Below are 57,371 nucleotides of genomic sequence, written 5' to 3'. Positions count from 1 at the left end.
CGCGTGGTCGGCGCCTGGCTTGAATTCTATGGCGAAGGCGCTGCGGCACTGACCATCGGTGACCGCGCCACCATTTCCAACATGTGCCCCGAGTATGGTGCCACCGCGGCGATGTTCTACATCGATGCGCAGACCACCGACTACCTGCGCCTGACCGGTCGCGAGGAGTCGCAGGTAGCGCTGGTGGAGAATTACGCGCGCACCACCGGCCTGTGGGCCGACGACCTGGTCACTGCCCAGTACGAGCGCGTGCTGCGTTTCGACCTGTCCAGCGTGGTGCGCAACATGGCCGGGCCGAGCAACCCGCACAAGCGTGTGGCCACCGCCGAGCTGGCCGAGCGCGGCATCGCCGATGAAGCCAAGCTGGCGGCCGGTCGTGGCGAACAGGCGCAGGGCCTGATGCCCGATGGCGCGGTGATCATCGCGGCCATCACCAGCTGCACCAATACCTCCAACCCGCGCAACGTGATCGCCGCGGCGCTGCTGGCGCGCAACGCCAATGCACGCGGCCTGCAGCGCAAGCCGTGGGTGAAGTCGTCGCTGGCACCGGGGTCGAAGGCGGTGCAGCTGTACCTGGAAGAATCCGGCCTGCTGCCCGACCTGGAACAGCTGGGCTTCGGCATCGTGGCCTTCGCCTGCACCACCTGCAACGGCATGAGTGGCGCGCTGGACCCGAAGATCCAGCAGGAAATCATCGATCGCGACCTGTACGCGACCGCTGTGCTGTCGGGCAACCGCAACTTCGATGGCCGCATCCACCCGTATGCCAAGCAGGCCTTCCTGGCCTCGCCACCGCTGGTGATCGCCTACGCCATCGCCGGCACCGTGCGCTTCGATATCGAAAAGGATGTGCTGGGCGTGGATGCCGAAGGCAACGAAGTCCGCCTGAAGGACATCTGGCCGAGCGATGCCGAGATCGATGCCGTGGTGAAGGCCTCGGTGAAGCCCGAGCAGTTCCGCAAGGTCTACAACCCGATGTTCAACGTGCGCGTGGAGCATGGCGCGGCGGTCAGCCCGCTGTACGACTGGCGCCCGCAGAGCACCTACATCCGCCGCCCGCCGTACTGGGAGGGCGCGCTGGCTGGTGAGCGCACGCTGGCGGGCATGCGCGCGCTGGCTGTGCTGCCGGACAACATCACCACCGACCACCTGTCGCCGTCCAATGCGATCCTGGCCTCCAGCGCCGCCGGCGAATACCTGGCGAAGATGGGCCTGCCGGAAGAGGACTTCAATTCCTACGCCACCCACCGTGGCGACCATCTGACCGCACAGCGCGCCACCTTCGCCAACCCGAAGCTGTTCAACGAAATGGTGCGCAACGACGACGGCAGCGTGAAGCAGGGTTCGCTGGCGCGGGTGGAGCCGGAAGGCAAGGTGATGCGCATGTGGGAGGCCATTGAAACCTACATGGACCGCAAGCAGCCGCTGATCATCATCGCCGGTGCCGACTACGGCCAGGGCAGCTCGCGTGACTGGGCCGCCAAGGGCGTGCGCCTGGCCGGCGTGGAAGCGATCGTGGCCGAGGGCTTCGAGCGGATTCACCGTACCAACCTGATCGGCATGGGCGTGCTGCCGCTGGAGTTCAAGCCGGGCACCACCCGCCTGACCCTGGGCATCGACGGCACCGAGACCTTCGACGTGGTGGGCGAGCGCACCCCGCGCGCCGACCTGACCCTGGTCATCCACCGCCGCGACGGCCAGGACGTGGTGGTGCCGGTTACGTGCCGCCTGGACAGCGACGAGGAAGTGGCGATCTACGAGGCCGGTGGCGTGCTGCAGCGCTTCGCACAGGACTTCCTGGAAGGCGCCAAGGTGGCGTGAGGCCGGGCTGAATGCCTGCCCCCGCCGGTCGGGGGCGGGCTTGTCCGACACCAGGGTGGGGCGCACACTGACTTGGCAAAAACTGCCAAAGGAGAGTCTGATGGCCACCATGAACATTTCGCTGACCGATCCGCTCAAGCAGTTCGTGGACGAGGAAGTACGCGAAGGCGGTTACTCCAGCACCTCCGACTACGTGCGCGACCTGATCCGCCAGCGCCAGCGCAGCAAGGCGGAAGCATTGCTTCGACAGTTGATCGCCGAGGGCTTGGCCTCAGGGCCTGCCACGCCGGTGACGGCTGACACGTTCGAGCGGATGCGTCGCGAACTGACCGAAAGGATGGAGCGTGAAGGCGATTGACTGGAGGCCGAGGGCAGAGACCGACGCGGCCGATGCTGCGCTGTGGTTCGCGCGGCAGGGAGGAGTCGCACTAGGCACGCGTTTCCTGGCCGAGTTGCAGGCCACCCTGCAGCGCATTGCCTTGTTTCCAGCTTCGGGCTCCAGCAGACACGCCGAACTCGCCGCGCAGTTGCCTGGCACGTTGCGTTTCATGCCGGTTTCCTCCTTTGAACGCTATCTCGTTTACTACATTGACCAGCCTGCGCGCGTGCACGTCATACGCGTGTGGTGTGTTGACCGTGGCCTTGATGGGCTGATGCAAGACATCTCCTGACATTCAAACGCTTGGATCCGACGATGACCTTCCTCCCGCAACTCCGTATTCCCGCCACCTACATGCGCGGTGGCACCAGCAAGGGCGTGTTCTTCCGCCTGCAGGACCTGCCCGAAGCGGCGCAGGTGCCGGGCCCCGCCCGTAATGCGCTGCTGATGCGGGTGATCGGTTCGCCCGATCCGTATGGCAAGCACACCGATGGCATGGGCGGGGCAACGTCGAGCACCAGCAAGTGCGTGATCATTTCCGCCGCCTCGGTGCCGGATCACGACGTGGATTACCTGTATGGCCAGGTCTCCATCGATACCGCCTTCGTCGACTGGAGCGGCAACTGCGGCAACCTGAGCACGGCGGTGGGCCCGTTCGCCATTGCCAATGGCCTGGTCGACCCGGCCCGTGTGCCGCGCGACGGCCTGTGCACGGTGCGCATCTGGCAGGCCAACATCGGCAAGACCATCATCGCCCACGTGCCGATGTGCAACGGCGAAGTGCAGGAAACCGGTGATTTCGAGCTGGATGGCGTGACCTTCCCGGCGGCCGAGATCCAGCTGGAGTTCATTGATCCGTCCGATGACGGCGATGCCGGGGCGATGTTCCCCACCGGCAACCTGGTGGACACCCTGGACGTGCCGGGTGTGGGGAGCTTCGAGGTGACGATGATCACCGCCGGCATCCCGACCATCTTCCTCAACGCCGCCGACCTGGGCTACACCGGCACCGAACTGCAGCCGGCCATCAACGAAGACAAGGCGGCCCTGCAGAAGTTCGAGACTATCCGCGCCCACGGCGCATTGCGCATGGGCCTGATTTCGAAGCTGGAAGACGCGGCGACCCGCCAGCACACGCCGAAGGTGGCCTTCGTGGCGCCGGCACAGGATTACGTGTCGTCCAGCGGCAAAGCCATCCCGGCCTCGGCCATCGATCTGCATGCGCGCGCGCTGTCGATGGGCAAGCTGCACCACGCGATGATGGGTACCGCGGCAGTGGCCATTGGCACCGCCGCGGCGATTCCGGGCACCCTGGTCAACCGCGCGGCCGGTGGCGGCCAGCGTGAGACAGTCACCTTCGGCCATCCCTCCGGCACCCTGCGGGTCGGCGCCCAGGCCGGGCAGGTGGGCGGCCAGTGGACGGTGACCAAGGCGATCATGAGTCGCAGCGCCCGGGTGCTGATGGAAGGCAAGGTGCGGGTGCCGGCCGAATAAGGCCGGTAGCTGCACGGGGCCTGGTAGCTGCCCACCTTGGTGGGCAGGCGCGCGCCAGCGCGTGCGTGGGGCCCAGCGCCAACCAAGGTTGGCGACTACCGGCCACCCGCCGTCAACACCTTGACGCGGCGGCCCTATAATGGCCGCCTCGATCAAGGAGTGACGACATGAGCGGTCCGGCACGGCGGAAGCGGTGGGGTTGGGCGGCGGCTGTTCTGGCAGGAGGCCTGTTGCTGGGCCTGGCCGGTTGCCGCAACGACAGTGGGCAGCTGCCCAAGGCCAGTGGTGAAGCGATCACCACCCAGGCCGAGCAGGTGAAGGACTTCACCCTGCTGCGCGCCTATCCGGACCAGAAGAATGACGGCCTGTCGCTGGCACTGGAGTTCTCGCGCCCGCTGGTCGGCACCCAGGATTTCGACAAGCTGGTGCGCTTCGAAGAGAAGGTCGGCACCGAAGACAGCAGCTGGACCCTGTCCGATGACGGCCTGACCCTGCGCTACCCGTTCGTGGAGGCCGGCAAGGAATACAGCCTGGTCGTGTCCCCGGACCTGCTGGCCGCCGATGGCAATCGCCTGGGCAAGGAACTGAAGCAGAAGGTGTTCAGTGGCGAACTGAAGCCGGTGGCCGGTTTCGCCTCGCAGGGCAGCGTGCTGCCGGCAAAGGAAAGCCGCGGCCTGCCGGTGGTGTCGGTGAACGTGCCGGAAGTGGACGTCGAATTCCTGCGCGTGCGCGAAAAGGACCTGCCCACGTTCTTCAGCCAGTACCAGCGCGGCGGTCGTCGCGGCAGCTGGGAACTGAGCAGCGATTACGAGCGCAGCCCGATCAACAAGCTGGCCGAGCCGGTCTACGTCAACCGCTTCATCCTGGGCGGCAAGCAGAACGAGCGCGTTCTGACGTATCTGCCAACCCAGGACATCAAGGAGCTGCAGGAACCGGGCCTGTACTTCGCCCTGCTTAAGCGCACCGGTGATTACGAAGGCGAATTCGACACCGCGTTCTTCTCGGTCAGCGATATCGGCCTGCATACCCGCGCCTACAAGGACAAGCTGTTCGTCCACACCGCCTCGTTGAAGGATGGCGCCGCGCTGAAGAGCGTGGACCTGCGCGTGCTGGACGCCAAGGGCGAAGTGGTGCTGAAGGGCAGCACCGACGGCAATGGCAACGCCCTGCTGAACTACACCCTGGATGCGGCCCATGTGCTGGTGGCCAGCAGTGGCAAGGACACCAGCTTCCTGCCGTTCAACCAGCCCGCGCTGGACCTGAGCGAGTTCGCCGTGGCCGGCCGTGACAACGCCTGGTTCGATGTCTACGCCTGGTCCGGGCGCGATCTGTACCGCCCGGGGGAAACCGTGCGCCTGTCGGCGCTGCTGCGCGACAACGACGGCAAGCCGGTGAAGCCGCAGCCGGTGTTCCTGCGCCTGAAGCAGCCCGACGGCAAGACCTTCCGCGAAACCCGCCTGCAGCCGGGCGAGCAGGGCTACATCAACTTCGAACAGACCATTCCCGCCGAGGCGCCGACCGGGCGCTGGCAGGTCGAGTTCCGTACCGACCCGGCCAGCAAGGAAGCGATCCAGGGCATGACCCTGCGCATCGAGGAGTTCCTGCCCGAGCGCATGAAGCTGGACCTGGACAGCGCGCAGAAGACGCTGAAGCCGGGCGAGGAACTGCGCCTGCAGGCCAACGGCGCCTATCTGTATGGTGCGCCGGCCGATGGCAACCGCTTCACCGCGCGCATGGCCGTGGCCGCCGAGCAGAAGCCGGTGGAGGGCCTGCCGGGCTACTTCTTCGGCGACCCGACCCTGCAGCTGCCGCGTGATGCCAAGGACGTGATCGATACCACGCTGCCGGCCAACGGCCAGCTGCGCCAGGACGTTGCACTGCCCGAAGAGGCGGCCAAGGCCAAGGCGCCGATTGCCGTGGTGCTGTCGGGCAGCCTGTACGAGACCGGTGGCCGCACGGTCACCCGCACCCTGAAGCGGGTGATGTGGCCGGCCGATGCACTGGTCGGCGTGCGCCCGCTGTTCAACCCCGATGATGGCGCCGATTCCAATGGCAATGCGCGCTTCGAGCTGCTGCGTGTGGATGCGGCGGGTACGCCGAAGCCGGCCAAGGGCCTGAAGGTGACCCTGGTGCGCGAGCTGCGCGACTACCACTGGACCTTCAACGACAACCGTTGGGACTACGATTTCACCCGCCGCTTCGAGAACAAGGAAACGCGCACCGTCGATGCCGGCAGCAGCGCGGTGGCCTTCGATTTCCCGGTGGAGTGGGGCGAGTACCGGGTGGACGTGTTCGATCCGTCCACCGGCCTGACCAGTCGCTATCCGTTCCGCGCCGGCTGGAGCTGGGGCGATGACAACCGCGGCCTGGACGCCCGCCCGGACAAGGTCAAGCTGGGCCTGGACAAGACCGGTTACAAGGCCGGTGACACCCTGCAGGTGACGGTCACCCCGCCGCACGCCGGCAAGGGCCTGCTGATGGTCGAATCCGATCGCATGCTGTACGTGCAGGAGATCGACGCCAAGCCGGGCGCCACCTTCAAGATTCCGGTCACGGCCGACTGGGAACGCCACGACGTCTACATCACCGCGCTGGTGTTCCGTGGCGGTACCGCGCCCAGCAAGATCACCCCGGCGCGCGCGGTGGGCGTGGTGCACGTGCCGATGGACCGCAAGGGCCGCACCGTGGCCGTGGGCCTGGTGGCGCCCAAGCAGATGCGTCCGGAGCAGGAGCTGCCGGTCACCGTCAGCGCACCGCAGCTGGCCGGCAAGACCGCGCATGTCACGGTCTCGGCCGTCGACGTGGGCATCCTCAACATCACCCGCTTCCCGGTGCCCGACGCCGGTGCGCACTTCTTCGCCCAGCGCCGCCTGGGCATCGATGCCTACGACATCTATAGCCGGGTGATCGAAAGCTTCGACGGCGGCAGTGGCAAGCTGAAGTTCGGCGGCGACATGGGCCTGCAGGCACTGCCGCAGGCCAAGCGGCCGACCGCACGCGTGCAGACCGTGGACCTGTTCTCCGGCCCGGTGCAGCTCGATGCCAAGGGTATCGCCCGCATCCGCCTGAAGGTGCCCGACTTCAACGGCACCCTGCGCGTGTCGGCGGTGGTCTACAGCGACGACCAGTACGGCAAGCGCGATGTGGAAACCGTGGTGCGCGCACCGATCCTGGCCGAAGCCAGCATGCCGCGCGTGCTCGCCCCGGGCGACCGCAGCACGGTCACCCTGGATGTGCAGAACTTCACCGGCAAGCCGGGCGCGTTCAACGTGCGGGTGGAAACCGAAGGTCCGCTGTCGCTGGCCGAAGGCACGCGCAGCGTGCAGTTGAATGCCGATGCCAAGAGCACGCTCAGCTTCCCGCTGTCGGCGCGCGAAGGGCACAGCGTGGCCAAGGTGCGGGTGCGGGTGGACGGCAACGGCTTCAAGGCCGACCGCCGCTATGAACTGCCGGTGCGTGCGGCGTGGCCGCAGGTAGTGCGCTCGCAGGTGCGCACGCTCGATCCGCTGGCCGCGGTCAGCCTGGATGGCAGCCTGACCGAGGGGCTGATGGCCGAATCGGTGAACGCGCGTCTGCTGGTCAGCCCGCTGCCACCCATTCCGTTCGCCAGTGCGCTGCAGGGCGCGTTGAACTATCCGTATGGCTGCGCCGAGCAGACCACCAGCAAGGGCTACGCGGCGCTGATCCTGGACCAGGCCACCTCGTCGATGCTGGGTGCCGATGGCCTGGATGCCAAGACCCGTCGCGAGCGCATGGAAGGGGCGTTCGGCCGACTGGCATCGATGCAGGTGGCCAACGGCAACTTCTCCATGTGGGGTGACGACGGCTACGTGAACCCCTGGCTGACCCCGTACGTCACCGAGTTCCTGCTCGATGCCAAGGACGCCGGCTTTGCCGTGCCGGACAACGTGCTGCAGAAGGCGCTGAACCGGCTGAGCGAGGACCTGCTGTCCGGCGGCAACCAGTTCTACGGGCAGGACGAACGCGAAAAGCTGAAGTTCGCCAATCAGGCCTACTCGGGCTACGTGCTGGCGCGGGTCAACCGCGCCCCGCTGGGCACCTTGCGCACGCTGTACGACAACGAGCGCAGCAAGGCGGTCGGTGGCCTGTCGCTGGTCCACCTGGGCGTGGCGCTGTCGCTGCAGGGCGATGCCAAGCGTGGCCAGGCGGCCCTGGCCGCGGCGTTCGCCAAGTCCAGCAGCGAACGGCCGTCGTACTTCGGCGACTACGGCAGTGCCATCCGTGACGACGCGCTGATGATCGCGCTGACCCATGAAAACAAGCTGGCCAAGCCGGCCTGGGATGCCCGCGCCGTTGATCTGGGCCGTGGCCTGGATGCGCGCCGCAATGCCGGTTGGATGTGGCTGAGCACCCAGGAACAGGTCGCCATCGCGCGCCTGGGCAAGGCGCTGTCGGCCAACCAGAAGGCGCTGGTCGCCGGTGAACTGGTGATCGGTGGCAACACCGAAGCGATTGGCGAGCGCAAGCTGTTCGGCCGCAACTTCAGCGCTGGCGAACTGGCCAGCGGCGTGCGCTTCAGCCCGCAGGGGCAGCCGCCGATGTTCGCCAGCATCGACGTGGCCGGCATTCCGCGCACGGCACCGGCACCGGACAACAGCGTGCTGGGCGTGGAGCGCAGCTACTACGGCACCGATGGCAAGCCGTGGACGCCGCGCCCGCTGAAGGAAGGCGAGGCACTGATCGTGCGCGTCACCGTCACCGCCGATACCACCATGCCCGATGCACTGCTGACCGACCTGTTGCCGGCCGGCCTGGAAATCGAGAACTTCAACCTGGGCGATGCCAAGCAGTGGGCCGACGTGGTGGTCGATGGCATCACCATCAGCGACCGTGGCGAAGCGGCCGATACCAAGCACGAGGAGTTCCGCGACGACCGCTACGTGGCGGCGCTGAAGCTGTCCCGTGGCAGCAAGGCGAACGTCTTCTATCTGGTGCGCGCGGTCACCCCGGGTACCTACACGGTGCCGCCGCCGCTGGTGGAAGACATGTACCGCCCGCAGCTGCGTGGCGTTGGTCGCAGCAACCCGACCACGATCACGGTGGTGCAGCCGTGATTGCGCGGACGGGCCGCGATGGCGCGGCCCGTCCTGCTGACCGCACACCATGAAGCGATCGATCAGAACGCGGCTGGCGGCCCTGCGCCCCCAGCTGCAACCGCTATGGCCCTGGCTGCGCTGGGGTACCGCTGCCGCACTGGCGTTGCTGCTGGTGCTGGATTGGGCATTCCCACCGCCGCTGCCGAAACAGCGCGACACCAGCACGCTGGTGGTGGCCGCCGATGGCAGTCCGCTGCGGGCCTTCGCCGATGCCGAAGGCGTGTGGCGCTACCCGGCCACGGTGGACAGCGTGTCGCCGCTGTACCTGCAGGCCCTGTTGACCTACGAAGACCGCTGGTTCTGGAAGCACCCCGGCATCAATCCGCTGGCGATCCTGCGCGCCGGTGGCCAGCTGCTGCGCGGCGGCCACATCGTCTCCGGCGGTTCCACCCTGACCATGCAGGTGGCGCGCATCCTCGACCCGCACTCGCGTACGCCGTGGGGCAAGCTGAAACAGATGCTGCGCGCGGTGCAGCTGGAAGTGCACCTGTCCAAGGCGCAGATCCTGGCCTTGTACCTGGAACGGGCACCCTACGGCGGCACCATCGAAGGCGTGGAGGCGGCCAGCTGGGCGTACCTGGGCAAGTCGGCGGCGCAGCTTTCGCATGCCGAGGCCGCCCTGTTGGCGGTGCTGCCGCAGGCACCAAGCCGCCTGCGCCCGGACCGGCACCCGGAAGCGGCGCAGAAAGCACGTGACAAGGTGCTGGCGCGCATGGCCCAGCAGCGCGTGTGGTCGGCCGACGAGGTGTCGGATGCGCGCATCGAAAACGTGGTGGCGCGCTCGCTGCGGCCCCCCATGCATGCGGCCCTGCTGGCGCAGCGGCTGCGCGCCACCTATCCCGGCCAGGCGCGCATTGAAAGTGGCATCGACATCGGCCTGCAGCGCACCCTGGAAGAGCGCGTGGCCAGCTATTTTTCGGGCCTGCCCGAGCGCACCTCCGCCGCGCTGCTGGTGGTGGACAACCAGACCCTGCAGGCGCGCGCCTACGTGGGCACGCTGTCCTTCGGTGATCGGCAGCGGCTGGGCCACGTGGACATGGTGCAGGCCTGGCGCTCGCCCGGTTCCACCCTCAAGCCCTTCCTGTATGGCATGGCGCTGGACGATGGGCTGATCCATTCGGAAAGCCTGCTGGTGGATGCACCGCAGAGCTTTGGCAGTTACCGACCCGGCAATTTCGACATGGCCTTCAATGGCCCGGTAGGTGCGGCCACCGCGCTGCGCCTGTCGCTGAACGTGCCTTCGGTGGACCTGCTGCAGCGGGTGGGGGCCGCGCGCTTCGCCGCCCGCCTGTCCCACGCCGGCATCCAGCTGCGCTTCCCGCCGGGCGCGCAACCCAATCTGTCGTTGATTCTCGGCGGCACCGGCGCGCGTCTGGAAGACCTGGTGGGCGCGTTCGCCGCCTTGAATCGCAATGGCATTGCCGGTCGCGTGCGCTATACCGCCGACGAGCCGATGGTGGAGCGCCGACTGGTCTCGCCGGGCGCGGCGTGGATCGTGCGCGAGATGCTCGAATCCAATCCACGGCCAGGCTATGGCGTGGGCACCTTCGATATCGGTGGGCGCCCGCGCGTGGCGTGGAAGACCGGCACCAGTTACGGTTTCCGCGATGCCTGGGCGATCGGCAGCACCCGCCACTACACCGTGGGCGTGTGGGTGGGGCGGCCCGACGGCACGCCGCTGCCCGGCCAGTACGGTGCGGTGACCGCCTTGCCGCTGATGTTCGAAGTGGTGGACAGCCTGCCGCGCCAGCGCGGTGATTCGGCGGCCGCGCCGATGCCGGCCAGTGTCAGCGAAGCGGACGTGTGCTGGCCCACCGGTGAGCGCGCCGTGGGGCTGCCGGCGTCGCTGTGCCAGCGGCGCATGCCAGCCTTCCTGCTGGACGGTGCGGCGCCGCTGACCTTCCCCGAGCGCGACGCGCGGCGCTGGCAACCGGGGCGGCAGCGCTACGTGGCCGACGCGCGCAGCGGCTTGCGCCTGTCTGCCGATTGCAGCGCGCCGCATGTGGAAGTGCCGGGCGAGATCGCGCGCTGGCCTGCGTTGCTGTCACCATGGCTGGCCAAGGCCACGCGCGAGGCCTCGCAGTTGCCCGCGCTCTCCCCGGATTGTCGCGACGATGGCCGCGAGGCCAGCGTGGCCCTGCACATCGATGGACTGAACGACGGCGCCGCACTGGCGCGTGCGCCCAATGCCGAACATGGCGTGCGCCTGCAGCTGCGCGCACTGGGCAGCGAACAGCGCGTGGACTGGCTGCTGGATGGCTGCTGGATCGCGCAGACGCAGGGCGCACAGCTGATGCAGCGCGAATTTGCCGAGCCCGGCGCGCATACCTTGACCGCGCTGGCGTCCGACGGCGCCTGGACCCAGGTGCGGTTCAACGTCATCCGTTGACGCTGCTCTCTGCTTTGGTAGGTGCCAACCTTGGTTGGCACGCGACTGAACAACTGCCCACCAAGGTGGGCAGCTACGGTAGGTGCCAACCTTGGTTGGCATACGTCGGAACAACTGCCCACCAAGGTGGGCAGCTACCAAGGCGTGCGCCGGGCCGCTATTTCCCGATCCAGCCATCCAGCAGATCGGCGAACTCATCGGCGTGTTCTTCTTCCTGCGCCAGGATCTCTTCCAGGATGCGCTTGGTGGTGGTGTCGCGGTCGCCGACGAAGTTGATCATCTCGCGGTAACTGTCGATTGCGATGCGCTCGGCCACCAGGTTTTCCCGCACCATGTCGCGCAGGTCGCTGCCTTCCTTGTACTCGGCATGCGAGCGCGCCGAGAACGTGTCCGGGTTGAGGTCGGGTTCACCGCCCAGCTGCACGATGCGCTCGGCCAGCTTGCCGGCATGGGCCTGTTCCTGCTGGGCGTGCTCCAGGAATTCGGCCTTCACCGCATCGGCCAGCATGCCCTTGGCCATGAAGTAGTGGCGGTAATAACGCAGCACGCACACATATTCGGTGGCCAATGCATCGTTGAGCAGCTTGATGACCGCCTTGCGGTCGGCGCTGTAGCTGTCGGTGATGGCACCGTCTTCGATGTTGCGGCGCGCCCGTTCGCGCAGCGCCTTGCGGTCGCTGATGGCGGTGACGGTGGCACTGGGCTTGCTGGTCTTGGCTGGCTTGGTGGACATGGCTGGCCGTTTCCTCTGGTGTGGGGCTAGGTGGGCAGGTGCTCCAGCACGTACTGCGCCGAAGACACTTCGAATTGACCGGGTTCCTCGATCCACAGCGCCTGCACCACGCCGTCGTCGGCGTACAGGGCGAAGCGGCGCGCACGGATGCCCATGCCCGAGGCACTGGCATCCAGCTCCAGGCCCAGGGCGCGGGTCAGTCCGCCATTGCCGTCGGACAGCATCAGCAGGCCGTCGGGCACGTGCTGGTCGGCCGCCCAGGCCTTCATCACGAACGGATCGTTGACCGCCATGCAGTAGACCTCGATGCCGCGCTGGCGGAAGGCATCGAACGCCTCCACGTAGCCGGGCAGGTGGCGCGCCGAACAGGTGGGGGTGAAGGCACCGGGCACGGCGAACAGCACGACCTTGCGGCCGTCGAACAGGGCGTGGGTATCGAGGGTCTCGACGCCTTCGCGGATGCGCTTGAGGGTGACTTCCGGAATGCGGTCGCCGACGTGGATGGTCATGGGAACTCCTTGCGGGGGCAGGCTAGAAGGGTGGGTGGGATGAACGCGTCAAGACATTGGAAACCCGGCGTGCACGCCCCATCTTGGAACGTTGCGGCGGGGGCCGCCAGCCTCAGCCTGCCGCACCGGCAGGGCGGCTGCATTGCGCAGGATCAGTCGGCCTCACCAGGGCCGCACGGTGCGCGGCGTAGCATCGCCGGCGCGTAGAATGAACCCGGGGCGGCGCCACCGGCGCGGCCGAAGCAGATCGAGGTAGCTGGATGGAATTCAAGGATTACTACGCCACCCTGGGGGTGGAGCCGAGCGCGGGCGATGCGGAAATCAAGACCGCCTATCGCCGCCTGGCACGCAAGTACCACCCGGACGTCAGCAAGGAGGCCGGGGCGGAAGACAAGTTCAAGGCGGTGAACGAGGCCTACGAGGCGCTGCGCGACCCCGAAAAGCGCGCGGCCTATGATCAGTTGCGTGCGCAGGGCTACCGCCCGGGCGAAGAGTTCAACGTTCCGCCCAACTACGGCGGCGGCGGCTTCAACTTCGAGGAAGTGTTCGGCGGCGGCGGTGGTGCCGGCGGCGGCTTCAGCGATTTCTTCGAAAGCCTGTTCGCACGCCAGCGCGGCGGCCAGGGGCCGGGGGCCGGCCCGGGCTTCAGCAGCCAAGGCCACGCGCCCAACCGCGATACCCGGGCCAAGCTGTCGGTACCGCTGGAAGCGGCCTACAAGGGCGACAGCCTGCGCATCACCGTCAATGGCCGGCAGCTGGATGTGCGCGTGCCCAAGGGTATCCGGCCGGGGCAGGTGATCCGCCTGGCCGGGCAGGGCAACCACGGCGGCAACCTGTTGCTGGAAGTGGAATATGCCGCGCATCCGCAGTTCGAGGTGGACGGGCGCAACATCCTCTACACCCTGCAGGTGACGCCCTGGCAGGCGGCGCTGGGCACCAGCATCAGCGTGCCCACCCTGGGCGGTAGCGTGGAGCTGAAGATCCCGGCCGATTCAGATGCCGGTCGCAAGCTGCGCCTGCGCGGTCGCGGGCTGCCGGGCAACCCCGACGGCGACCAGATCGTGGAGCTGGAGATCGTGGCCCCGGCCGCGACCGACGATGCGCAGAAGAAGGCGTACCGCAACCTGGCCAAGGCCTTCGGCGAAACGATCTGAGATCGATTTTGGTAGGTGCGGACCTTGGTCCGCACAATGTGCCAACCAAGGTTGGCACCTACCAAGGCGGCGTGCCAACCAAGGTTGGCACCTACCGCAATGGTTCAGCCCTGGCCGGCGAAAACGCGCTCCAGCACTTCGGACAGTTCGTCTTCCGAGAACGGCTTGGTGATGTAGGCCTTGGCGCCCTGGCGCATGCCCCACATGCGGTCGGTGTCCTGGTCCTTGGTGGTGACCAGGATCACGGGAATATGCCGGGTGGCCTCGTCGCGGGCCAGCGTGCGGGTGGCCTGGAAGCCATTGAGGTTGGGCATCACCACATCCATCAGCACCAGGTCAGGCAGCTCGGCCTTGGCGGTTTCCACGCCGGCCGCGCCATCGGTGGCGGTCAGGATCTGGTGCCCGAGCTTCTCGACGATGCGCTGTATCCCCAACAGCTGCGACGGTGAATCGTCGACGATCAGAATGCGTGCCATGTTGTTCCCCATGTGTTGCCCGCAGTGTAGTGCGGGCCACGTGATGGCGGGAGGGCCGCGCCCTGCCGTCCGTCGCCTGCCTGCAACGCTCAGTCGATCCGCACCACCGTGCGCCCCAGCGAGCCGCCGGCCAGCATGCGTTCGAACACGCCGGGCAGTTCGTCCAGGCCCACTTCAGCGGTGCAGATGCGGTCCAGGTGCTGCGGCTTCCACGCGCCGCCCAGCTGGGCCCACACCGCTTCGCGCAGATCGCGCGGGGCGCTGGCCGAGGACACCCCCAGCAGCGACACGCCGCGCAGGATGTACGGCATGACCGTCATCTCCAACGCCGGGCTGGCGGCCAGGCCGGCGCTGACCACGCTGCCGTAGGGCACGGTCTGCGCCAGCAGGCTGGCCAGCATCGGGCCGCCGGCATTGTCCAGGCCGCCGCCGAAGCGGGCCGACTGCAGCGGGGCGGTATCGGCCAAGGCCTCGCGCGGCAGCACCTCGGCCGCGCCGATTCCGCGCAGGAACCCTGCCTGTTCGGGCTTGCCGCTGATGGCATGCACGCTGTAGCCGGCGCGGCTGAAAATATCCACGGCCAGCGCGCCCACCCCGCCACTGGCGCCGGTAACCGCCAGCGGGCCGTGGGCCGGGGTCTGCCGGTTGTCCTGCAGGCGCAGCAGCGCCAGCGCGGCGGTGAAGCCGGCGGTGCCCAGCACCATGGCCTCGCGCGGGGTCAGGCCGCTGGGCTGGGCGATCACCGCGCTCGATTCCAGGCGCACGTACTGGCTGTAGCCGCCGTCGCGGGTCTCGCTCAGGCCGCAGCCGGTGGCCAGCACCGCATCGCCCTCGCGCCAGGCCGGGTCGCTGGAAGCCACCACGGTGCCGGCCACGTCGATGCCCCCCACCAGCGGGAAGCGCCGCAGGATCCGGCCCTTGCCGGTGCCGGCCAGGGCGTCCTTGTAGTTCACTGATGACCAGTGGGCGCGGATCAGCACCTGGCCGGGGTTGAGGTCGTCCACGCCCAGCTGGACCAGGCCGCTGCGGTAGCCGGCGCTGTCGTTTTCGATCCGGAAGGCGGTGAACGGAGGGGTGGGGGCCATCGGCGCTGCCTGACTTCGAGGAAAACACAACCTTACCGCGTCATCACCCTTTCAATCCTGCCGGTCCGCCCCATCTTGTATGATCGGAGATGGTTCACGGCTGGCGTTGCGGGAAGGGCCCGCGTCGCAGCCCATATCTTGATGGAGCGTGCATGGCCTGGAATACACCCGGCGGCAACAAGGGCGGACAAGGCCCCGAGGACAATCGACGTGGGCCGTTCCGGTCACGCGGCGGTGGTAATGGCGGTGGCTGGGGCGGTCTGCCCGGGCCGCTGAAGGATCTGTTCGACGGGGGCATCCTGCGTTGGGTGGCGGCGGCGGTGGTGCTGCTGGTGCTGTTCTCCAGCTTCCAGCTGATCGGCGAACAGCAGCGCGGCGTGGTGCTGCGCTTCGGCCAGTTCTCGCGCATCCTGACCCCTGGCCCGAACTTCAAGCTGCCGTGGCCGATCGAATCGGTCACCAAGGTCAACGCCACCGAGATCAAGACCTTCTCGATCCAGGTGCCGGTGCTGACCCGCGACGAGAACATCGTCAATGTCTCGTTGAACGTGCAGTACCGCATCGACGACCCGCAGCAGTACCTGTTCGGCACGGTCGATGCCAACCAGGTGCTGGAGCAGTCGGCGCAGAGCGCGGTGCGTGAGGAAGTCGGCCGTGCCGACCTCAATGCCGTGCTGAACAACCGTGGTCCGCTGGCCGTGGCCGCCGAAGAACGCCTGCAGGCGCTGCTGAAGGCGTTCAAGACCGGTCTGACCGTGACCGGCCTGACCCTGCAGGACGCCCGTCCGCCGGAAGAGGTCAAGCCGGCCTTCGACGAGGTCAACGGCGCCCAGCAGGTCAAGGAACGCCTGATCAACGAAGCGCAGGCCTACGCCGCCAAGGTGGTGCCCGAAGCGCGTGGCCAGGCCTCGCGTGCCCGTACCACTGCAGAAGGCTACAAGCAGGCCGTGGTGTCCAAGGCCGAGGGTGACGCCCAGCGCTTCAGCCTGCTGCAGGCCCAGTACAAGAACTCGCCCGAGGTGACCCGCAAGCGTCTGTGGCTGGAAACGGTGCAGCAGGTGCTGAGCGAGAACCGCAAGGTGATCGGTGGCGATGGCCGCCAGCTGATCTACGTGCCGATGACCGGCGATACCCGCCCCAGCGCCTCGGCGCCGGCCCCGGTGGCGAACCCGGAGGTGGTGATGCCGTCGCTGCCGGGCGCCACGGCGGTGGAAGCTTCCCGTGACCCGGGCCGGCCGGTCGGCCGCCCGACCGGGCGACCCAGTGGCCGTGAGGAGGGCAGCCGATGAGAAGTTCGATGTGGATTGCGGTCGCCGTAGCGGCCCTGCTGGGCCTGCTGGGCTCGGTCTATGTGGTGCGTGAAGACCAGACGGCGATGGTGCTGAACCTGGGTAAGGTGGTCCGTTCGGACATCAAGCCGGGCCTGCACTTCAAGCTGCCGGTGGTGGAAACGGTGCGCGTGTTCGATCGCCGCTTCCAGGTACTGGACACCGCGCCGGCACGTTACTTCACCGCCGAGCAGAAGGACGTCAGCGTCGACTTCTTCGCCATCGGCTACATCTCCAACGTGGGCGACTACTTCCGTGCCACCGGTGGCGACCCGCGCGTGGCCAACGCCCGCCTGGCACCGATCATCACCGATTCGCTGCGCAACCAGATCAACTCGCGCACCCTGCAGCAGCTGGTCTCCGGTGACCGCAGCGAACTGATCGCCGAACAGCTCAAGGGCATCAACGAAGCGGTGGCCGGGCTGGGCATGCAGATGATCGACCTGCGCATCAAGCAGGTGGACCTGCCGACCGACAGCCAGGTGATCAACGACGTGTACGAGCGCATGCGCGCCCAGCGCAAGCAGGAAGCGGCCAAGCTGCGCGCCGAGGGCGAAGAGCAGTCGCTGACCATCCGCGCCCAGGCCGACCGCGACAGCACCGTGCTGATCGCCGAGGCCGAGCGTGATGCGCAGCGCCTGCGCGGTGAAGGCGATGCCGATGCCGCACGCATCTACGGCCAGGCCGGCGCTGCCGACCCGTCGTTCTACGCGTTCTACCGCAGCCTGGAGGCCTACCGTGGCTCCATGACCGACGGTAACGGCGTGATCGTGCTGGACAAGAATGACCCGTTCCTGCAGTACCTGAAGAACGACCGCTGAGTTTCACGCATCACCCACGGGGCCCGGCCAACTGCCGGGCCCCGTGCTTTTTCCGGAGTTCCCCCCATGAAAGACCTGTTCGCCGCCCTCTGCCTGGTGGCCGTGCTGGAAGGGCTGCTGCTGTTCGCCGCGCCGCTGGCCTGGAAGCGCATGGCCGAGCGCCTGCTGGACCTGCCCAGCCCGGCCCTGCGCAGCTTCGGCGGGCTGGTGCTGCTGGCCGGCCTGAGCCTGCTGTGGTGGGCACGGCACTAGTGGCGGCCGGGCGGGGTCAGAGCCCTTTCCTGCGGAAAGGGATCCGACCCCTTCCAGGCGCCTGACCGGCCGGTGAAGCCGTCCGTCGGAAGGGTGGCAGCGGACCCCGGAAACCCGGATAATGCACAAAAGCCGGACGGGCCTCCCCGTTCGGCTTTTTCCGTGTCTGGGCCATCCATCGCCGGCCGCTCCCCGTTTGGAGCCGCCACCCACGCGCTGGCCAGCCCCGCCACGGGTCAACCGTCCGCGGCCCCGATGGCCGCAACAAAATCGAGGAGCCCGTCATGGGTCAGTCTGTCGTAGTGTTGGGTGCCCAGTGGGGCGATGAAGGCAAGGGCAAGATCGTCGATCTGCTCACTGAGGAAATCGGCGCCGTCGTGCGCTTCCAGGGCGGCCACAATGCCGGCCACACGCTGGTCATCAACGGCAAGAAGACCGTCCTGCACCTGATCCCGTCGGGCATCCTGCGTGACGATGCGCTGTGCCTGATCGGCAACGGCGTGGTGATCTCGCCGGCCGCGCTGCAGAAGGAAATCGCCGAGCTGGAAACCTCCGGCGTGGAAGTGCGTTCGCGCCTGAAGATCTCCCCGGCCGCGCCGCTGATCATGCCGTACCACATCGCCCTGGACCAGGCGCGCGAGCGCGCTGCCGGTGGCAAGGCGATCGGCACCACCGGTCGCGGCATCGGCCCGGCCTACGAAGACAAGGTGGCGCGTCGCGGCATCCGCATCGCCGACCTGCATTACCCCAAGCAGCTGGAAGAACTGCTGCGCACCGCGCTGGATTACCACAACTTCGTGCTGACCAAGTACCTGGGCACCGAAGCGGTCGATTTCCAGAAGACCTACGACGAAGCGCTGGCCTTCGGCGAATACGTGCAGCCGATGAAGTCCGACGTGGCCGGCATCCTGCACGACCTGCGCAAGCAGGGTAAGCGCGTGCTGTTCGAAGGCGCGCAGGGCGCCCTGCTGGACATCGACCACGGCACCTACCCGTACGTCACCAGCTCCAACACCACCGTCGGCGGTGCGCTGGCCGGTACCGGCGTGGGCGCCGATTCGATCGACTACGTGCTGGGCATCGCCAAGGCCTACGCCACCCGCGTCGGCGGCGGCCCGTTCCCGACCGAGCTGGACGATGAAATCGGCCAGGGCATCCGTGACCGCGGCGCCGAATACGGTGCCTCCACCGGTCGCCCGCGTCGCTGCGGCTGGATGGACATTGTGGCGCTGAAGCGCGCCGTGGCCATCAACGGCATCAGCGGCCTGTGCATCACCAAGCTGGACGTGCTGGACGGCATGGAAAAGCTGAAGGTCTGCATTGCCTACGAATACAACGGCAAGCGCACCGAGTACGCGCCGCTGGACGCGCAGGGCTGGGAAGACTGCACCCCGGTGTACCTGGAGTTCCCGGGCTGGAGCGAGAACACCCACGGCATCACCAACTGGGACGACCTGCCGCCGGCCGCACGCGCCTACCTGCGTTCGCTGGAAGAGCTGGCCGGCTGCCCGATCAGCATCGTCTCCACCGGCCCGGACCGCGACCACACCATGGTGCTGCAGGACCCGTTCGCCTGAGCGATTGACCGGTAGCGCCGGGCCATGCCCGGCGTCGTTGCAAGGAGAAGCCCCGCGCAAGCGGGGCTTTTTCGTTACTGTGTGGGCCATGCCTGCAGGGACGTAGCGCAATGACGAGGACAACGGTGAAGGGCGAGACGGTCGCGCGGGTCACCCTGTGGGTGTTGTGGAGCCTGTGGGGGCTGGCCTGCGTTGTGCTGCTGCTGGGCGCGGTCGCCAACCATCTCGCGTCGCGCACGCAGACGGTGCCGCTGCGCTTGCAGCCGGGCGCGTCTGCACAGGTGACGGTCTACCGCTTCATTGATGATCGCCTGCGGCTGCGCCTGCGCTATCTGCCCGAGGCAGCGGATCCGGCGCTGGACCCCACGGTGCGGTTCAGCGTGGAAACCCCCACACAGCAGGCGCAGTTCCGCACCAGCGTACGTGCCGGCCCTCCGACCACGGACGTCGTGCGCCGGCTGGAAACCATCGCGGGCGGGGGACTGTTTGACGCGTACTTCGGTTACGGCCGCGGCGATGCGCTGCCGCGCGGCCGTTCCTGGTTGCGGGTGACCGTGCTGGATGTCGAGCCGGCGCTGGCTGGACGTGCGGCTTCGGTGGAGTTGTTGCCGCCAATGGACGTGCTGAAGCTGACCGATCTGGATTACGTGTGGTTATGGCCATTCTTCTTCTGGCAGCCGCTGGCCTTGGGCCTGCTGATCGTCGGCGCCGGGCTGGCGATCGCCAGCATCGCCCTGCGCCGCTGGCGCCGCCGCGTATCCGCCCGGTAGCGCCGGGCCATGCCTGGCGAGGCACTTGCCAAATACCCAATATGGGCACAATAATGCCCAATATGGGTATATCCGCCGCCACTGCCTCTTCATCCGGCCCCATCGGGTTGGCCGACGCGCTGTTCACCCAGACCCAGCAACGGGTGCTGGCCCTGCTGTTCGGTCAGGACCGCAGCGATTTCAGCATTTCCGAACTGATCAGCGGCAGTGGCGCCGGCTCGGGCGCCGTGCAGCGCGAAGTGGCCAAGCTGGTCGCCAGCGGTCTGGTGAACCAACGCAAGGTGGGCAACCAGAAGCGCTACCGGGCCAACGCGCAGTCGCCCATCTACGCCGAACTGGTGTCGCTGGTGCACAAGACCGTGGGCCTGGCCGGTCCGCTGCGCGATGCATTGCAGCCGCTGCAGGACCAGATCACCTGTGCATTCGTGTACGGATCGGTGGCCAAGCGCAGCGACACCGCGCACAGCGACATCGATCTGCTGCTGGTGTCCAATACCTTGGGCTATGCTGAGCTGATGGCCGCGCTGGACCCGCTGGAGGCCCACCTGGGGCGGCCCGTGAATCCGACGCTGTACACGCACGACGAACTGAGCGAGCGCCTGCGCAAAGGCAATGCCTTCCTGCAGCGGGTGCTGGAACAACCCAAGCTGTGGGTGATTGGAGGAAAGGATGACCTCGCCTTTGCAGAACCTGGTGGGGCCGGGTAAGCCGCTTGCGCTGGAGCCGCCGGACGCGCGCGAGATCGAGGGACTGCAGCGTTCCGGCCTGGCGCGCCTGCGCGATGCACGCAACGCCACGCTTTCGCTGGAAAGCCGCTTCGACCTGGCCTACAACGCGGCCCACGCGCTGAGCCTGGCGGCACTGCGCGGGCAGGGCTACCGGCCAAGCAACCGCTACATCGTGTTCCAGTCACTGAAGCACACCTTGGGCGTTGGCCCGGAGGTCTGGCGCGTACTGGACAAGTGCCACCAGCAGCGCAACCTGGCCGAGTACGAGGGCGAGCTGGATGTCAGTGGTCGCCTGGTGGAAGACCTGATTGCCGCGTGCGAGGCGGTGCGGGTTGCTTCTGGGATTTAGAACAATGGATACGGGTTGATCGATTCACCCTTCCACCACTGCTTCTCCGGCCCCAGCACATGCACCTCGAAATGCAGGTGTGGGGCATCGGCGCTGGCATTGCCGGTGCTGCCCACATAACCGATCACATCGCCGCGCTTGATCGCCTGTTTTTCCGCCAGGCCGTCGGCGTAGCGCTGCAGGTGCGCGTAGTAGTAGCACCATTGCCCGCTGGGTTCGAACTGGTAGACGGTCAAGCCACCGCGCTCGCTGTCGAACAGCTTTTCCACTGTACCGTCGGCCACCGCCAGTACCGGCGTGCCGGCCGGCGCCATGATGTCGATGGCATCGTGCACGCGTCCTTCGCTGCGCGCATCGGTGAAGGTGTCACGCAACTGCGCGCGCAGCACGCCCTGCACCGGCAGCAGCAGGCCGATCGGTTGCGCAGCGGCGGCGCCAGCGGTTGGCGCCACGGCAGGCGAGGGCGCCGGCGCAGTGGCCGGCTCGGGCTCAGCCAACACCGCGGGCGCGGCCTGCACCACGGCCTGCGCTGGCGTCGACGCAGGTGCAGGCCCAGCCTCACGCCGCAGCCACCAGCCCAGCCCCAGACCGAGCACCACTCCCAGCACGATCAGCTGCGACAGCCGCATGGCATCACTCCTGCATCACCACGGGCACCGATTCGTCCACCGCATCGGCCACGCGCAGCGCATCCCAGTTGGTCATGCGCACGCAGCCATGCGATTCGGTCTTGCCCACGTGGCCGGGTTCGGGGGTGCCGTGCAGGCCGTAATGCGGCTTGGACAGATCGATCCAGACCCGGCCAACCGGATTGTTCGGGCCCGGCGGCAGCGTCGCCTTCTTGTCGCCCTTGCGGGCATCCCAGAACAGCTTCGGGTTGTAGTGGAACGGCGGGTCGCGGAACACGCCGAGGATCTTCCATTCGCCGATCGGCAGCGGATCGTGCTCGCTGCCGGAGGACACCGGCACCTGCGCGATCACCTTGCCCTGCGCATCCAGCAGCTGCAGGGTGGAATCGGATTTGTCGATCAGCACCTTGGCCGCTTTTGCCAGCGGCGCTGGGGCGATGTTGGGTACCTGGATGCGACTGCCGGCCTTGCCCAGGTCCACGCCGGGGTTCAGCGCTTTCAGCAGCTCGGGTGAGGCGTGGAAGCGCTCGCCCAGCGCTTCTTCCCCGCTGGCGTAGCCCAGGGCTTTCAGCTTGGCCTGCGCAGCAGGTGTCTTCGGTACCGGCTGGAACGGCCCGGCCACGTCTTCTTCCGTCAGCGTGTAGCTGGCCAGTGGCGCGGTGGCATCGGCCTGCAGCGCCTTCCAGGTGGCATCGTCCAGTTCACCGGTCACTGTCAGCCCGTGCGCGGCCTGGAAGCCCGACACCGCGCGGCGCTGGTTGCTGCCCACTTCGCCATCGATCTGGCCGGGCGAAAAATTGGCGCGGTCCAGCAGTACCTGTGCGTGCAGCGGCGATCGCAGTGCGGTGTCCGGGCCGGCCTGCTCGGCAATGGGGGCGGGCAGGCCGGCGGGCGGCGCCTGCGCGAACACAGGGCTGGCCAACAGCGAAAGCGCAAGGACGGCTACACGGGGTGAAAGCATGGAAAGCTCCTGCGGGGTACGCATGCACCATGCCTGTGCCCCGCGGCCAGCCTGCGTGAACGCGCCGCCTTGGGTCTGTGAAGCGGGACGGTCAGGGCGTGTCTGCCTTCTCGACCGCAGGCCGCGCAATCCGTTGCAGCTGCAGTACGCCGAACGCCACTTCGGCCGCGGTGAACAGCAGCACGATGCTGCTGGCCCCGTGTACCACGGCGTACACCTGCCAGACAGCAAACAAGCCGCGGGCAACGGCATCCAGGCGTCCCATCAGCACGCTGGGGGACCACCAGCGCGCCAGTGACCACACCACCACCACCGATCCCAGCAGGTTGGCCAGCAGCATGTGCAGCGGGTCCAGCGCGGGCACCGCGCCGGGCAGCGACCAGGCGGCGGCCAGCGCGGCCATGGCCGCGTGCACGGCGGCGAAGCCCCAGGGCAGGGCGAAGGGCAGGGTGACCAGCAGGTCGTAGGCGGCGCTGGCACGGACGATACGCAGATAGGAGGGGAGCTGCATGGAGCACTCGTTCGCTGAAAGAGCGCCCACTGTCAGGCCTGAAGTAAACTTCAAGGTCAAGCTTTGTTGGAGCATCCATGCGCATCGGTGAACTGGCCCAGGCCTGCGGGCTGTCCCGCGAAGCACTGCGCTTCTACGAGAAGCAGGGCCTGATCGGCGCCCGCCGGCTGGGCAACGGCTACCGCGACTACCCGCCGGAAACGGCGATGCTGGTGCACTACATCCGCACCGCACAGCAGCTGGGCTTCACCCTGGCCGAGATTGGCCAGCGCCTGCCCACCCTGTGGCAGCAGGAGGACGCCGGCGCACTGCTGGCCATCGCCCTGCAGCAGAAGCTGGCCGACATCGATGCGCGCATCCATGCCCTGAGCGCGCTGCGCGATGACCTGGCCGGCCGCCTGGCCAGTGCCTGCCCGCTGCAGCCCAGCGCTGGCTGAGGTGGGCCGGCCCCACAACGTGAACGGCACCGGAAGCGTTCACACTGCGTGCGTCAAGGCGGCGTGAGGGCAGGCCGATAAGGTCGGACCCCCCCACGTCTTTGGATGCATCGATGAACTACTTGAGGAACGTCAGGGTTGCCTGGCGTCTTGGCCTTGGCTTTGGCCTGCTGTTGCTGCTGGTCGCGGCCGTGGTCGCTACCGGTGCCACCGCCACTGCCGTGCAGAAGCACGCCATGCAGCAGGTTGTGGACGTAAGCGTGGCCAAGGTGCGGCTGCTGTCAGAAATGCTGGACGCCAACAACCAGATGATGGTCGTGCGCCGCGAGATGCTGATCCGCCAGGGCGACGCCCGCGAGGCCGACGAGCAGCGCATTGCCGACCTGGTCAAGCGCTACGAAACCAGCTGGACCCGCTACCAGGCGCTGCCCGGTGATGCCGACGGCAAGGCGATTGGCGAGGCCATCGCGGCAAAGCGCGCCATCGCACGGCCCCTCAACAAGCAGACCAGCGAGCTGATGTCGCAGGGCGATTTCCCCGGCGCGGTAGCCCTGACCCTGGGTCCGGTGCAGGAAGCAGCCAATGGCTGGAACCAGGCCCTGGCCGATGGCGTGGCCTACGAGGAAAAGGAAAGCCGCGAAGCGGCCGCCGAAGCCATCCGCCTGGGCGAGCGCAGCCTGCTGCAGTTGTTGGTGCTGGGCGGCGTTGCGCTGCTGGTCGGCATTGCGGCCTCGGTGATGATCGGTCGCAGCATGACCGCGCCGCTGGCGCGTGCCGTGCAGTTGGCCCAGCGCCTGTCCAAGGGCGAACTGGACCAGGAATTCCGCCTGGGTGGCCGCGATGAGCTGACCCAGCTGGGCGAGGCCATGGCCAGCGTGCGGCAGAGCGTGCAGGCCGCCATCGGCGCGCAGCTGCAGATGGCCGAGCAGCATGAGGCTGGCGCGATCCGTTACCGCATGGATGCCAGCGCCTTCCCCGGCGACTTCGGCCGCATGGTGCAGGCCACCAACACGCTGGTGGAATCGCACGTGCAGGTGGAACTGCTGATGGCCGAGGTCATGCAGCGCTACGCGATCGGCGATCTCAGCCGCGACCTGCCGCAGTACCCGGGCGAGAAGGGCGAATTCACCCGCACCCTGGCGGCGGTGAAGCAGAGCCTGATGGCCATCAGTGCGCAGATCGACGGCCTGGCCCGTGCAGCGGGCGCCGGCGATTTCAGCGTGCGTGGCGATGCCGCCGCGTTCCAGTTCCAGTACCAGGCCATGGTCGAGCATCTGAACGCGATGATGGCCAGCTCGCAGTCCAGTATTTCCGACGTGTCCGACGTGCTGCAGGCCATTGCCCAGGGCGACCTGACCGCGCGCATGGACGGCCAGTACCAGGGCGTGTTCGCGCGCATGCGCGACGATGCCAACACCACCACTGCGCAGCTGACCGGCATCGTGCGTGGCATCCAGGATGCCGCCGGCAGCATCAACAACGCGGCGCAGGAACTGGCCGCCGGCAACAGTGACCTGTCGCGCCGTACCGAACAGCAGGCAGCGAATCTGGAAGAAGCCGCCGCGTCGATGGAAGAACTGACCTCGACCGTGCGCCAGAATGCCGAGCTGGCCCGCCAGGCCGACAGCGAAGCGCACGCGGCCGGTGCCGCAGTGCGTGCGACCGAACAGGCCATGGCGCAGATGGCAACGGTGATGGGGGAGATCGACCAGTCCTCGGCACGCATCTCGGAAATCTCCGCCACCATCGACGGCATCGCGTTCCAGACCAATATCCTGGCGCTCAATGCCGCCGTGGAAGCGGCGCGTGCCGGCGAGCAGGGGCGTGGCTTTGCCGTGGTGGCCAGTGAAGTGCGCACCCTGGCCCAGCGTGCCGGCGTGGCCGCCAAGGAGATCAAGGAGCTGATCGACGATTCGGCGGCCAAGGTACGCAGCGGCCTGGACGTGACGGTGGAGTCGCAGGCCGCCATTGCCCGCCTTGCCCAGGCCAGCGCACGCACCAACCAGCTGATGAGCGATATTGCCGCGGCCAGCAAGGAACAGGCGGCCGGCATCGAGCAGGTCAACCAGGTGGTGGTGCAGATGGACCAGGTGACCCAGCAGAACGCGGCGCTGGTGGAAGAAGCCACCGCAGCCAGCCGGGCGCTGGAAGAGCAGGCCGAGGCGCTGGCCACGTCGGTGGCGGTGTTCCAGCTGGAGCAGGGCACCGCTGCCCGCGCCACGGTGGCGCGCGCAGCCTGACCGGCCGCCCCCGGTAGCGTCGAGCTTGCTCGACGCTACCGGGACTGCGGCGGTCAAGAACGTAGAGTCGAGCTTGCTCGACTGCTCTTGATCTACCCACGCAGGCAGTCGAGCAAGCTCGACTCTACCGCCGGGCGCCGTTTTCGGCGATGCTCGGGGGCAAAGGGGGATCGGGCATGGACAGCAGGGAACCGGAACCGGCCTATGGCGATGTGCCGCGGCTGCAGGATATCGAGGTCGTAGCCGTTGCCGCGCGGGAGCCACCGACCGACTGGTCGATGCTGCCGCTGACCCGTGGCGACGATGATTCCCTGGTGATGCGGGCCCTGCGGCGCATGCGCCGCGAACCGGCGCTGCTGTTCACCGTGGCCTATCTGCTGGTGTCACTGCTGGGCCTGTGGTGCAGTTTCTGGTTCTACCAGGGCTTTGAACTGTCGATCCTGGATTACATGCAGCCCAGCGACTTCCTGGTGGCCGGCATGCGCGACCCCGCTTACGTGCTGTTGCTGCTGCTGGGCGTGTTGCTGGTGCTGCTGGTCAGCTGGCCCGACACCCTGCGCGCGCGCAACGCGGCCAAGCTGCAGACGCTGCGCCAGCGCAGCATGCTGTGGCGGGTGGTGCTGTCGCGCTCGGTGCTGACCAGTTGGGATGGGCTGCGGCTGCGCGCACTCACCGCGATGACCCTGGCCGTGGCAGCGTTCATGGCCGTCGGCGCAGCGAACTATGTGATGGTGCGCGGCGAGCAGATCCGCAACCACGGGCGCGGCGAAGTCGTGCAGCTGCAGCTCAATGGCGATGCGGCACCGTTGCCGGGCACCGCGCGTCTGCTCGGTTCCAGCAGCGCCTTCCTGTTCGTCTGGTGGCCACAGCAGCGGCGTGCCGAAGCGATTCCGATCGCCGCCGTGCGCAAGCTGCAGGCGCTGCCGGTCGCGGTGCGCACGCCGGCGCCGGCCGCACCCGCGCCGGGGGCGCCACGTTGACCGGCCTGGTGCCGCCCTGCCTGGTGATGTTGCCGGGGCTGGATGGCACCGGCCACCTGTCGGTCGCGTTCCTGGCCGCCGTCCGCGCGCACGGTGTGCCCACCCGCGCGCTGGCCCTGCCCAGCAACGGCCCGCAGGACTACGCCAGCCTGCTGCAGCTGCTGCGCCCGCAGCTGCCCAGCCAGCCGTTCGTGCTGCTGGGTGAATCCTTCGCCGGCCCGTTGGCCATGCAGTTGGCGGCGGAGGCGCCGCCCGCGCTGCGCGGACTGGCACTGTGCACCACCTTCGCGCGCCGCCCGTTGCCGGTTCCGGCTGCCGGTGCAGCGTTGCTCGCGCCCGCCTGGCCACTGCCGGCGTGGCCGATGCCACCGTTGCTGCTGCTGTCGCGGCTCTTGTTGGGGCGCTGGCGCAGCCGGCAGACCGTGCGTGAGCTGCGCCTGGCGCTGGCCCAGGTGCCAGCAGCCACGCTGCGCCAGCGTGCTGCCGCCACCCTGCGCGTGGATGCGCGCCAGGCGCTGCCGCGCATCGCGGTGCCCACGTTGTGCCTGCAGGCCCGCCAGGATCGCCTGCTGTGGCCGCCAAGCGTGGCCGAACTGCAGGCGCTGCTGCCGGACGCCCGGCATGTCACCCTGGAAGGGCCGCACCTGCTGCTGCAGGCGCGCACCGACGCGGCCGCCACCGTGGTGTCCAGTTGGGTGAAGGCCCTGCCGGGCTGACGCGCCGTCCGCTAGCGGTGGTCCTTGCGCCCACTGCCACTTCGCTTGCCACCGCCGTCCTGCTTGTTCACGGTGGCCCAGGCAATGCGCTCGGCCGTGCTCTTGCTGGCGCCACGCTCGCGTTCGCTTTCTTCGATGTGCGCGGCCTGGCGCTTCTGCTTGTCGGTGTACGCAGATTTATCACCTTGGGACATGTCGTTTCTCCGGGAAGGAAGATTCAGGCCAGCAGGCGCAGCTTGGGTTCGCGCGCCCATTGGCGGGTGGCCGCGACAGCCAGGAAGCCCTTGGCGTCCTCGGCCTCGACGATGCCGGCGTCATTGCCCACGCGCGCGGCCTTCAACAGCGCCTGGCCGCCCGCATCGCTGGCGATCGCCTTCAGATGGGCCCAGGCGTGGCTGACGAACTCCATGGCGGCCGCTTCCTTGACCAGTGCCTTGGCGGCGTCAGCGCTGAGCACCACCGCCACCGCATCGAACAGCACCGACGGCGTGCCGGCCAACTGGCCGTCGGCGGCCTGCACCTTGCCGTCGCTCAGGCGCGCACCGCCTACCTTCGGCGCGACCAGCTTCACCTCGGCGCCGGCCTTCTGTGCGGCCTTGCGCAGGCTGGCGATCAACCCCGCGTCCGAGCCTTCATCGAACAGGATGCCGATGCAGCGCCCCTGCAGCGTGTCCTTGGTACGGCCGATGATGCGCACTTCGGGCACGGCGGGCATGTCGCGTGCCGGTGTTGCGGTCGGCGCAGGTTCGGGCAGGTCTGCCAGCGCCAGTCCGTCGGCCACGCGTTTGGCCAGCGACTCATCGATGTTGCGCAGGTGGCTGACGGTGCGCACGCGCACCTTCAGCGTTTCCACCTTCGACAGTTCAAACACCAGGGACGAGGCGAGGTGTGCCTGCTCGGGCTTTTCCAGGCTGCGGAAGAACGCCCGCGCCTGGCTGTAGTGGTCAGCGAAGCTTTCCGCACGGGTGCGCCCCTTGCGTCCGTCGTCGGCCGTGGCGTGGCTGCGGAATCCAGCCTGCGTTTCGCGCGGGCTGTCGTCCTCCAGCGAACTGGGGTCATAGGCCACGCGCCCCTTCGGCACCTGCATCTGCATGTGTCCGTCGCGCTGGTGGTTGGCGAAGGGGCATTTGGGCGCATTGACCGGAATCTGGTGGAAGTTCGGGCCACCCAGCCGGATCAACTGCGTATCCAGGTACGAGAACAACCGCCCCTGCAGCAGCGGGTCGTTGCTGAAGTCGATGCCCGGCGGCACGTTGGCCGGGCAGAACGCCACCTGTTCGGTTTCGGCGAAGAAATTGTCCGGCCAGCGGTCCAGCACCATCCGGCCGATCACCTGCAGCGGCACCAGCGATTCGGGAATGATCTTGGTGGGATCCAGGTGGTCGAACGGGAACGACTCGGCATCTTCCTCACTGAACAGCTGCACGGCCAGTTCCCATTCGGGGAAGTCGCCGCGCTGGATGGCCTCGAACAGGTCGCGACGGTGGAAGTCATTGTCGGCGGCCTGCAGCTTCACCGCTTCGTCCCAGACGGTGGACTGGATGCCCAGCTTCGGCCGCCAGTGGAACTTGACGAAGGTGGAATCGCCGGCCTCGTTCAACAGGCGGAAGCTGTGCACGCCGAAGCCTTCGATCATGCGCAGCGACCGCGGAATGGCGCGATCGCTCATCGCCCACATGATCATGTGCATCGATTCGGGCATCAGCGAAATGAAATCCCAGAACGTATCGTGCGCGCTGCCGGCCTGCGGGTAGCCGCGGTCCGGCTCCATCTTCACCGCGTGCACCAGGTCGGGGAATTTCATCGCGTCCTGGATGAAGAACACCGGGATGTTGTTGCCGACCAGGTCCCAGTTGCCTTCCGGCGTGTAGAACTTCACCGCGAAGCCGCGCACATCGCGCGGGGTATCGACCGAGCCGGCACCGCCGGCCACGGTGGAAAAACGGGTGAACACCGGCGTCTTCGCGCCCACCTCGGTGAGCACGCGGGCGCGGGTGTACTTGCCCAGCGACGTGGTCAACTGGAAATAGCCATGGGCCGCAGTGCCGCGCGCATGCACGATGCGTTCGGGAATGCGCTCATGGTCGAAGTGGGTGATCTTCTCGCGGAGGATGAAATCCTCCAGCAGGGTGGGGCCGCGCGGCCCCTGGCGCAGCGAATTCTGGTTGTCGGCCACCGCGATACCCTGGGCGGTGGTCATGGCCGGGTGCGTGCCACCGGCCTGCAGGTGCAGTTCGTCACCCTCGCCGCGCGGCGGGTTCTGGGTCTTATGCGACGGGGCGGTTGCGCGCTTGCCGGTGGGCTTGCTGGCGGCCATCAGGGTGTCTCCGGGGTACGAGGGGGCAGGGCATGACAGTCGCGCCCGGTCCGTTAACCCACGGTCCGCCGCGGGTGAACGTACGGGCAAAAGCCGGCTCGGGTATGCTTGCCGCATGCGAGTCGAGCCCACCGACATCGAAGCCCTGTTCGACGCCATTCCGGACGTGCTGTTCTTCATGAAGGACCGGCAGGGGCGCTATACCCACGTCAACCAGACCATGCTGCGGCGGCTGGGGCTGCGTGCGCGCAAGGACGTGATCGGGCGCACCGCCGCCGAGATCTATCCCACCGGCCTGAGCGCCGACTACGTGGACCAGGACGCGCGCGTGCTGGGCGGTGAAGTGATCGAGAACCTGATGGAACTGCACCTGTTCGCCAACCGCGAACCGGGCTGGTGCCTGACCTGCAAGCGGCCGCTGCTGGTGGAGGGGCAGATCCAGGGGCTGATCGGCATCTCCCGCGACCTGGGGCAGAAGGACAGCCTGGGCGCACAGTACGAACAGCTGCGGCTGGCGCTGGCGCATCTGAACGCGCACTACGCCGAAAACGTGCGCATGCAGACCCTGCTGGACATCACCGGCTTCTCGCTGTCCAAACTCGAGCGCAGCTTCCGCAAGGTGTTCCAGATGACCCCGCAGCAGGTGCTGACCCGCCTGCGCATCCAGATGGCCATGCACCTGCTGCACGGCCAGGACAGCATTGCCTGCATCGGCCAGGCCTGCGGTTTCAGCGACCAGAGCGCCTTCACCCGCAAATTCAAGGCCGAAACCGGCTTTTCGCCGCGCGCCTACCGGGCCCGCATCGGCGAACCGCTGCCGGCCTGAGCGCCCTGCTGCACTGTGCCTATCCCGCCGGGTGGGGGACAATGTAAGGTGTCGCCCCTGTAGCCGCCGCCAGCCCTGCCGATGCCCGCCAACCCTTCTTCGACCGCTTCGACCTCGCGCCTGGGCCATTCGCTCAAGCCGCGCCAGCTGATCATGATGGGCCTGGGCAGCGCGATCGGCGCCGGGCTGTTCCTGGGCTCCGGTGTAGGCGTGCAGGCGGCCGGGCCGGCGGTACTGGTGTCCTACCTGGTGGCCGGCGCGCTGGTGATCATTGTGATGAACGCCCTGGGCGAGATGGCCGCGGCCAAGCCGACCAGCGGTGCGTTCTCGGTGTATGCCGCCGATGCCATGGGAGCCACTGCCGGTGCCACCGTGGGCTGGCTGTGGTGGGTGCAGCTGGTGATCGTGATCGCTGCCGAGGCGGTGGGCGCGGCCGGGCTGCTGGCCACCGTCTGGCCCGCAGTACCGGTACCGATGGCCGCGCTGGCCTTCATGCTGTTCTTCACCGCCATCAACCTGCTGGGGGTGAAGAATTTCGGCGAGTTCGAGTTCTGGTTCGCCATCCTCAAGGTGGCGGCAATCCTGGCCTTCATCGCCATCGGCATCGCCCTGCTGATGGGCTGGCTGCCGCAGGTCACCTCGCCGGGGCTGAGCAACTTCACCCAGCACGGGGGCTTCGCGCCCAAGGGCCTGGCCGGCATCGGTGCGGCGCTGCTGGTGGTGGTGTTCGCCTTTGGCGGCACCGAGATCGTGGCGGTGGCCGCCGCGGAAACCGAAGACCCCGAGCGCAGCATCGCCCGTGCCATCCGTACCGTGGCCTGGCGCATCCTGGTGTTCTACATTGGTTCGCTCAGCGTCATCATCGCGGTGGTGCCGTGGAACAGCGAGTCGCTGAAATCGCCGTTTGCCGCCGTGCTGCAGGTCGCCAACATTCCAGGCGCGGCCACGGCCATCACCCTGATCGCAGTCATCGCCCTGCTGTCGGCGCTCAATGCCAACCTGTACGGTGCCTCGCGCATGATCTTCTCGTTGGCCCAGCGCCGCGAAGCACCGGCCGTGCTGGGCTGGACCGACCCGCGCCAGGTGCCGGTGATCGCCGTGCTGGCCAGCGTGCTGTTCGGCTTCGCCGCCACCATCATGGAACTGCTGTTCCCGGACAAGGTGCTGCCGGTGCTGCTGAACATCGTCGGCTCCACCTGCCTGCTGGTGTGGACGCTGTCGCTGGTCTCGCAGCTGGTGCTGCGCCGCCGCGCCGACCGCCTGGGCACGCGCCTGCCGTTCCGCATGGCCGGTTTCCCGTGGCTGACGGTGTGTGCGCTGGCCATCCTGGCGCTGATCTTCGGCCTGTTGCTCAGCGAAGCGCAGACTCGCCTGCAGTTCCTGTCCATGGTGGCGCTGACGGCGACCATCGCGGCCGGCAGCGCGATCGCACGGCGCCTGCGCGAGGCCTGACCGCCGCCTTCGCATCGAGGCCGCCGGGCGTGGCCCGGCGCTACCGATACATGGTGCCTACATCTGCGGTGCGATCCTGATGGTCTGGGTCCTGAGCGACCCGTCGAACAGGAGCACCGCATGCTGCGCAGCCGTCCTTTCCTGATGTTCACCGGCCAGGCCGAGGCCGCCCTGGCGCTGTACGCCGAAGCCTTCGCCGATTTCCGCCTGCTGGCCCTGCAGCGCCATCCCGAAGGCGCCGGCGCGGGCGTGCCGGGGCAGGTGCGGCAGGCGATCTTCCTGCTGGGTGGCACCCACTACCTGTGCTTCGACAGCCTGGATGTGCACGATTTCACCTTCAGCCCGTCGATTTCGCTGTTCGTGGAATGTTCCGGCGCCGAGCAGTTCGAGCGCGCGGCGCGGGCGCTGGGCGAGGGCGGGCACTGGCTGATGCCGGTGGGCGATTACGATTTCAGCAACCGCTATGGCTGGGTGCAGGACCGCTTCGGCGTGTCGTGGCAGTTGAGCCTGGGGCAGATGCCGGACCCGTGATCGGATTATTGTGGGTGTGGACCGATCCTTGTGGGTGTGGACCTTGGTCCACACGCCCTTCAACAAACGGCCCGCTTGCGCGGGCCGTTCGCGGTGAAGCAGTCGAGCAAGCTCGACTCTACGTGCAGCACCGCTTCGGCGTGTCGTGGCAGTTGAGCCTGGGGCAGATGCCGGGCCCGTGAGTCCACGGCATCCACGCATGGCGTGGATCTACTCCAGGATGCCGGCAGTAGATCCACGCCATGCGTGGATGCAAACGAAAACGGCCCGCTTGCGCGGGCCGTTTGTCGATCATGCTTCGACTTCGTCGTCCTTGTAGGCATCGACCGGGATGCAGGCGCACATCACGTTCTTGTCGCCGTACACGTTGTCCACGCGCGCCACCGGCGGCCAGTACTTCTGCAGCTTCAGGCTGGGCAGCGGGAAGGCGGCCAGTTCGCGCGGGTAAGCGTGGGTCCACTCGCTGGCCGTCACCGCGGTGGCGGTGTGCGGGGCGTTCTTCAGCGGGTTGTCCTCGCGGTCCAGGCGGCCGTCTTCGATCGCGCGGATTTCCTCGCGGATCTGGATCATCGCGTCGATGAAGCGGTCCAGCTCGTGCAGCGATTCGCTTTCGGTCGGTTCGACCATCAGCGTGCCGGCCACCGGGAAGCTCAGGGTGGGGGCATGGAAGCCGAAGTCGATCAGACGCTTGGCCACGTCTTCGGCGCCCACGCCGCTGGTCTTCTCCAGCGGGCGCACGTCCAGGATGCACTCGTGTGCCACCAGGCCGTTGCGGCCGGTGTACAGGGTCTTGAAGTGCGGGGCCAGGCGCTTGGCGATGTAGTTGGCGTTGAGCTGGGCCACCTGGGTGGCCTTGCGCAGGCCTTCGGTGCCCATCATGGCGATGTACATCCAGCTGATCGGCAGGATCGAGGCGCTGCCGAAGCTGGCCGCGCTGACCATGCCGACCGGGCCGTTGTCGCCCAGCTTGCCCGGCAGGAACGGGGCCAGGTGTTCCTTCACCGCACACGGGCCCACGCCCGGGCCACCGCCGCCGTGCGGGATGCAGAAGGTCTTGTGCAGGTTCAGGTGGGACACGTCCGAACCCCACTTGCCCGGCTTGGCTACGCCCACCAGGGCGTTCATGTTGGCGCCGTCGGTGTACACCTGGCCGCCGTGCTGGTGGATGATCTCGCAGATCTCGACCACTTCCTCCTCGAACACGCCGTGCGTGGACGGGTAGGTGATCATGATCGCGGCCAGGCGGTCGCTGTACTTCTCGGCGTTGACGCGGATGTCTTCGACATCGACGTTGCCGTTGGCATCGGTCTTGGTCACCACGACCTTCATGCCGCACATCTGCGCCGAGGCCGGGTTGGTGCCGTGCGCCGAATCCGGAATCAGGCAGATGTCGCGGTGGCCTTCGCCGCGCGAGCGGTGGTAGGCGCGGATCGCCAGCAGGCCGGCGTACTCACCCTGCGCGCCGGAATTGGGCTGCAGGCTGACCGCATCGTAGCCGGTGCATTCCACCAGCATGGCTTCCAGCGATTCGATCAGTTCCTTGTAGCCCAGCGCCTGGTCGGCCGGCACCAGCGGATGGATCTGCGAGAACTCCGGCCAGGTGACCGGGATCATCTCGGCGGTGGCGTTGAGCTTCATGGTGCACGAGCCCAGCGGGATCATCGTGCGGTCCATCGCCAGGTCCTTGTCGGCCAGCGAACGCAGGTAGCGCAGCAGTTCGTGCTCGCTGTGGTGGGTATTGAACACCGGGTGGGTCAGGAACGCGGACTGGCGCAGCAGGCCGGCCGGCAGCGCGTCGGCGGTGCTGGCGTCCAGCGCTTCCACGTCCAGGCCGGCACCGAACACGGCGGCCAGGGCCACGATGTCGGCGCGGGTGGTGGTCTCGTCCAGGCTGATGCCCACCGAGTCGCTGTCGATCGCGCGCAGGTTGTAGCCGGCGGCGCGTGCCTTGGCGTGGATCTCATCGGCGTGCACGCCGGTGATGTGCAGGGTGTCGAAGAAGTCGCCACCGACCTGCACGCCGGCGCTGCGCAGCGCCGCGGCCAGGATCGAGGCCAGGCGGTGGGTGCGGCGGGCGATGCGGGTCAGGCCATCCGGGCCGTGGTAGACGGCGTACATGGACGCCATCACCGCCAGCAGCACCTGCGCGGTGCAGATGTTGGAGGTGGCCTTCTCGCGGCGGATGTGCTGCTCGCGGGTCTGCAGGGTCAGGCGGTAGGCCGGGTTGCCCTGCGCATCGATGGACACGCCGATCAGGCGGCCCGGCATCGAGCGCTTGTAGGCATCGCGGCAGGCCATGAAGGCCGCGTGCGGGCCACCGAAGCCGAACGGCACGCCGAAGCGCTGGCTGTTGCCGACCACGATGTCCGCGCCCCATTCGCCCGGGGCGGCCAGCAGGGTGAGCGCCAGCAGGTCGGTGGCCACGGCCACCAGGCCGCCACGCGCGTGTACGGCATCGACCAGCACCTTGTAGTCGCCCACCTGGCCGAAGGTGTCCGGGTACTGCAGCAGCAGGCCGAAGGCTTCGGCTTCCAGTGCTTCGGCCGGGGTGCCCACGCGCAGCACGATGCCCATCGGCTCGGCGCGCGTGCGCAGCAGTTCCAGGGTCTGCGGATGCACCGCATCGTGCACGAAGAAGGTATCCGACTTCGACTTGGCCGAACGCTTGGCCAGGGTCATCGCTTCAGCGGCGGCGGTGGCTTCGTCCAGCAGCGAGGCGTTGGCGATCTCCATGCCGGTCAGGTCGGCGCACAGGGTCTGGAAGTTGATCAGCGCTTCCATGCGGCCCTGCGAGATTTCCGCCTGGTAAGGGGTGTAGGCGGTGTACCAGGCCGGGTTCTCCAGGATGTTGCGCAGGATCACGTTCGGCGTGTGGGTGCCGTAGTAGCCCTGGCCGATGAAGCTGCGCAGCACGGTGTTCTTGTCGGCGATCGCGCGGATCTTGGCCAGCGCCTGCACTTCGGTGATCGATTCGGGCAGAGCCAGCGGCGCGGGCGACTTGATCTTCGCCGGCACGATGGCATCGGTCATCGCATCCAGCGTGGCGTGGCCGACCACGTCGAGCATCTGCGCGATCTCGGCGTCGTTGGGGCCGATGTGGCGTTCAACGAACGCGCTGTGGTGCTCGAGCTCACGCAGGGAGGGGGTGTTCTGGGACATGGCGAAGGATCCGTCAGGGAAGGGCACACGCACGGGCACAAGCCGCCGGTCGGCGGTCTGCGGGGCGCCCCTCTGTCCTTTTGCCTGAGAGTTTAAAAGCGCGGAAAACCGCAGCTTCGTGCCCCTTCGGCGCCGGATCGAACCGGTCTCTCCAGAGTTGTGTTACGGGTGGTATCGGGCCTGAGCGATTACGGGCGTTGCGCCTTCGGCAGCGGTGTTCCGCTTCTCCCACCGTGTTGCCCGCCGATTATAGCCGGTTGCCGGACCGGCGCAGTGGGGCGCGGCCGCATTGACGGGGCTGAATGGAGGATGGCCCGGACCCTGCGTGGCCGCGTTCCTCCATGGCGTCGGCAGGCCGGGGCGCCTATCATGGGTGGACTCTCGTATTCATCTGGCGCCGTCCCTGCCACGGGGAAGCGGCGCCTGCCGTGCATGCTGCGCACGGCCCTGCCGGACGCCCGCCGATGACCGCCGCCGTTGCACCCTCCACCCGTCGCATGGCCCTGCTGCTGGCCGGCCTGGCCATGTTCGGCCCGTTCTCCATCGACACCATCTTCCCGGCCTTCCCGCAGCTGGCCCAGCGCCTGGCCGTGGATGAAGTGGCGGTGCAGCAGACCATCAGCGTGTACCTGCTGTTCTACGGCCTGATGAGCCTGGCCCACGGCCCGCTGTCCGACGCCTGGGGGCGCAAGCGGGTGATCCTGGGCGGGCTGGTGGTGTTCGTCGGCGCCTCGGTGGGCTGCGCGCTGTCCACCGATCTGAGCACGCTGCTGGTGTTCCGCGCCGTACAGGGCCTGTCGGCCGGCGTGGGCATGATCGTCGGCCGCGCGGTCATCCGCGATCTGTACCACGGCCATGACGCGCAGCGGCTGATGAGCCAGGTGTCCATGCTGTTCGGCATCGCCCCGGCCATCGCACCGATCATCGGCGGCTGGATCCTGCTCAGCGGCGCCGGCTGGCCGCTGATCTTCTGGTTCCTGGTGGTGTTCTCGCTGCTGCTGCTGGTGGCCACGGCGCGTTTCCTGCCCGAAACCCACCCCGTGGAAGCCCGCGTGCCGCTGTCACCGCGCGGCCTGCTGCGTGACTACGTGCGCATCGGCTTCAACCCGCGCTTCCTGCGCCTGGCGCTGGCCGGCAGCATCAACTTCGGTGGCATTTTCCTGTACATCGCCTCTGCACCGGTGTTCGTGATGCAGCACCTGCACCTGGGCGAAGGCGGCTTTGCCTGGTTGTTCATTCCCACCATTGGCGGCATGACCCTGGGCTCGTTCCTGTCCGGGCGCATGGCCGGGCGTACCCTGCCGACCCGCCAGATCAGCATCGGTTTCACCCTGTGCGCGCTGTCGGCACTGCTGAACATCAGCTACGTGGCGCTGGCGCCGCAGCTGGCCCTGCCTTGGGCGGTGCTGCCGATCTTCGTGGGCGGCACCGGCATGGCGCTGATCTTCCCGATCCTGGCCCTGGCGGTGCTGGACATGTACCCGCACCAGCGCGGCCTGGCCTCGTCGCTGCAGGCCTTCGTGCAGCTGATGATCAGCACCGTGGTGGCCGGCGTGGTCTCGCCGCTGCTCAGTGCCAGCCCCCTGCACCTGGCGCTGGGCCAGGCCGGTTTCTTCGCCGCCGGCTTCGTGTTCTGGTACTGGGAACACATGCGCCAGCGCGCCCTGCAGGCCCCTGTCCAGGAGCAGCCGCCGCTGGCGTGAAGCGGCGCGGCGGCCGGGCTGGGTTATTCTTGCGCCCCCTTGCTGTTCGATACGACCCCCATGTCCACCACGTCCAAGATCCGCCGCGACCAGCGTCGCCGCCAGGAAAAGCAGGCTGCCAACAAGGCGGCGGCCACCGCTTCGCCGGTCGAACCGCATGCCGAACTGCGCGATCCGCAGCGTGCCCTGCTGGCCGGTGTGGTCCGCCGCGATGGCGAATGGGTGCTGGGCATGGATGGCCGCATTGCCGGCCAGACCCACAGCGCCGCGCACGTGCTGGCCATGATCATGCAGGCCGGTGAGCTGCACGAGCGCAATGGCACGCCGGTGCGCCTGATCTATTCCGATGCGCTGCGCGATGCGGCGCAGGCCGAAGTGCAGGAGAAGGGGCTGACCTTCGATGAGTTCAAGGCCGAGCTGGCCGCGGTGATGGCGGCGAAGAAGGACAGCTGATCGTGCATTGCGGTAGCGCCGGGCCATGCCCGGCGAGAATGAAAGGGGCGGATCCTCGCGGATCCGCCCCTTTCCGTTTTACTTCGCCGGTGCCGCGCTGGCCTGCCAGCCGCACATCTGGCCTTCGTTCTGCTGCTTCAGCCACTCGTTGACCGGGGTGAAGTACTCGATCATCGGGCCGGCGTCGAGCTTGTCGCTGCCGGTCAGCTCCTTCAGCGTGGCCTGCCACGGCTGGCTGGCGCCCTTGCTCAGCATCGCCCAGTACTTCTGCCCGGCTTCCTTGTTGCCGTAGAAGGTGCACTCATGCAGCGGGCCCTTGTAGCCAGCCGCATCGCACAGGCCCTTGTAGAACTGGAACTGCAGGATGCGGGCCAGGAAGTAGCGGGTGTACGGGGTGTTGCCCGGCACGTGGTACTTCGCGCCCGGATCGAAGAACTCCTCGCCGCGCGCGCTGGCCGGAGCCACGCCCTGGTACTTGGCCTTCAGGTCCCACCAGGCCTTGTTGTAGTTGTCCGGGGTGATCGAACCATCAAACACACCCCAGCGCCAACGATCAATCATCAGGCCGAACGGCAGGAACGAAACGCCCGACAGCGCCATGCGCATCTGGTTGTTGATCACCGCTTCGCGGCTTTCGGTCGGGGCATCGACCAGGCCGATCGAGCTGAGGTACTTGGGCGTCATCGCCAGCACGATTGTGTCGCCGATCGCTTCATGGAAGCCATCGTTGGCACCGCCCTGGAACAGCGGCGGCAGCGGGTTGTAGGCCAGGTCGTAATAGATGTGGCCCAGCTCGTGGTAGATGGTGGTGAAGTTTTCTTCGTTGGGCTTGATGCACATCTTGGTGCGCACGTCGCCTTCCATGTTCATGTCCCAGGCACTGGCATGGCAGACCACGTCGCGGTCGTCGGGCTTGATGAACTGGGTCTTGTCCCAGTACGACTGCGGCAGCGAAGGCATGCCCAGCGAGACGTAGAAGTCCTGGGCACGTTCGGTCATCTGCCGTGCGGTGCGCAGCTCGGCTTCACGCTGTGCCTTGTAGCGCGCGGTCACGTCGGCGTCCTTGCCGGCCTTGTCCAGCGCCGCGCTCAGGTTGGTCTGGTACTGCTTTTCCAGCGCGGCGGTGATGTCCAGGCTGCCGGCACCGGGGTAGGGCTCCAGCTGGTCCCACAGGTTCGACCAGTCCTGCTGCCACATGTTGCCCAGCAGGTGCGCGGCGATCAGGCCGTTGCCCACTTCGGCCTTGTCCTTGCCATAGGTCTTGTCCAGCTTGCCGCGGGTGTAGCAGTGCAGCTGCTCGTACATCGGCTTGACCTGTTCCCACAGGCGGTCGGTTTCCGGCCCGATCTGCTCAGGCGGCATGTCGTAGCCGCTGCGCCACATCTGCCCGGCATCGCTGAAGCCCATGCCCTTGGCGCCTTCGTTCACCAGGCTGACGAACTGCTGGTAGTCGCCGCGCATGCCCTTGGTGGTGCTGTGCCAGCCCTGCCAGGCGTCCAGTTGCTTGTCATAGTCGCGGCTGCGCGACAGCACCTGTTCCAGGTCGCCCAGCTGGCGGCAGGAGGCCGGATCGTTGGCGTCGGTGCAGTACTTGCCGGCGCCGTAGCTGCCTTCCATGCGGGTGGCGATCTGGGTCAGCTGGGCCAGCTTGGCGGCATCGCGCGGTGCCGGCATCGACGACATCAGCTTCAGCAGGTGGATGGCGCGCTTGCTGTCTTCGCTCATCGGCTGGCCTTCGAACTTGGCGGCCTGTTCGATCCAGCTGTTGAGCTGGGTCAGCGAGCGTTCGTTGGCCTTGGCGGCGATGCGTTCGGAATCGCTGTTGATGTAGGTGGACGACAGCCACTGCGCCGAGGTCATCTCGGGGTAGGCGGCCTTGTATTCAGCGTTGATGCGGGCAACGAACTGGTCGGCGGTTTCCCCGGCCGGCGCGCTGGGGGCGGCGGCTTCAGAACCGGGGGTAGCTTCCTTCTTGCAGGCAACCAGGGCCAGCGTGGCGGCGGCGATTGCCGAGGCCAGCAGCAGATGGCGGTGTTTCACGGGTAGTCCTTGGGTGGTGAACGACGGCCGAAGGCTAGTGGGCGGCCGCAGCCACCGCAAGTGGCAAATGTCCGGCAGGGCTGCGCCCTGCACCCGCTCAATGCAACGGCAACGGCAACGGCAACGGCAAAGGCAACGGCAACGTCAAAAGCTGGGTATCCGTGGGGTGGCGGGGTGGGTCCGGTCGAGGGGGACGCCGTAAATACATCCATGTAGGCTCGGTCGCGCCATCCATGGCGCTCACGCCCCCTCGACCGGACCCACCCCACCTTCGACAGTTTCCTGCGATCTGTCGGAATGACTGGGTCGGATCCCGTTGCTGCGCAACGGGCTCTGACCCCAGATTTATTTGGATATCCGACAGATTTCATCCACGCATGGCGTGGATCTACTGACCACCGGCTAACTGTCAGAGGTGGGGCGGTGTCGGATTGCGGGGTGTCCGCGGCATGGATGCCGCGGCCAAGCCTACACGGACGTACTTGCGGCGTCCCCGCAATCCGACACCGCCCCGCCACCCCACGGATACCCCGCTTTTGACGTTGACGTTGACGTTGATTCGGCAGGTGCAGGGCTGCAAGCCCTGCCACAAATACCCCTACCGCGCGCAGTTGGCGAACACGTCGCGGTCGCGTTCGTACAGTGCGGTCTTCACCTGCATCAGCCCCAGCACCGAGGGGAACAGATTGTCATGGTCGGTGTAGGCCACCGCGCGCTTGCGCACGCACTGCAGATCCAATCCACGGCTGCGGGCGAAGCCCGGCGAGAACCAAATCGTCATCGGCACCCGGGTCTGCTCGGCCGGCGCGATCGCGTAGGGCACGCCATGCAGGAACAAGCCCTTTTCGCCCAGTGATTCACCATGGTCGGACAGGTAGATCATCGCCGTGTCGTAGTCATCCAGCCCCTGCAGCGTGCCGATCGTCCGGGCCAGGAAATGATCGGTGTAGAGCACTGCATTGTCGTAGCTGTTGGTGATCTGTTCGCGGCTGCACTGGCCGATGTCGCGGGTGTCGCAGGTCGGGGTGAAGCGGCGGAACGCGGCAGGGTAGCGCTCGAAGTACGCTGGCCCATGGTTGCCCAGCTGGTGCAGCACCACCACCCGGTCGCCGGGCTTTGCGCGCACCTGCGTGGCCAGGTCCTGCAGCAGGATTTCATCCATGCAGCGGCCATCCGCGCACAGTCCCGGCGTGGTCGCATCGGCCAGCGACTGGAACTGCAGACCTTCGCACACGCCCTTGCAGCCCGATTGGTTGTCACGCCACAGCGGGGTGATGCCGGCGCGGTTCAGTACGTGCAGCAGCGACTGGTGCGCGCGGATCTTCTTCTCGTCGTAGTCATGCCGGCCCCAGGGCGAGTACATGCACGGCAGCGAGACTTCGGTGCTGGTGCCGCACGAGTGCATGTCGGGGAAATTGATCACCGGCGCCTGGGCCAGCTCGGGCGTGGTGTTGCGGCCGCCGTTGAGGCCCCAGTCCTGCGCACGCAGCGTTTCTCCCATCACGATCACCAGCAACCGCGGCTTGCTGGTCGGCGCGCGTGGCGTCGCCATGGCGTCGGTGCCGATCGGCAGCTTCGGCGCGCGCTGCACCGGGTTGTCGCTGCGCAGTGCGCGCGGCAGGCCCAACATCACGTTCGCCGGCGTGGCCAGGTAGCGCACCTCGCGCTGGTTGCGCATCAGTGCCGACACATCCTGGAACGACAACAATGCACCGCCCAGCGCGGTTGCCGCTGCCAGCAGCAGGAAGCCCGCGCGCCACAGCAGCGTGCGGGTCCAGCTTCGGCTGCGCAGCTGCACGCGCCACAGCAGCAGCATCGGCACCGCCGCCAGCCACAGCAGCGGCCACAGCAGCGAAGCGGTCATCAGCTCACGGCTTTCCTTCGGGTCCGTGGCCAGTACGTTGCGCAGCATGTCCGCATCCAGATAGATGTGGTAGCGCCCCATGTAGTGCGCGGCGAGCGCGGTGACCAGCAACAGCAGGCTGACCATCACCTTGGCGTTCCAGCGCCACACAAGCAGCCCCAGCAGCACGCCATGCGCGCCCAGGAGCAACAGCAGCAGCGAAAGTGCATAGCGCAGGCTGCCGGGGTGGCTGGCCATCGCGCTGTGCCAGAACAGCCCGTTGCCTGCGACGGCGAAGAACAGGCAGGCCAGCGCGATCAGCGCTTCGGTGGACAGCAGCGGCCGCCACTGCAGCAGCGATGCCAGCGCGGGAAGGCGCGGCGAGCGTTCAACCGATGCGTTCATGCCTGTGCCTCCTGCCGGCGCGGGCGCGCCAGCCAGCGCTGCACGCCCAGGAAAAGCCCGAGCGAGAGCAGCCAGCACAGCAGCGCGGTGGCGACATCGTGCGAGAGGAAGTGCGCACCGCGCAGCTGCTGGCTGATGCCGAACATCAGCCCGGCGGCCAGGCCGATGCCCAGCCCCACCCAGCGCCAGCTGGGGCGCCAGAGCAGGGCGAAGAAGTACAGGCACAGCCATGCATAACCGGCACTGGCGTGGCCGGCGGGGAAGCAGGCACGCGCCGGCATGCCCTGCGGGCGGTGACTGAACAGACCCACGAAGGCATCGTGGCCGCCGTAGCGCAGCAGGTCCCACGGGCAGTCCATCGGCACCAGCGCCTTCAGCAGCGATACCAGCCCGGTGCCCAGTGCGACGGCGGCCACCACGTACAACAGCGCACAGCGCAGCGTGCGGTCACGCCCGCGGCGCCAGTGGTGGAAGCACAGCAGGATGGCGACCAGCGCGGCCAGGGTGCTCAGCCACTTGCCGCCCTGGTGCACCGCCACGCGGGTCAGCCAGGCTTCCTGCAGGGCCCAATGCCCGCCCTGCAGTTGGTACAGGTGATCGGCCAGCCACTGGTCCCCGCCGAAGCCCATCAGCAGGGCGAACGCTGGAATGCCAATGGCCAACGGCAGCCACAGATGGGTCAGCGCGAAGCGCGAGCCCAGCCGTGATGGGGCAATCGCGAGTGCGGGGGCAAGAGGATGTGCGGGCATGCGGGCCGGTGCCGTGGCGGGAATCGCGGCCATGCTGGTCAGCAACGTGTCGGAGAAGGGTCGGACCGGTGTTGCCGACCGGTTAATCTGCCGGCGCCGGCCGTGATCCGTTCAGTCTTCCTCCTGCGACATCCCGACCGTTGCCGCATGGCAATCCACGTTCCAGGCCGTACCTGGCAGCAGCAACCAGTGATTGCGGTTGGCCACGCCAATATCGACCACCTGCGCGCGGTCCACGCAGGGGCTCATGGCCTGGTCCAGCACCAGTACCCAGCGTGTGTGCGGGGCTTGCGCCAGCCACGGCCCCGCGTAGTGCCACTGCTCGTCCCAAGGGCGCTTGAAGCCGAACTCCTGCACCGGCCGATCGGCCTGCAACAGGTTCTGCTCCCGCCAGGCAACCATCGCCAGTTCGGCATCGGGCCCGATCCGCTGGCCAACCCGTTGCATCACCGCCGAAGCCGAGGCGAAGGGATCCAGCGCCGGAATCAGCAGGCCGCCGTACAGCAGCCACAGCAGGCCATGGCTGAGCAGCACCAACAGACCTGCGCGGCGCACCCGCAGCCACACGGCCAGCGTTGCCACGGCGATGGCGAAGCTCAACAGCCCTTGTCCCAGCACCGGCAGCAACGTCTCGGGCATCGCCCGTCGTGCCAGTTGTGCCTGCGCCCATGCGCTGTCGCTCATCAGCAGCACGCCCAGCGTACCGGTGCACAGCATCAGCGCGGCGCTGTAGCCGAACAGGTAACGCCGCACCCACACCAGGCGCAGCAGGCCCGGCAGCAGTGGCGCAACCGCCAGCGCCAGCGCTGGCAGCATGGGAAGCACATAGACCTCACGCTTGCCGGGGCTGGCGCTGAAGAACACCAGGACCAGCACCGCCCATCCCAACAGCAGCCAATGGCGCAGGTCGCCGCGGCGCAGGCGTCGCCACCACGGCCGCAGCAGCCAGGGCAACAGCAGGCTGCCGGGCAGCCACAGCGTGGCCATCACCTGCAGGTAGTACCAGACCGGTTGCCGGTGGTGCCACGCGTTGGCGTATCGCGTGCCGGTCTGTTTGAAGAGAAGCTCATGCGCATACGACTGCAATGCGGTGCTGGGCTCATGCAGCAGGGCCCAGCCCAGCGGCGCCAGCCAGACGGCCGTGCCCAGCAGGAAGGCCGGCAGCAACCACAGCAGGGTGGCCGGGTGCGGGCCGTCCACGGCCCGTCCCAAGTGGCGCCGGTGCAGCCGCCAGCCAAGCCAGGGGAGCACGATCAGCAGCGGCAGGAAGCCCACGCCCTTGGTCACCGTGCCGACGCCGGCGGCGGCACCGGCCAGCCACAACGCAGGCAGGTTGCGGCGTTCGCACAGATGGCGCAGCAGGCCCCACAGGGCGAGCGTGGTCATGGCCACCAGTACCATGTCGATCTGCGCACGCTTGGCCATCAGGCCGAACTGCAGAGTGCAGAACAGCGCGGCCACCGCGTACAGCGCATGCCGGGGCGACCACAACCGCCGGGCCAGGTCCGCCACCAGCCACAACGTCAGCAGCGCCGCCAGCAGCGACGGCAGCAGGAACGACCACTGCCAGCTTCCCACCAGCTGGTGCGCGGCCGCCTGCAACCACATGAACACCGGGGGTTTTTCCGCATACAGTTCGACCCCGCGATGGGGCAGCAGCCACTGCCCGCTTTCGACCATGCTGCGGGCCGCCAGTACGAAGCGCGGTTCATCCGGCGGCTGCGGCTGGCGCAGCCCCAAACCAGCCGCAAGGGCAACGGCAACCAGCAGCCACAGCAGGGGGTGCAGCCAACGGCGGGGCAGGGCGTCGGGCACGGCAGGCTCCGGGGCAAAAGCCACAGGCTGCGCTTGGCGGCGTGGGAAACCTGTCGGAAGGGCGCCATCCCGACCGCTTTCCGACACGGGCACGGCTACCATGGGGCCAGTTCCCGTGGATCCGCTACGCATGCGCCTGTTGGTGATCGAAGACAACCGTCAGCTGGTGGCCAATCTGTTCGACTACTTCGAGTCGCGCGGGCACGTGCTGGATGTGGCCCCCGATGGCATCACCGGGCTGCACCTGGCCGGCAGCCATCCCTACGATGCGGTCATCCTGGACTGGATGCTGCCGCGCATGGAGGGTCCGGAAGTGCTGCGCCGCCTGCGCAGCGAGCACGGTTCGGAAGTGCCGGTCATCATGCTGACCGCCCGTGATGAACTGCCCGACAAGATCGCCGGCTTCCGCGCTGGCGCCGACGACTACCTGACCAAGCCCTTCGCCCTGCCGGAACTGGAGGTGCGGCTGGAGGCGCTGCTGCTGCGGGCCCAGGGCCGCAATCCGCGCAAGCGCCTGCAGGTGGCCGATCTGGTGCTGGACCTGGCCACCCTGGAAGCGCAGCGTGGCGGACAGGCACTGCACCTGTATCCGGCGTGCCGCAAGCTGCTGGAAGTGCTGATGCGCGCCAGCCCCGGTGCGGTAACCCGGCAGCAACTGGAATTCGCCCTGTGGGGCGATGAACCGCCCGATGGGGACCTGCTGCGCTCGCACGTGTATGAGCTGCGCCGCAGCGTGGACGGTCCCTTCGCCGACAAGCTGATCCACACCCTGCCGCGGGTGGGCTATCGCCTGGCTGCGAGCCCGGCGGCAGAGGACGACAGCAATGCCCCGCGCGCGTAAGCCCGGCCCGCTGTACCGGCGCGTGGTGTGGTGGCTGCTGGGCTACCTGGCGCTGCTGTCGCTGGCGGTGTTCAGCGTCGGCAACTACGTGCACGAGCATGCCGAACATGCCGCCTGGCGTGCGCTGCTCAATTCCGAACTGGACAGCATCCTGGAACACACCCGGCATGAGCCGGACTATCACTGGCAGGATTCGGACACGCTCAGCCTGTATCGCTTCGGCCAGCCCGGTCTGCCTGAGAGTGTGCGCACGCTGCATCCCGGCCTGCACGACGGCGTGCTGATCGATGACCGCGAAACAGCGGTGATGGTGCGCGATACCGCTGCGCTGGGCCGCGTTGCGCTGGCGCTGGACATCACCGATTTCCACGACCTGGAACAGTTCGCCACGCGCTGGGTGATGCTGGCCGGCATCATCATGATTTTCGTCACCGTGATGATGGCCTCCTTCGGCATGGAGCGCATGGTGCGGCCGTTGAGCCTGCTGGCGCGCAACATCGGCGCACTGCGCCCTGGCGAGCAGGGCCAGCGCATCGAGGTGGATCCGCGTGGCAGTTCCGAGCTGCACACCATCGCCGATGCCTTGAACGATTACCTGGACCGCAATGAACAGTTCGTCGAGCGCGAACGGGTGTTCATCAGCACGGCCAGCCATGAACTGCGCACGCCGATTGCGGTCGTGACCGGCGCGGCCGAACTGGCACTGGAGCAGCCCGGCCTGCCCGAGCGCGCGCGCCAGCAGATGCAGCGGGTGCTGCGCACCGCGCAGGGCGTGGAAGAGCTGATCGAACTGCTGCTGGTGCTGGCGCGCGACCCGGCGCGGTTGAGCTCGCGTGCCGAGCGCATCGCGCTGGACCAGTTGCTGCCGGAGATCGTCGACGACCATCGCCACCTGCTGGGTGACAAGAACCTGAGCATCGGCATCCAGGCGGCGGCGGTGGATATCGTTGCGCCGCTGGCGGTGGTGCAGGCGGCCATCGGCAACCTGCTGCGCAACGCCATCGAGAACAGCGGGCGCGGCCACATCGCGCTGAGCCTGGACGCGCAGGCCGTGCTGACCCTGCAGGACCCGGGGCACGGCATGAGCCCGGAAGAAATCGCCGCGATCCATGCGCGCCTGGCCCGCGGTGAGCGCGCCGACCGCGGTGGCATCGGCCTGGAACTGATTGCCCGTCTCTGCGAGCACCTGGGCTGGACGCTGCAGTTCCAGCCCTGTGAACCACGCGGCACCCGGGTCACGCTCGACTTCGCCGCATCGCGGCCGGCCTGATCAGAACGCCTGGCAGGTGCCAACCCCGGTTGGCACGTCGGTCCCTGGTAGGTGCCAACCTTGGTTGGCACGCCAGTCCCCGGTAGGTGCCAACCTTGGTTGGCACGCCAGTCCCCGGTAGGTGCCAACCTTGGTTGGCACGCTGTGCGTCGACCAAGGTCGACGCCTACCAAAGCGGATTGCCGCCCGGCCGCCGCCAACCGGCGCGGATTACCGCGTTCTCGGCCGCGGCACGTGCTGGTCGATCAGGATCACGTTGCCATCCGGGTCGGCCAGCTGCACATAGCCCGTTCCCTGTCCATCCGGGTCGGTGCGCACGGCCAGTTCGATCCCTTTGCCTTCAATGGCCGCCTGCAGCTCGCGCACGTCCTGGAAGTCGGCCAGTTCCTGCTTGTGCTGGTCCCAACCCGGGTTGAAGGTCAGCAGGTTGCCTTCGAACATGCCCTGGAACAGCCCGATCACGATGCCGTCGTTGCGCAGCACCAGCCAGTTCTGGCTGGCATCGCCGCCGGTCACCGAAAATCCCAGTGCCTCGTAGAACGACCGCGAGGCAGCCAGGTCCTTCACCGACAGGCTGACTGAAAAAGCACCCAGTTGCATGGCACAGGCTCCGTTGTGGAAGGGCAGGGTGGCCGGCACTGCAGCATGACCCTGCGTGAAGAGGATGTTAACCTCGGGCCGTGCCGCACCGATGCGGCACTTCTTTTTTCCACGCCCTTTCGATCGACAGAGGATCCCATGCCGACCGAACCCGCTACCGCGCTGATCACCAGCGATATCGTAGGCCTTGGCCTGATTGCTGCCACCCTGGCCCTGATCTTCTGGGCCGCCAGTGGCCCCACCCCGCTGCTGAAGAAGATCTTCGCCTGGGTGCCGGCCCTGCTGCTGTGCTACTTCATTCCGGCCATCTACAACACCGTTGGGCTGATCGATGGCCACAACACCGCCCTGTACAACCCGATCGCCCGTGACGTGCTGCTGCCGGCAGCGCTGGTGCTGCTGACGCTGTCGATCGACCTGAAAGGTATCGCCAAGCTCGGCCCGAAGCTGATCCTGGTGTTCTGCGCCGGTACGGCAGGCATCATGCTCGGTGCCATCGTGTCCTTCCAGGTGATGAAGTTCATCCATCCGGAAACCGTGGCCGGCGATACCTGGGCGGGCATGGCCGCGCTGGCGGGCAGCTGGATCGGTGGCGGCGCCAACATGGTGGCCATGCGCGAGATCTTCGGCACCGACGCCACCACCTTCGGCCAGTTCGCCGTGGTCGATGTGGCCTGCGCCAGCCTGTGGATGGCCATCCTGCTGTTCCTGGCCAACCGTGCGCAGCAGATCGACACCCGCAGCGGTGCTGATACCCGCGCCATCGATGAGATGAAGGCGCGTATCAGTGCCTATGAAGCGCAGAACTCGCGCATTCCCACCCTCACCGACCTGATGGTGATCGTCGGCGTGGCGCTGGGCGGGGTGGGGCTGGCACATGCCATTGCCGCGCAGCTGGCCGCCTGGTTCAAGGCCAACGTCGGCTGGTCCAGCCAGTTCAGCCTGGACAGCCAGTTCGTGTGGGTGGTGCTGCTGTCCACCGCCTTCGGCCTGGGCCTGAGCTTCACCCGCGCACGGCGCCTGGAATCGGCTGGTGCATCGCGCCTGGGCACCGTGTTCCTGTACTTCCTGATTGCCTGCATCGGCATGCAGATGGACCTGCTGTCGCTGCTGGATCGCCCCTGGCTGTTCGTCCTGGGCCTGATCTGGATGGCCACCCACGTGCTGGTGCTGTGGATCGTGGCACGCCTGGTGCGCGCACCGCTGTTCTTCTTCGGTGTCGGCTCGATGGGCAATATTGGCGCGGCCGCATCGGCGCCGGTGGTGGCCGCTGCGTTCCATCCGTCGCTGGCGCCGGTGGGCGTGCTGTTGGGAACGGTGGGCTATGCCACCGGCACCGGCCTGGCCTACGTCACCGGCTTGATCCTGAAGGCGATGGCGGGCGCGTAACCGGCCGGGGGAATGCGCAGGCCGCGCCTGACGCATTCCCCGGCAACCGCACGAACTGTGCGGTGCATACCGGAACCGATCCGGTGCGCTCCGTACCGTGGGCACTTCCGCTGGCAGCCGCCAGCCTCTGCCCAGGCATGACCATGACGAAAGAACGGATGTTTCGTGCGGCAGTACTGACCCTGGTGCTTGCCGCTGGCAGCGCCTTCGCGCAGGCGCCTTTGACACCGCAGCGCGCTGACGTACAGGCGATCACCGAAAGCAGCGCGCGCGAGGTTGCCGCGTTGCTGGCCCAGCCGGGGTTTGCCGCCAGTGCGCGCGCTGCCCTGCAGTCGGGGCCGGAGCAGGGAGTCGCCCTGCAGCAGGTGATGGCCCGCTTCGATCCGCAGGCACGCACCCGCGCCAGCACGCTGCTGGCCACGCAGGACCAGCAGGTGCGCCAGCGCAAGGGTCTGGCCCAGCAGGGGCCGGGGCTGCTGCAGCTGCGGGCGTTCGTGCCTGCAGGTGCCTCGCTGGCTGCGGTCGCGCCGGAGCGGTTGTGGGTGGCCAGCCTGCCACGCGGCAACGACCGCGACTGGACCACGCTGACCGCGTACGACGCACAGGGCCGCGCGCACCTGCTCGATGCCCGGCAGGCGCCGGACGTGCCCGTGCTGATCGTGGACGTGGATACCCGCCGTGCAGTGAAGGAAGGCATGGCTCTGGTCAACGCGGGCCTGCGCGCGCGCGGGCTGCAGTCACCCGAACGCATCACCCTGTCGGCCGACGGTGCCAGCGCCTCGCTGGACATCACCCGCCTGGACCGTATTCGTCTGAATGACGACCAGGAGCCGTGGGCGCTGGGCGCGGCCGAAGTGTTCGCGGTCGTGTCAGGCCTGCAGGTCGACGCCACCGAACCGGAAATGATGACGGTGGACATGCCGTGGCTGGATCATGACCAGACCGACTACACGCCCCAGCAGCCGTTGGTGATCTGGGGCAACTACCGCTTCAACGCGGCCAACGTGCAGCTGTTTGAAGACGATGGCGATACCAACTACCAGGAGCTGCTGGTCGCCCTGGCCACCGGGGTGAAGACGGCGCTGGGCGCGTTCGCTCCCGAGTACGCGGTGATTGCCGATATCGCCGGGGCGATCCTCAAGGCCATGCCGACCTCGTGGTTTGCCAACGATATCGATTACCTGGACAGCTTCTACCTGCTGCAGCGCGGGCAGGGCTACACCGACCGCATGGGCGCGGCGAACAACGCCAAGGTCACCCTCACGCCCATCACCCTGGTGGACTAGGCCAGCAGGGCTTGCAGCCCTGCACCCGCTGTAGAGTCGAGCCATGCTCGACTGAAGCAACAGCAACAGCGGGCATTCCGCGGGATGGCGGGGTGGGGCCGGTTACAGGAGACGCCGTGAATCCGTCCATGGAGGCTCGGTCGCGCGGCTGTAGGTGGGTGCCGACCGTTGGTCGGCACTTCTGTCAGATATCGACAAACAAAATGGGGTCAGATCCGTTCCCTTCGGGAAACGGATCTGACCCCGCGTGTGTCCCGCCGTCACCGGCAATCTGTCGAAGGTGGGGCGGTGTCGGATTGCGGGGTGTCCGCCGCATGGATGCGGCGGCCAAGCCTACATGGGTGAGGGCGCTTTGCTTGCGAAGCACTGCTTCGCAAGCGCCCGAACGCCCAGCCGCCAGCGCCTGGGCCGGGCCCCGGAGGGGGACTTGCGGCGTCCCCGCAATCCGACACCGCCCCGCCAAACAAACAGAAACCCAGAGCCGACGCTCTTGCAGTCGCAGTGGCAGTTGCTCTGGCTTCTGCGGGCGCCGGGCTGCAAGCCCGGCACCCATACAGCACCTCAGCAGCAGCGCCCGCCGTTGCGGCCGCCGTATCGCGCTTCCTGTCGCTCGCGGAAGAACGTCTTGTAGTCCATCGGCTCCTGATCCGGATGCTTTTCCAGCATGTGCCGGACGTAGTTGTCGTAATCAGGAATGCCACAGCACAGCCGCGCGGTCTGCACCAGGCGCCGCCAGATGCGGCGGTGCGCCTGGTACTGGCCTACCGGAACCAGTTGGGTACTCATTACAGATCCACCATTTCGTGCGGCTTCAGCGCCACGTACGGGGTCTCGCGGTCGGTCCGCTGCGGGTTGCGACGGGCGGCCAGGATGGTCTTGATCGCATACACCAGCACCGAGGCCACCACCAGCAGGAACAGCGCGGTCAGGCCGGTGTTGACGTAGGCATTGACCACGATCTGCTGCATCTGCGCCACGGTCTTGGCCGGTGCGGTGATGGTGTCACTGGCAATGGCGGCCTGGTACTTGTGCGCCTGTGCCAGGAAACCCTGCGCCGGGTTGCTGTCGAAGATCTTGATGAAGCCCGCATACGTGGTGCAGATCAGCAGCCACACGGCCGGCACGGCGGTCACCCACGCGTAGCGGTCACGCTTCATCTTGAACAGCACCACCGTGCCCAGCATCAGCGCGATACCGGCCAGCATCTGGTTGGAAATGCCGAACAGCGGCCACAGCGTCTGGATGCCACCGAACGGATCGACCACGCCGGTGTACAGCAGGTAGCCCCACAGCGCCACGCAGCCGGCCGTGCCGATGATGTTGGCCGTCCACGATTCGGTCTTCTTCAGGGCCGGCACGAAGTTGCCCAGCAGGTCCTGCAGCATGAAGCGGCCGGCACGGGTACCGGCATCCACGGCGGTCAGGATGAACAGCGCTTCGAACAGGATCGCGAAGTGGTACCAGAACGCCATCATGGCGTCGCTGCTGCTGGGAATGGCCTCGTGCAGGATCTGCGCGATGCCCACCGCCAGCGTGGGCGCACCACCGGCGCGGTGCAGGATGGTCGGTTCACCGATCGCCGCCGCCGTGGCATTCAACTGTTCCGGGGTGATGGTGAAGCCCCAGGTGTTGGTGATGTAGTGCGCGGCCGAAACGGCGTCGGCACCGATCACCGCTGCAGGGCTGTTCATGGCGAAGTAGATGCCCGGATCGATGATCGAGGCTGCCACCAGCGCCATCACCGCCACGAACGATTCCATCAGCATGCCGCCGTAGCCGATGTAGCGCATGTGCGCTTCATTGGCCAGCAGCTTGGGCGTGGTGCCCGAGGAAATCAGCGCATGGAAACCGGACACCGCGCCGCAGGCGATGGTGATGAACAGGAACGGGAACATGCCGCCCTTCCACACCGGGCCGTCACCGCTGGCGGCGAACTGGGTCAGTGCCGGCATCTTCAGTTCCGGCATCACCACCACGATACCGATGGCCAGGGCGATGATCGTGCCGATCTTCAGGAAGGTCGACAGGTAATCGCGCGGGGCCAGCAGCAGCCACACCGGCAGCACCGATGCGACGAAGCCATAGCCGATCAGCATCCAGGTGATCTGGGTACCGGTGAAGGTGAAGGCCGGGCCCCAGACCGGGTCGGCCGCCACCTTGCCGCCGAACCAGATCGCGGCCAGCAGCAGGATCAGGCCCACCACGGAAATCTCACCGATCTTGCCCGGCCGGATGTAGCGCATGTACACGCCCATCAGGATCGCGATGGGCATCGTGGCGATCACCGTGAACATGCCCCACGGGCTTTCCGCCAGCGCCTTCACCACCACCATGGCCAGCACCGCCAGGATGATGATCATGATCAGGAAGGCTCCGAACAGGGCGATGGTGCCGGGCACCTGGCCCATTTCCTCGCGCACCAGGTCACCCAGCGAGCGGCCGTTGCGGCGGCTGGACAGGAACAGGACCATGAAGTCTTGCACTGCGCCGGCCAGCACCACGCCCACCACCAGCCACAGCAGGCCGGGCAGGTAGCCCATCTGCGCGGCCAGCACCGGGCCCACCAGCGGGCCGGCGCCGGCAATGGCGGCGAAGTGGTGGCCGAACAGCACGTGTTTGTTGGTCGGTACGTAGTCCAGACCGTCGTTGTTGATCACCGCCGGGGTGGCCCGGGTCGGATCGAGCTGCATCACCTTGTTGGCGATGAACAGGCTGTAGTAGCGATAGGCGACCAGATACAGCGATACCGCGGCCACCACGATCCACAGTGCGTTGATGTGTTCGCCGCGGCGCAGGGCGACGGTGCCCAGACAGAACGCGCCGAGCAGGGCCAGTGCGGCCCAGCCCAGTTTGGAAAACCCTTTCATGAGGTGCTCTCTCCCGGAAAGACAGTGAAAGAGTCCCGCGTGCCCTTGGCAGGGTCAATGTCCACGGGAGCCTTCTTCGGTAGTACTTTGGTCGAACACAACGCAGGCGATGCCGCGCGGCGGACATGACGCGCGGCAAACACCAGCAATGGAACAATCGGTTGCGGCGCCATCCATTGGCCTGCCGCGCTGCAGCGTCCATCTTCATGGGCATCCATCCCACAGGAGTTGCCATGAGTCTTCCCGAGCCGGTGCGCGTGCTGCGCACGATCCGTGGCATGCCCACGTCCGACGGCGCCGGCGTGCGCCTGACCCGGGTCATCGGTGGCCCCTCGCTGCCGGATCTGGACCCCTTCCTGCTGTTGGATGAATTCGGCACCGACCGCGCCGAGGACTACATCGCCGGCTTCCCGGAGCACCCGCACCGGGGCTTCGAGACCGTCACCTACATGCTGGACGGGCGCATGCGGCACCGCGACAACCACGGCAACGAAGGCCTGCTGACCCCGGGCAGCGTGCAGTGGATGACCGCCGGCCGCGGCCTGGTGCATTCGGAGATGCCCGAGCAGGAAAGCGGGCAGATGCGTGGCTTCCAGCTGTGGGTGAACCTGCCGGCGCGGGACAAGATGACCGAGCCGAAGTACCAGGAGTTCGCGCCCGAGCGCATTCCGGTGGTACAGCCGGCCGACGGCGTGCAGGTGAAGGTGATCGCCGGTACGGTCGATGGCACCGCAGGGCCGATCGCGCAGCCGGCCACCGATCCGGTCTATCTGGATATCACCCTGGCGCCTGATCGCGCCTGGACGTACACGCTGCCGGAAGGCCACAACGCCTTCGCCTACGTGTTCGAAGGTGCGCTGACCGTGGGCGAGCAGGATGCGGCGCGCGATGTGGCGCGGCAGGAACTGGCCGTGCTGGGCGGTGGCGAGCAGCTGCACGTGTCGGCCGGCGCCGAGGGCGCGCGGCTGATCCTGGTGGCGGGCCGTCCGCTGCGCGAGCCGGTCATGCGCCACGGGCCGTTCGTGATGAACACCCGGCAGGAACTGATGCAGGCCTTCGTCGATTTCCAGGAAGGCCGCTTCTGAGCGGTAGCGCCGGGCGGGACGGCGGGGAGGCTGCCAGGCAGTCATCCCCGCGTTCATTCAGCGGCCGTCGGCCACGGCAGTGGGGTTCAGGCTCATGCCCTGCGCCAGCTGCTGCAGGCTGCCCATTTCCTGGGTGCTGCCCGGGTACAGGGCGATCTGCGCGTAGCGGCCCTTGTCCAGCTTGACCACGCTGATGCGGCGCTCGGCATAGCCGGGCGGCTGCTGGCCACCCAGGTCGGGCTTGTACCAGTACATCGATTCGCCGCCGAAGCTGCCCTTTTCCTCGCGCAGCGAGCGGCTGAGCGGAATGTTGGGATCGCGTTGGCTCAGCATCAGGCTCAGCACTTCGCGGCCGTCGGCGGTGCTGGCGCGGCAGATCAGGAAATCGCTCTGCACCTGCTGCTGCCATTGCAGGCCACTGCTGGCTGGCAGCGTAGGACAGTCAACCGGCGCCTGTGCGGCGGCGTTGGCCGCGGCAAACAACAGGCTCGACAACAGAACAGGCACGAACTTCATGCATTCCCCCAAGGTGGTGTGGCCTAGAGTCCCCGCCGATGGCACCGGCGGCGCGGGCATCCCATCCCCGGATGCCGACGTTCCCGGCACGTGCACGGGAGGTCAAGCCGACCTTAACGGAACGTGAGCGATCGCACAAATTGCGGTTGCAGATGTAACCATCACTGGCCTTGGCGCCGAGCTCGCTCGACTGCCGTCAATACTGCGGCAACGGAATGAATTCCTTGTCGTCACCCGGGATCGTGCCGAAGCGACCGGCTTCCCAATCGTGCTTGGCCTGTTCGATGCGTTCCTTGGAACTTGACACGAAGTTCCACCACAGGTGGCGCGGCCCATCCAGCGGTTCGCCGCCGAACAGCATGGCCTTCACCGGCGTCTTTGCGCGCAGGCGGCCGATGGCGCCGGCTTCGGGGATGACCAGGTGCTGGGCGGGAATGTCCACGCCATCCAGCTGGGCCTGGCCTTCCAGGATGTACAGCGCTCGTTCGCGGTGGCCATTGTCGATGTCGATCTCGGCATCGGGGTCCAGGTCGATGGCCACGTTCAGGGTATCGGCGAAGACCTTCACCGGCGATTCCTCGCCGTAGGCGCGGCCGGCGATCACCCGCAGCCAGACGCCGTTGCGGCGCTGCTCGGGCAGGGTGGCCGCAGCGTGGTGGTAGAACGCCGGTTCGATTTCCTCATGCGACTTCGGCAGCGCCACCCAGGTCTGCATGCCATGGATCGGGTTGTCGTGGCCGCGATCCGGCGGCGGCGTGCGCTCGGAATGGGCGATGCCGCGGCCGGCGGTCATCCAGTTCACATCGCCGGGGCGGATCACCTGGTCCGAGCCCAGCGTATCGCGGTGGCCGATGGCGCCGGACCACAGGTAGGTCACCGTGGCCAGTCCGATATGCGGGTGCGGGCGCACGTCGATGGCGGTGCCGGGGTGCATGATGGCCGGGCCCATCTGGTCGACGAACACGAACGAACCGATGCTGCGGGCCTGCAGCGTGGGCACGGCGCGGCGCACTTCCAGGCCGCCGATGTCGTGCACGCGCGGGGCGATGATGGTGGTCATGCGGGCGTTCTCGCTGGCAGGAATCAAGGGTGCCAGCATGGCACGCCGTGGTGACGGCGACATGCCCCATGCGGGTAACAGCCTGTTCCGTAGCGTCGAGCTTGCTCGACGGGGTTCCCGCCAACGGCGCAGCCCCTCGTGGCTGGGCGGGGTGCGCGCATTCCGTGGGTGGCCGGGCGGGTGGGTTGCGCAGGGGACGCTGCAAGTACGTCCATGTAAGCTCGGTCGCCGCATCCATGCGGCTCACGCCCCTGCGCAACCCACCCGCCCGGCCCCTGACGGTTTCCCGGGGCGTCCAGCCACGGAAAAGAAAAAAGAAAATCAAAATCAAACGCCGGTCGCTTCGCTCCTGGTGGCCACCAAGGTAGCCACCCACCAGTTCGTAGTGATCCCAATTGAAGTGGCTGTTTACCCACCGTCACCGGGAAACTGTCAGGGGTGGGGCGGTGTGGGCTGGCAGGACCGCAGGCGCCATGGGCCCGAGGCATGCCTCGGGCGGGTTGGGCAGGACGCCCAACCCCGGTCTTGCCGTGTGCGCAGGATTGCGCACACGAGCAAGGCGCCTACGAGCCCCCATGGTGAAGTGACCCCCGGGAGTTGGACACCTAATCCGACCCCGAGGTTTGCATGAATAGATATGAGGTTTGTTTCAAATTGCAGGTCGCCGAAGAGGCCTGTAACACCTTGTGATCTCTCTGTACGTTGTTCATCCGGGACATCTCTGGAAAATGGTGGTTACCACACCTCTCCAGATCCCAAAGAGCCCGGATGAACAACCATAAAAATGCCCGTTTAACGCCGTTTAGTCGAGAACTTCTTGTCCGTCGCATCCTCCACGAGGGCCTGCGGCCGGAGGAGGCAGCACAAGCGTGTGGCGTAAGTGTGCGTACGGCCTACAAGTGGCTGGCCCGATTCCGGGAGTTCGGGGCGTCGGGGCTGGAAAACCGCAGCTCTCGCCCGCACCAGACGCCGCATGCCACGCCTGCGTCGGTCGTCGAGCAGATCAAGGAGCGCCGCCGTAAACGGCACACCTACCTGACCATTTCCAAGGCCTTGGGGATCGGCCACAGCACCATTTCCCGGTTGATGCGTGTTCACGGCCTCAACCGGCTGTGCCGGCTGGATCCGCCCAAAGCGGTCATCCGATACGAATACGATCAGCCCGGAGGACTGCTGCACCTGGATATCAAGAAACTGGGCAACTTCCAGAGGCCTGGGCACAGAACCGATGCCAAACGCCGGGGAAACGCTGCCGGCGGCGGCTGGGGGTACGTCCACGTGGCCATCGACGATCATTCCCGGCTCGCCTACAGCAGCGTTCACCCCAACGAACAGGGAGAAACGGCCTGCCAAGCGCTGCTGAGCGCTCTGGAGTACTACGCCAGCTTGGGAATCACCTTCAAGCGGATCCTGACCGACAACGGCGCCTGCTATCGCTCCACCGCCTTTGCCAAGCTGCTCAAATCCCTTGGAATCAAGCACATCCGGACCAAGCCCTACACACCGCGCACCAACGGCAAGGCGGAGCGCTTCATCCAGACCAGCTTGCGCGAGTGGGCCTACGCTTGCGAGTACGCCTCTTCGGACCAACGCAATTCCGTGCTGACCCAATGGCTGCACCACTACAACTGGCACCGTCCCCATATGGGGATCGGCGGCCAGCCACCTATCTCCAGAGTGCCGCTGAATAACGTAGTGGGTTTACACA

At 67.3% G+C, this 57,371-nt stretch carries 47 protein-coding genes, 1 pseudogene and 1 riboswitch (1 of these 49 cut by a window edge); of the genes and pseudogenes, 29 read left to right on the top strand and 19 right to left on the bottom strand.

What is annotated here, in order from left to right; all coding sequences use genetic code 11:
- From acnD to pbpC, 6 genes are all read left to right on the top strand, one after another.
- Positions 1–1,821, top strand: partial view of a Fe/S-dependent 2-methylisocitrate dehydratase AcnD gene (acnD, locus tag C1930_RS14885; RefSeq protein ID WP_108756902.1) — the 3' portion only. The gene continues 798 nt to the left of window position 1, outside the view; the window shows 1,821 of its 2,619 coding nt (coding positions 799–2,619); its start codon lies beyond the left edge, outside the window; the stop codon is at positions 1,819–1,821.
- 100 nt (positions 1,822–1,921) lie between these two features.
- Positions 1,922–2,179: a type II toxin-antitoxin system ParD family antitoxin gene (locus C1930_RS14880; RefSeq protein ID WP_108753842.1), complete on the top strand. Its 258-nt coding sequence runs from the start codon at positions 1,922–1,924 to the stop codon at positions 2,177–2,179.
- On the top strand, positions 2,166–2,492 hold the full coding sequence (locus tag C1930_RS14875) for a type II toxin-antitoxin system RelE/ParE family toxin (protein WP_108772067.1): 327 nt from the start codon (positions 2,166–2,168) through the stop codon (positions 2,490–2,492). The genes C1930_RS14880 and C1930_RS14875 overlap by 14 nt, the downstream gene beginning before the upstream one ends.
- A 23-nt stretch (positions 2,493–2,515) precedes the next feature.
- A complete protein-coding gene (gene prpF, locus C1930_RS14870; RefSeq protein ID WP_108772066.1) occupies positions 2,516–3,694 on the top strand; it encodes a 2-methylaconitate cis-trans isomerase PrpF in 1,179 nt (392 codons plus the stop codon).
- Positions 3,695–3,861: 167 nt separating this feature from the next.
- Positions 3,862–8,769 (top strand): alpha-2-macroglobulin, encoded by a 4,908-nt coding sequence (locus C1930_RS14865; RefSeq protein WP_108772065.1) that lies wholly within the window; start codon positions 3,862–3,864, stop codon positions 8,767–8,769.
- Between the two features lie 49 nt (positions 8,770–8,818).
- Positions 8,819–11,200 (top strand): penicillin-binding protein 1C, encoded by a 2,382-nt coding sequence (pbpC, locus tag C1930_RS14860; RefSeq protein WP_108772064.1) that lies wholly within the window; start codon positions 8,819–8,821, stop codon positions 11,198–11,200.
- A 157-nt stretch (positions 11,201–11,357) separates the two neighbouring features.
- Here the strand turns inward: pbpC and C1930_RS14855 are convergent, their stop codons facing one another.
- Together C1930_RS14855 and C1930_RS14850 are read right to left on the bottom strand one after the other, a co-directional pair.
- Complete coding sequence (locus tag C1930_RS14855; protein WP_108753837.1) at positions 11,358–11,933, bottom strand: ferritin-like domain-containing protein; 576 nt, start codon at positions 11,931–11,933, stop codon at positions 11,358–11,360.
- A gap of 26 nt (positions 11,934–11,959) precedes the next feature.
- Complete coding sequence (locus tag C1930_RS14850) at positions 11,960–12,442, bottom strand: peroxiredoxin (protein WP_108756897.1); 483 nt, start codon at positions 12,440–12,442, stop codon at positions 11,960–11,962.
- 260 nt (positions 12,443–12,702) lie between these two features.
- Between C1930_RS14850 and C1930_RS14845 the strand changes: the two genes are divergently transcribed.
- The gene (locus C1930_RS14845) at positions 12,703–13,596 is read left to right on the top strand and encodes a DnaJ C-terminal domain-containing protein (RefSeq protein WP_108756896.1); all 894 of its coding nucleotides are present in this window, start codon (positions 12,703–12,705) and stop codon (positions 13,594–13,596) included.
- Between the two features lie 104 nt (positions 13,597–13,700).
- Here the strand turns inward: C1930_RS14845 and pilH are convergent, their stop codons facing one another.
- Together pilH and C1930_RS14835 are read right to left on the bottom strand one after the other, a co-directional pair.
- Positions 13,701–14,072, bottom strand: a complete 372-nt coding sequence (pilH, locus tag C1930_RS14840; protein WP_005410644.1) for a twitching motility response regulator PilH — start codon at positions 14,070–14,072, stop codon at positions 13,701–13,703.
- 89 nt (positions 14,073–14,161) lie between these two features.
- Positions 14,162–15,157 carry a YhdH/YhfP family quinone oxidoreductase gene (locus C1930_RS14835; RefSeq protein WP_108772063.1) on the bottom strand — a complete coding sequence of 332 codons (996 nt, stop codon included), beginning with the start codon at positions 15,155–15,157 and terminating at the stop codon, positions 14,162–14,164.
- A 152-nt stretch (positions 15,158–15,309) separates the two neighbouring features.
- Here C1930_RS14835 and hflK point away from each other — a divergent pair, with 152 nt between their 5' ends.
- The 7 genes from hflK to C1930_RS14800 all read left to right on the top strand — a co-directional run bounded on the left by hflK (position 15,310) and on the right by C1930_RS14800 (position 20,982).
- A complete protein-coding gene (gene hflK, locus C1930_RS14830; protein WP_108772062.1) occupies positions 15,310–16,446 on the top strand; it encodes an FtsH protease activity modulator HflK in 1,137 nt (378 codons plus the stop codon).
- A complete protein-coding gene (locus C1930_RS14825) occupies positions 16,443–17,306 on the top strand; it encodes a protease modulator HflC (protein WP_108750747.1) in 864 nt (287 codons plus the stop codon). The genes hflK and C1930_RS14825 overlap by 4 nt, the downstream gene beginning before the upstream one ends.
- Positions 17,307–17,372: 66 nt before the next feature.
- A complete protein-coding gene (locus C1930_RS14820) occupies positions 17,373–17,558 on the top strand; it encodes a DUF2065 family protein (protein WP_108750746.1) in 186 nt (61 codons plus the stop codon).
- A 284-nt stretch (positions 17,559–17,842) separates the two neighbouring features.
- Positions 17,843–19,135, top strand: coding sequence for an adenylosuccinate synthase (locus C1930_RS14815; RefSeq protein WP_108753832.1), 1,293 nt, complete (start codon positions 17,843–17,845; stop codon positions 19,133–19,135).
- Between the two features lie 125 nt (positions 19,136–19,260).
- Positions 19,261–19,905 carry a hypothetical protein gene (locus C1930_RS14810; RefSeq protein WP_108756893.1) on the top strand — a complete coding sequence of 215 codons (645 nt, stop codon included), beginning with the start codon at positions 19,261–19,263 and terminating at the stop codon, positions 19,903–19,905.
- 62 nt (positions 19,906–19,967) lie between these two features.
- A complete protein-coding gene (locus C1930_RS14805) occupies positions 19,968–20,612 on the top strand; it encodes a transcriptional regulator (protein ID WP_234412672.1) in 645 nt (214 codons plus the stop codon).
- Positions 20,575–20,982, top strand: a complete 408-nt coding sequence (locus C1930_RS14800; RefSeq protein WP_108772060.1) for a hypothetical protein — start codon at positions 20,575–20,577, stop codon at positions 20,980–20,982. The genes C1930_RS14805 and C1930_RS14800 overlap by 38 nt, the downstream gene beginning before the upstream one ends.
- On the opposite strand, the gene C1930_RS14795 is transcribed toward C1930_RS14800, so the two are convergent.
- The 3 genes from C1930_RS14795 to C1930_RS14785 form a co-directional block, all read right to left on the bottom strand.
- Positions 20,979–21,611: a M23 family metallopeptidase gene (locus C1930_RS14795; protein WP_108772059.1), complete on the bottom strand. Its 633-nt coding sequence runs from the start codon at positions 21,609–21,611 to the stop codon at positions 20,979–20,981. The two genes, C1930_RS14800 and C1930_RS14795, sit on opposite strands and share 4 nt — an antisense overlap.
- Positions 21,612–21,615: 4 nt before the next feature.
- Complete coding sequence (locus C1930_RS14790) at positions 21,616–22,572, bottom strand: L,D-transpeptidase (RefSeq protein ID WP_108772058.1); 957 nt, start codon at positions 22,570–22,572, stop codon at positions 21,616–21,618.
- A 91-nt stretch (positions 22,573–22,663) separates the two neighbouring features.
- The gene (locus C1930_RS14785) at positions 22,664–23,083 is read right to left on the bottom strand and encodes a hypothetical protein (protein WP_108772057.1); all 420 of its coding nucleotides are present in this window, start codon (positions 23,081–23,083) and stop codon (positions 22,664–22,666) included.
- Positions 23,084–23,160: 77 nt separating this feature from the next.
- On the opposite strand from C1930_RS14785, the gene C1930_RS14780 reads away from it, so the two are divergent.
- The 4 genes from C1930_RS14780 to C1930_RS14765 all read left to right on the top strand — a co-directional run bounded on the left by C1930_RS14780 (position 23,161) and on the right by C1930_RS14765 (position 27,456).
- Positions 23,161–23,520, top strand: coding sequence for a MerR family transcriptional regulator (locus C1930_RS14780; protein ID WP_108762636.1), 360 nt, complete (start codon positions 23,161–23,163; stop codon positions 23,518–23,520).
- Positions 23,521–23,633: 113 nt separating this feature from the next.
- Positions 23,634–25,760, top strand: coding sequence for a methyl-accepting chemotaxis protein (locus C1930_RS14775; RefSeq protein WP_108772056.1), 2,127 nt, complete (start codon positions 23,634–23,636; stop codon positions 25,758–25,760).
- A gap of 176 nt (positions 25,761–25,936) precedes the next feature.
- Positions 25,937–26,740, top strand: a complete 804-nt coding sequence (locus C1930_RS14770) for a hypothetical protein (protein WP_108772055.1) — start codon at positions 25,937–25,939, stop codon at positions 26,738–26,740.
- Complete coding sequence (locus C1930_RS14765) at positions 26,737–27,456, top strand: alpha/beta fold hydrolase (RefSeq protein WP_234412671.1); 720 nt, start codon at positions 26,737–26,739, stop codon at positions 27,454–27,456. The genes C1930_RS14770 and C1930_RS14765 overlap by 4 nt, the downstream gene beginning before the upstream one ends.
- 11 nt (positions 27,457–27,467) lie before the next feature.
- Here C1930_RS14765 and C1930_RS14760 read toward each other — a convergent pair whose 3' ends face one another.
- Positions 27,468–27,650: a hypothetical protein gene (locus C1930_RS14760; RefSeq protein WP_108753823.1), complete on the bottom strand. Its 183-nt coding sequence runs from the start codon at positions 27,648–27,650 to the stop codon at positions 27,468–27,470.
- Positions 27,651–27,673: 23 nt separating this feature from the next.
- Positions 27,674–29,707 (bottom strand): annotated as a pseudogene (locus C1930_RS14755) (catalase); the annotation flags it as partial.
- Between the two features lie 181 nt (positions 29,708–29,888).
- Here C1930_RS14755 and C1930_RS14750 point away from each other — a divergent pair.
- The 3 genes from C1930_RS14750 to C1930_RS14740 all read left to right on the top strand — a co-directional run bounded on the left by C1930_RS14750 (position 29,889) and on the right by C1930_RS14740 (position 32,582).
- A complete protein-coding gene (locus C1930_RS14750) occupies positions 29,889–30,599 on the top strand; it encodes an AraC family transcriptional regulator (RefSeq protein ID WP_108753821.1) in 711 nt (236 codons plus the stop codon).
- A 75-nt stretch (positions 30,600–30,674) separates the two neighbouring features.
- Positions 30,675–32,051 carry an amino acid permease gene (locus C1930_RS14745; RefSeq protein ID WP_199911451.1) on the top strand — a complete coding sequence of 459 codons (1,377 nt, stop codon included), beginning with the start codon at positions 30,675–30,677 and terminating at the stop codon, positions 32,049–32,051.
- A 120-nt stretch (positions 32,052–32,171) separates the two neighbouring features.
- Positions 32,172–32,582 carry a VOC family protein gene (locus C1930_RS14740; RefSeq protein ID WP_108772053.1) on the top strand — a complete coding sequence of 137 codons (411 nt, stop codon included), beginning with the start codon at positions 32,172–32,174 and terminating at the stop codon, positions 32,580–32,582.
- Positions 32,583–32,873: 291 nt separating this feature from the next.
- Here C1930_RS14740 and gcvP read toward each other — a convergent pair whose 3' ends face one another.
- A complete protein-coding gene (gcvP, locus tag C1930_RS14735) occupies positions 32,874–35,741 on the bottom strand; it encodes an aminomethyl-transferring glycine dehydrogenase (RefSeq protein ID WP_108772052.1) in 2,868 nt (955 codons plus the stop codon).
- Positions 35,742–35,803: 62 nt separating this feature from the next.
- A riboswitch (glycine riboswitch) is annotated at positions 35,804–35,906 on the bottom strand.
- Positions 35,907–36,205: 299 nt separating this feature from the next.
- On the opposite strand from gcvP, the gene C1930_RS14730 reads away from it, so the two are divergent.
- Positions 36,206–37,444 carry a multidrug effflux MFS transporter gene (locus C1930_RS14730; protein ID WP_108772051.1) on the top strand — a complete coding sequence of 413 codons (1,239 nt, stop codon included), beginning with the start codon at positions 36,206–36,208 and terminating at the stop codon, positions 37,442–37,444.
- A gap of 60 nt (positions 37,445–37,504) precedes the next feature.
- Positions 37,505–37,897 carry a hypothetical protein gene (locus tag C1930_RS14725; RefSeq protein WP_108772612.1) on the top strand — a complete coding sequence of 131 codons (393 nt, stop codon included), beginning with the start codon at positions 37,505–37,507 and terminating at the stop codon, positions 37,895–37,897.
- A 78-nt stretch (positions 37,898–37,975) separates the two neighbouring features.
- Here the strand turns inward: C1930_RS14725 and C1930_RS14720 are convergent, their stop codons facing one another.
- From C1930_RS14720 to C1930_RS14705, 4 genes are all read right to left on the bottom strand, one after another.
- Positions 37,976–39,937, bottom strand: coding sequence for a M2 family metallopeptidase (locus C1930_RS14720; protein WP_108772050.1), 1,962 nt, complete (start codon positions 39,935–39,937; stop codon positions 37,976–37,978).
- 598 nt (positions 39,938–40,535) lie between these two features.
- Positions 40,536–42,185, bottom strand: a complete 1,650-nt coding sequence (locus C1930_RS14715) for a phosphoethanolamine--lipid A transferase (RefSeq protein WP_108772049.1) — start codon at positions 42,183–42,185, stop codon at positions 40,536–40,538.
- Entirely contained in the window at positions 42,182–42,934 is a 753-nt protein-coding gene (locus tag C1930_RS14710; protein ID WP_199912367.1) for a phosphatase PAP2 family protein, read from the bottom strand. The genes C1930_RS14715 and C1930_RS14710 overlap by 4 nt, the downstream gene beginning before the upstream one ends.
- A gap of 111 nt (positions 42,935–43,045) precedes the next feature.
- Positions 43,046–44,749 (bottom strand): glycosyltransferase family 39 protein, encoded by a 1,704-nt coding sequence (locus C1930_RS14705; protein ID WP_108772048.1) that lies wholly within the window; start codon positions 44,747–44,749, stop codon positions 43,046–43,048.
- Between the two features lie 130 nt (positions 44,750–44,879).
- Here C1930_RS14705 and C1930_RS14700 point away from each other — a divergent pair, with 130 nt between their 5' ends.
- On the top strand, positions 44,880–45,590 hold the full coding sequence (locus C1930_RS14700) for a response regulator transcription factor (RefSeq protein WP_108753815.1): 711 nt from the start codon (positions 44,880–44,882) through the stop codon (positions 45,588–45,590).
- Positions 45,574–46,860, top strand: coding sequence for a HAMP domain-containing sensor histidine kinase (locus C1930_RS14695; protein WP_108772047.1), 1,287 nt, complete (start codon positions 45,574–45,576; stop codon positions 46,858–46,860). Before C1930_RS14700 ends, C1930_RS14695 begins: the two co-directional genes overlap by 17 nt.
- Before the next feature lie 210 nt (positions 46,861–47,070).
- On the opposite strand, the gene C1930_RS14690 is transcribed toward C1930_RS14695, so the two are convergent.
- Positions 47,071–47,460 (bottom strand): VOC family protein, encoded by a 390-nt coding sequence (locus C1930_RS14690; RefSeq protein ID WP_108772046.1) that lies wholly within the window; start codon positions 47,458–47,460, stop codon positions 47,071–47,073.
- Between the two features lie 138 nt (positions 47,461–47,598).
- Between C1930_RS14690 and C1930_RS14685 the strand changes: the two genes are divergently transcribed.
- Positions 47,599–48,849, top strand: coding sequence for a DUF819 family protein (locus tag C1930_RS14685; protein WP_108756876.1), 1,251 nt, complete (start codon positions 47,599–47,601; stop codon positions 48,847–48,849).
- 143 nt (positions 48,850–48,992) lie between these two features.
- Complete coding sequence (locus C1930_RS14680; RefSeq protein ID WP_159093619.1) at positions 48,993–50,135, top strand: DUF3103 family protein; 1,143 nt, start codon at positions 48,993–48,995, stop codon at positions 50,133–50,135.
- Positions 50,136–50,696: 561 nt separating this feature from the next.
- On the opposite strand, the gene C1930_RS14675 is transcribed toward C1930_RS14680, so the two are convergent.
- Positions 50,697–50,921, bottom strand: coding sequence for a CstA-like transporter-associated (seleno)protein (locus tag C1930_RS14675; protein WP_049467479.1), 225 nt, complete (start codon positions 50,919–50,921; stop codon positions 50,697–50,699).
- Entirely contained in the window at positions 50,921–53,002 is a 2,082-nt protein-coding gene (locus C1930_RS14670; RefSeq protein ID WP_108750721.1) for a carbon starvation CstA family protein, read from the bottom strand. Before C1930_RS14670 ends, C1930_RS14675 begins: the two co-directional genes overlap by 1 nt.
- Before the next feature lie 233 nt (positions 53,003–53,235).
- Here C1930_RS14670 and C1930_RS14660 point away from each other — a divergent pair, with 233 nt between their 5' ends.
- Positions 53,236–54,087: a pirin family protein gene (locus tag C1930_RS14660; RefSeq protein ID WP_108772044.1), complete on the top strand. Its 852-nt coding sequence runs from the start codon at positions 53,236–53,238 to the stop codon at positions 54,085–54,087.
- Between the two features lie 57 nt (positions 54,088–54,144).
- Here C1930_RS14660 and C1930_RS14655 read toward each other — a convergent pair whose 3' ends face one another.
- Positions 54,145–54,603: a hypothetical protein gene (locus C1930_RS14655; protein ID WP_108753807.1), complete on the bottom strand. Its 459-nt coding sequence runs from the start codon at positions 54,601–54,603 to the stop codon at positions 54,145–54,147.
- Positions 54,604–54,799: 196 nt separating this feature from the next.
- Positions 54,800–55,663 (bottom strand): pirin family protein, encoded by an 864-nt coding sequence (locus C1930_RS14650; RefSeq protein ID WP_108751630.1) that lies wholly within the window; start codon positions 55,661–55,663, stop codon positions 54,800–54,802.
- 768 nt (positions 55,664–56,431) lie between these two features.
- Here C1930_RS14650 and C1930_RS14645 point away from each other — a divergent pair.
- Positions 56,432–57,371 (top strand): IS481 family transposase (locus C1930_RS14645; protein ID WP_108772610.1); only part of this gene is annotated, 940 nt, incomplete at its 3' end.

It is taken from the genome of Stenotrophomonas sp. SAU14A_NAIMI4_8 (genome assembly GCF_003086695.1).
Lineage (GTDB): Bacteria > Pseudomonadota > Gammaproteobacteria > Xanthomonadales > Xanthomonadaceae > Stenotrophomonas.
The sequence above is the reverse complement of the archived record's forward strand: the minus strand, read 5'-3'. Positions and strand labels throughout refer to the sequence as shown.

What these genes read in the sequence shown, in the direction of transcription:
- C1930_RS14660 (WP_108772044.1), top strand. Translation starts at nt 53,236, where the DNA reads ATGAGTCTTCCCGAGCCGGTGCGCGTGCTGCGCACGATCCGTGGCATG.
- C1930_RS14845 (WP_108756896.1), top strand. Translation starts at nt 12,703, where the DNA reads ATGGAATTCAAGGATTACTACGCCACCCTGGGGGTGGAGCCGAGCGCG.
- gcvP (WP_108772052.1), bottom strand. Translation starts at nt 35,741, where the DNA reads ATGTCCCAGAACACCCCCTCCCTGCGTGAGCTCGAGCACCACAGCGCG.
- pilH (WP_005410644.1), bottom strand. Translation starts at nt 14,072, where the DNA reads ATGGCACGCATTCTGATCGTCGACGATTCACCGTCGCAGCTGTTGGGG.
- C1930_RS14740 (WP_108772053.1), top strand. Translation starts at nt 32,172, where the DNA reads ATGCTGCGCAGCCGTCCTTTCCTGATGTTCACCGGCCAGGCCGAGGCC.
- pbpC (WP_108772064.1), top strand. Translation starts at nt 8,819, where the DNA reads ATGAAGCGATCGATCAGAACGCGGCTGGCGGCCCTGCGCCCCCAGCTG.
- prpF (WP_108772066.1), top strand. Translation starts at nt 2,516, where the DNA reads ATGACCTTCCTCCCGCAACTCCGTATTCCCGCCACCTACATGCGCGGT.
- C1930_RS14655 (WP_108753807.1), bottom strand. Translation starts at nt 54,603, where the DNA reads ATGAAGTTCGTGCCTGTTCTGTTGTCGAGCCTGTTGTTTGCCGCGGCC.
- C1930_RS14775 (WP_108772056.1), top strand. Translation starts at nt 23,634, where the DNA reads ATGAACTACTTGAGGAACGTCAGGGTTGCCTGGCGTCTTGGCCTTGGC.
- C1930_RS14800 (WP_108772060.1), top strand. Translation starts at nt 20,575, where the DNA reads ATGACCTCGCCTTTGCAGAACCTGGTGGGGCCGGGTAAGCCGCTTGCG.
- C1930_RS14835 (WP_108772063.1), bottom strand. Translation starts at nt 15,157, where the DNA reads ATGGCCCCCACCCCTCCGTTCACCGCCTTCCGGATCGAAAACGACAGC.
- C1930_RS14670 (WP_108750721.1), bottom strand. Translation starts at nt 53,002, where the DNA reads ATGAAAGGGTTTTCCAAACTGGGCTGGGCCGCACTGGCCCTGCTCGGC.
- C1930_RS14760 (WP_108753823.1), bottom strand. Translation starts at nt 27,650, where the DNA reads ATGTCCCAAGGTGATAAATCTGCGTACACCGACAAGCAGAAGCGCCAG.
- C1930_RS14710 (WP_199912367.1), bottom strand. Translation starts at nt 42,934, where the DNA reads ATGCCCGCACATCCTCTTGCCCCCGCACTCGCGATTGCCCCATCACGG.
- C1930_RS14780 (WP_108762636.1), top strand. Translation starts at nt 23,161, where the DNA reads ATGCGCATCGGTGAACTGGCCCAGGCCTGCGGGCTGTCCCGCGAAGCA.
- C1930_RS14790 (WP_108772058.1), bottom strand. Translation starts at nt 22,572, where the DNA reads ATGCTTTCACCCCGTGTAGCCGTCCTTGCGCTTTCGCTGTTGGCCAGC.
- hflK (WP_108772062.1), top strand. Translation starts at nt 15,310, where the DNA reads ATGGCCTGGAATACACCCGGCGGCAACAAGGGCGGACAAGGCCCCGAG.
- C1930_RS14785 (WP_108772057.1), bottom strand. Translation starts at nt 23,083, where the DNA reads ATGCAGCTCCCCTCCTATCTGCGTATCGTCCGTGCCAGCGCCGCCTAC.
- C1930_RS14850 (WP_108756897.1), bottom strand. Translation starts at nt 12,442, where the DNA reads ATGACCATCCACGTCGGCGACCGCATTCCGGAAGTCACCCTCAAGCGC.
- C1930_RS14805 (WP_234412672.1), top strand. Translation starts at nt 19,968, where the DNA reads ATGGGTATATCCGCCGCCACTGCCTCTTCATCCGGCCCCATCGGGTTG.
- C1930_RS14685 (WP_108756876.1), top strand. Translation starts at nt 47,599, where the DNA reads ATGCCGACCGAACCCGCTACCGCGCTGATCACCAGCGATATCGTAGGC.
- C1930_RS14825 (WP_108750747.1), top strand. Translation starts at nt 16,443, where the DNA reads ATGAGAAGTTCGATGTGGATTGCGGTCGCCGTAGCGGCCCTGCTGGGC.
- C1930_RS14730 (WP_108772051.1), top strand. Translation starts at nt 36,206, where the DNA reads ATGACCGCCGCCGTTGCACCCTCCACCCGTCGCATGGCCCTGCTGCTG.
- C1930_RS14680 (WP_159093619.1), top strand. Translation starts at nt 48,993, where the DNA reads ATGACGAAAGAACGGATGTTTCGTGCGGCAGTACTGACCCTGGTGCTT.
- C1930_RS14815 (WP_108753832.1), top strand. Translation starts at nt 17,843, where the DNA reads ATGGGTCAGTCTGTCGTAGTGTTGGGTGCCCAGTGGGGCGATGAAGGC.
- C1930_RS14855 (WP_108753837.1), bottom strand. Translation starts at nt 11,933, where the DNA reads ATGTCCACCAAGCCAGCCAAGACCAGCAAGCCCAGTGCCACCGTCACC.
- C1930_RS14770 (WP_108772055.1), top strand. Translation starts at nt 25,937, where the DNA reads ATGGACAGCAGGGAACCGGAACCGGCCTATGGCGATGTGCCGCGGCTG.
- C1930_RS14865 (WP_108772065.1), top strand. Translation starts at nt 3,862, where the DNA reads ATGAGCGGTCCGGCACGGCGGAAGCGGTGGGGTTGGGCGGCGGCTGTT.
- C1930_RS14715 (WP_108772049.1), bottom strand. Translation starts at nt 42,185, where the DNA reads ATGAACGCATCGGTTGAACGCTCGCCGCGCCTTCCCGCGCTGGCATCG.
- C1930_RS14650 (WP_108751630.1), bottom strand. Translation starts at nt 55,663, where the DNA reads ATGACCACCATCATCGCCCCGCGCGTGCACGACATCGGCGGCCTGGAA.
- C1930_RS14820 (WP_108750746.1), top strand. Translation starts at nt 17,373, where the DNA reads ATGAAAGACCTGTTCGCCGCCCTCTGCCTGGTGGCCGTGCTGGAAGGG.
- C1930_RS14725 (WP_108772612.1), top strand. Translation starts at nt 37,505, where the DNA reads ATGTCCACCACGTCCAAGATCCGCCGCGACCAGCGTCGCCGCCAGGAA.
- C1930_RS14675 (WP_049467479.1), bottom strand. Translation starts at nt 50,921, where the DNA reads ATGAGTACCCAACTGGTTCCGGTAGGCCAGTACCAGGCGCACCGCCGC.
- C1930_RS14750 (WP_108753821.1), top strand. Translation starts at nt 29,889, where the DNA reads ATGCGAGTCGAGCCCACCGACATCGAAGCCCTGTTCGACGCCATTCCG.
- C1930_RS14695 (WP_108772047.1), top strand. Translation starts at nt 45,574, where the DNA reads ATGCCCCGCGCGCGTAAGCCCGGCCCGCTGTACCGGCGCGTGGTGTGG.
- C1930_RS14795 (WP_108772059.1), bottom strand. Translation starts at nt 21,611, where the DNA reads ATGCGGCTGTCGCAGCTGATCGTGCTGGGAGTGGTGCTCGGTCTGGGG.
- C1930_RS14880 (WP_108753842.1), top strand. Translation starts at nt 1,922, where the DNA reads ATGGCCACCATGAACATTTCGCTGACCGATCCGCTCAAGCAGTTCGTG.
- C1930_RS14690 (WP_108772046.1), bottom strand. Translation starts at nt 47,460, where the DNA reads ATGCAACTGGGTGCTTTTTCAGTCAGCCTGTCGGTGAAGGACCTGGCT.
- C1930_RS14700 (WP_108753815.1), top strand. Translation starts at nt 44,880, where the DNA reads ATGCGCCTGTTGGTGATCGAAGACAACCGTCAGCTGGTGGCCAATCTG.